General features: G+C 61.0%; 53 protein-coding genes, 1 tRNA gene and 2 pseudogenes (2 of these 56 cut by a window edge). 24 read left to right on the top strand and 32 right to left on the bottom strand.

Translation table 11 applies throughout. The features are described 5' to 3' along the window. Nucleotides 1-2873: the 5' portion of an NAD-glutamate dehydrogenase gene (locus NE852_RS21660; protein WP_258156077.1), read on the bottom strand. The gene continues 1903 nt to the left of window position 1, outside the view; 2873 of the gene's 4776 nt are visible here — the first part of the coding sequence; its start codon is at nt 2871-2873; its stop codon lies beyond the left edge, outside the window. A 277-nt stretch (nt 2874-3150) separates the two neighbouring features. Here NE852_RS21660 and pdxY point away from each other — a divergent pair, with 277 nt between their 5' ends. The 3 genes from pdxY to NE852_RS21645 all read left to right on the top strand — a co-directional run bounded on the left by pdxY (nt 3151) and on the right by NE852_RS21645 (nt 6456). Continuing rightward, nucleotides 3151-4026: a pyridoxal kinase PdxY gene (gene pdxY, locus NE852_RS21655; RefSeq protein ID WP_008528650.1), complete on the top strand. Its 876-nt coding sequence runs from the start codon at nt 3151-3153 to the stop codon at nt 4024-4026. 72 nt (nt 4027-4098) lie between these two features. Next, nucleotides 4099-4740, top strand: coding sequence for a carbonic anhydrase (locus NE852_RS21650; protein WP_258156076.1), 642 nt, complete (start codon nt 4099-4101; stop codon nt 4738-4740). A gap of 96 nt (nt 4741-4836) precedes the next feature. Beyond that, entirely contained in the window at nt 4837-6456 is a 1620-nt protein-coding gene (locus NE852_RS21645; protein WP_008528645.1) for a GGDEF domain-containing protein, read from the top strand. 51 nt (nt 6457-6507) lie between these two features. Here NE852_RS21645 and NE852_RS21640 read toward each other — a convergent pair whose 3' ends face one another. From NE852_RS21640 to NE852_RS32775, 3 genes and pseudogenes are all read right to left on the bottom strand, one after another. Further along, nucleotides 6508-7329 carry a lytic transglycosylase domain-containing protein gene (locus NE852_RS21640; RefSeq protein WP_008528644.1) on the bottom strand — a complete coding sequence of 274 codons (822 nt, stop codon included), beginning with the start codon at nt 7327-7329 and terminating at the stop codon, nt 6508-6510. A 167-nt stretch (nt 7330-7496) separates the two neighbouring features. Further along, nucleotides 7497-8531, bottom strand: a complete 1035-nt coding sequence (locus tag NE852_RS21635) for an aspartate-semialdehyde dehydrogenase (protein WP_008528643.1) — start codon at nt 8529-8531, stop codon at nt 7497-7499. Nucleotides 8532-8642: 111 nt separating this feature from the next. Beyond that, nucleotides 8643-8822: pseudogene (locus NE852_RS32775) on the bottom strand (hypothetical protein); the annotation flags it as partial. A gap of 121 nt (nt 8823-8943) precedes the next feature. On the opposite strand from NE852_RS32775, the gene NE852_RS21630 reads away from it, so the two are divergent. The 5 genes from NE852_RS21630 to NE852_RS21610 all read left to right on the top strand — a co-directional run bounded on the left by NE852_RS21630 (nt 8944) and on the right by NE852_RS21610 (nt 15332). Further along, nucleotides 8944-10698, top strand: coding sequence for an alkaline phosphatase (locus tag NE852_RS21630; protein WP_258156075.1), 1755 nt, complete (start codon nt 8944-8946; stop codon nt 10696-10698). Nucleotides 10699-10838: 140 nt separating this feature from the next. Continuing rightward, complete coding sequence (locus NE852_RS21625; protein WP_008528638.1) at nt 10839-11300, top strand: hypothetical protein; 462 nt, start codon at nt 10839-10841, stop codon at nt 11298-11300. A gap of 6 nt (nt 11301-11306) precedes the next feature. Next, the gene (locus tag NE852_RS21620; RefSeq protein ID WP_258156074.1) at nt 11307-11993 is read left to right on the top strand and encodes an ABC transporter ATP-binding protein; all 687 of its coding nucleotides are present in this window, start codon (nt 11307-11309) and stop codon (nt 11991-11993) included. Continuing rightward, nucleotides 11990-13261 carry an FtsX-like permease family protein gene (locus NE852_RS21615; protein ID WP_008528637.1) on the top strand — a complete coding sequence of 424 codons (1272 nt, stop codon included), beginning with the start codon at nt 11990-11992 and terminating at the stop codon, nt 13259-13261. The genes NE852_RS21620 and NE852_RS21615 overlap by 4 nt, the downstream gene beginning before the upstream one ends. Before the next feature lie 184 nt (nt 13262-13445). Next, on the top strand, nt 13446-15332 hold the full coding sequence (locus NE852_RS21610) for an MFS transporter (protein WP_258156073.1): 1887 nt from the start codon (nt 13446-13448) through the stop codon (nt 15330-15332). A gap of 144 nt (nt 15333-15476) precedes the next feature. Here NE852_RS21610 and lpxE read toward each other — a convergent pair whose 3' ends face one another. Beyond that, nucleotides 15477-16226, bottom strand: coding sequence for a lipid A 1-phosphatase LpxE (gene lpxE, locus NE852_RS21605; RefSeq protein ID WP_258156072.1), 750 nt, complete (start codon nt 16224-16226; stop codon nt 15477-15479). A gap of 178 nt (nt 16227-16404) precedes the next feature. Next, the gene (gene leuB, locus NE852_RS21600; RefSeq protein WP_008528633.1) at nt 16405-17517 is read right to left on the bottom strand and encodes a 3-isopropylmalate dehydrogenase; all 1113 of its coding nucleotides are present in this window, start codon (nt 17515-17517) and stop codon (nt 16405-16407) included. A 166-nt stretch (nt 17518-17683) separates the two neighbouring features. On the opposite strand from leuB, the gene NE852_RS21595 reads away from it, so the two are divergent. Then, on the top strand, nt 17684-18616 hold the full coding sequence (locus NE852_RS21595; RefSeq protein ID WP_008528632.1) for a pyridoxal-phosphate dependent enzyme: 933 nt from the start codon (nt 17684-17686) through the stop codon (nt 18614-18616). Between the two features lie 66 nt (nt 18617-18682). Here NE852_RS21595 and leuD read toward each other — a convergent pair whose 3' ends face one another. From leuD to NE852_RS21580, 3 genes are all read right to left on the bottom strand, one after another. Continuing rightward, nucleotides 18683-19291, bottom strand: coding sequence for a 3-isopropylmalate dehydratase small subunit (gene leuD / locus NE852_RS21590; protein ID WP_008528628.1), 609 nt, complete (start codon nt 19289-19291; stop codon nt 18683-18685). A 133-nt stretch (nt 19292-19424) separates the two neighbouring features. Then, nucleotides 19425-19847, bottom strand: a complete 423-nt coding sequence (locus NE852_RS21585; protein WP_008528627.1) for a glyoxalase/bleomycin resistance/extradiol dioxygenase family protein — start codon at nt 19845-19847, stop codon at nt 19425-19427. 109 nt (nt 19848-19956) lie between these two features. Next, nucleotides 19957-20190, bottom strand: coding sequence for a hypothetical protein (locus tag NE852_RS21580; protein WP_008528626.1), 234 nt, complete (start codon nt 20188-20190; stop codon nt 19957-19959). Nucleotides 20191-20303: 113 nt separating this feature from the next. On the opposite strand from NE852_RS21580, the gene NE852_RS21575 reads away from it, so the two are divergent. Continuing rightward, a complete protein-coding gene (locus tag NE852_RS21575; protein WP_008528625.1) occupies nt 20304-21209 on the top strand; it encodes a CoA ester lyase in 906 nt (301 codons plus the stop codon). Continuing rightward, entirely contained in the window at nt 21209-21415 is a 207-nt protein-coding gene (locus NE852_RS21570; RefSeq protein WP_008528624.1) for a DUF1737 domain-containing protein, read from the top strand. The genes NE852_RS21575 and NE852_RS21570 overlap by 1 nt, the downstream gene beginning before the upstream one ends. Nucleotides 21416-21492: 77 nt before the next feature. Here NE852_RS21570 and NE852_RS21565 read toward each other — a convergent pair whose 3' ends face one another. Then, nucleotides 21493-21930 carry a metallopeptidase family protein gene (locus NE852_RS21565; protein WP_008528622.1) on the bottom strand — a complete coding sequence of 146 codons (438 nt, stop codon included), beginning with the start codon at nt 21928-21930 and terminating at the stop codon, nt 21493-21495. Between the two features lie 162 nt (nt 21931-22092). Between NE852_RS21565 and NE852_RS21560 the strand changes: the two genes are divergently transcribed. The 5 genes and pseudogenes from NE852_RS21560 (at nt 22093) to bfr (ending at nt 28941) form a co-directional block, all read left to right on the top strand. Further along, the gene (locus NE852_RS21560) at nt 22093-23049 is read left to right on the top strand and encodes an ImuA family protein (RefSeq protein WP_258156071.1); all 957 of its coding nucleotides are present in this window, start codon (nt 22093-22095) and stop codon (nt 23047-23049) included. A gap of 40 nt (nt 23050-23089) precedes the next feature. Continuing rightward, the gene (locus NE852_RS21555; RefSeq protein ID WP_258156720.1) at nt 23090-24508 is read left to right on the top strand and encodes a DNA polymerase Y family protein; all 1419 of its coding nucleotides are present in this window, start codon (nt 23090-23092) and stop codon (nt 24506-24508) included. Beyond that, a complete protein-coding gene (locus tag NE852_RS21550) occupies nt 24505-27963 on the top strand; it encodes an error-prone DNA polymerase (RefSeq protein WP_008528618.1) in 3459 nt (1152 codons plus the stop codon). The genes NE852_RS21555 and NE852_RS21550 overlap by 4 nt, the downstream gene beginning before the upstream one ends. Nucleotides 27964-28114: 151 nt before the next feature. Next, nucleotides 28115-28490, top strand: a pseudogene (locus tag NE852_RS21545) ((2Fe-2S)-binding protein). Then, complete coding sequence (gene bfr / locus NE852_RS21540) at nt 28456-28941, top strand: bacterioferritin (RefSeq protein WP_125845906.1); 486 nt, start codon at nt 28456-28458, stop codon at nt 28939-28941. The pseudogene NE852_RS21545 and the gene bfr overlap by 35 nt, the downstream one beginning before the upstream one ends. A gap of 154 nt (nt 28942-29095) precedes the next feature. On the opposite strand, the gene NE852_RS21535 is transcribed toward bfr, so the two are convergent. The 6 genes from NE852_RS21535 to rsfS form a co-directional block, all read right to left on the bottom strand. Then, on the bottom strand, nt 29096-29629 hold the full coding sequence (locus NE852_RS21535; RefSeq protein ID WP_008528613.1) for an RNA pyrophosphohydrolase: 534 nt from the start codon (nt 29627-29629) through the stop codon (nt 29096-29098). An 82-nt stretch (nt 29630-29711) separates the two neighbouring features. Next, nucleotides 29712-30911 (bottom strand): divergent polysaccharide deacetylase family protein, encoded by a 1200-nt coding sequence (locus NE852_RS21530; protein ID WP_037171988.1) that lies wholly within the window; start codon nt 30909-30911, stop codon nt 29712-29714. 75 nt (nt 30912-30986) lie between these two features. Continuing rightward, entirely contained in the window at nt 30987-32309 is a 1323-nt protein-coding gene (locus tag NE852_RS21525; protein WP_258156070.1) for a S41 family peptidase, read from the bottom strand. After that, nucleotides 32299-33714, bottom strand: a complete 1416-nt coding sequence (locus NE852_RS21520; RefSeq protein WP_008528610.1) for a murein hydrolase activator EnvC — start codon at nt 33712-33714, stop codon at nt 32299-32301. The genes NE852_RS21525 and NE852_RS21520 overlap by 11 nt, the downstream gene beginning before the upstream one ends. Nucleotides 33715-33905: 191 nt before the next feature. Then, nucleotides 33906-34388, bottom strand: coding sequence for a 23S rRNA (pseudouridine(1915)-N(3))-methyltransferase RlmH (gene rlmH, locus NE852_RS21515; protein WP_008528609.1), 483 nt, complete (start codon nt 34386-34388; stop codon nt 33906-33908). A 120-nt stretch (nt 34389-34508) separates the two neighbouring features. Next, entirely contained in the window at nt 34509-34952 is a 444-nt protein-coding gene (gene rsfS, locus NE852_RS21510) for a ribosome silencing factor (RefSeq protein WP_037171983.1), read from the bottom strand. Nucleotides 34953-35161: 209 nt separating this feature from the next. Between rsfS and NE852_RS21505 the strand changes: the two genes are divergently transcribed. After that, nucleotides 35162-35533, top strand: a complete 372-nt coding sequence (locus NE852_RS21505; protein WP_037171980.1) for a winged helix-turn-helix domain-containing protein — start codon at nt 35162-35164, stop codon at nt 35531-35533. Here the strand turns inward: NE852_RS21505 and modC are convergent, their stop codons facing one another. The 7 genes from modC to obgE form a co-directional block, all read right to left on the bottom strand. After that, on the bottom strand, nt 35534-36601 hold the full coding sequence (gene modC, locus NE852_RS21500) for a molybdenum ABC transporter ATP-binding protein (RefSeq protein WP_258156069.1): 1068 nt from the start codon (nt 36599-36601) through the stop codon (nt 35534-35536). It abuts the gene before it with no gap. Further along, on the bottom strand, nt 36598-37299 hold the full coding sequence (gene modB, locus NE852_RS21495; RefSeq protein ID WP_037171973.1) for a molybdate ABC transporter permease subunit: 702 nt from the start codon (nt 37297-37299) through the stop codon (nt 36598-36600). The genes modC and modB overlap by 4 nt, the downstream gene beginning before the upstream one ends. A 94-nt stretch (nt 37300-37393) precedes the next feature. Further along, entirely contained in the window at nt 37394-38185 is a 792-nt protein-coding gene (gene modA, locus NE852_RS21490; RefSeq protein ID WP_008528602.1) for a molybdate ABC transporter substrate-binding protein, read from the bottom strand. Between the two features lie 482 nt (nt 38186-38667). Beyond that, entirely contained in the window at nt 38668-39270 is a 603-nt protein-coding gene (locus NE852_RS21485; RefSeq protein WP_258156719.1) for a nicotinate-nucleotide adenylyltransferase, read from the bottom strand. Between the two features lie 37 nt (nt 39271-39307). After that, a complete protein-coding gene (locus tag NE852_RS21480; protein WP_008528600.1) occupies nt 39308-40591 on the bottom strand; it encodes a glutamate-5-semialdehyde dehydrogenase in 1284 nt (427 codons plus the stop codon). Beyond that, nucleotides 40584-41753, bottom strand: coding sequence for a glutamate 5-kinase (gene proB / locus NE852_RS21475; protein ID WP_008528599.1), 1170 nt, complete (start codon nt 41751-41753; stop codon nt 40584-40586). The genes NE852_RS21480 and proB overlap by 8 nt, the downstream gene beginning before the upstream one ends. Further along, nucleotides 41740-42828: a GTPase ObgE gene (gene obgE / locus NE852_RS21470; protein WP_037171964.1), complete on the bottom strand. Its 1089-nt coding sequence runs from the start codon at nt 42826-42828 to the stop codon at nt 41740-41742. Before obgE ends, proB begins: the two co-directional genes overlap by 14 nt. A gap of 83 nt (nt 42829-42911) precedes the next feature. Between obgE and NE852_RS21465 the strand changes: the two genes are divergently transcribed. Beyond that, nucleotides 42912-43778: an endonuclease/exonuclease/phosphatase family protein gene (locus tag NE852_RS21465; RefSeq protein WP_008528597.1), complete on the top strand. Its 867-nt coding sequence runs from the start codon at nt 42912-42914 to the stop codon at nt 43776-43778. Nucleotides 43779-43815: 37 nt separating this feature from the next. On the opposite strand, the gene NE852_RS21460 is transcribed toward NE852_RS21465, so the two are convergent. The 4 genes from NE852_RS21460 to rplU all read right to left on the bottom strand — a co-directional run bounded on the left by NE852_RS21460 (nt 43816) and on the right by rplU (nt 45802). Next, a complete protein-coding gene (locus NE852_RS21460; protein WP_008528595.1) occupies nt 43816-44403 on the bottom strand; it encodes a GNAT family N-acetyltransferase in 588 nt (195 codons plus the stop codon). Next, nucleotides 44400-45056, bottom strand: coding sequence for a GNAT family N-acetyltransferase (locus NE852_RS21455; protein WP_258156068.1), 657 nt, complete (start codon nt 45054-45056; stop codon nt 44400-44402). Before NE852_RS21455 ends, NE852_RS21460 begins: the two co-directional genes overlap by 4 nt. A gap of 125 nt (nt 45057-45181) precedes the next feature. Further along, nucleotides 45182-45451: a 50S ribosomal protein L27 gene (gene rpmA, locus NE852_RS21450; protein WP_008528580.1), complete on the bottom strand. Its 270-nt coding sequence runs from the start codon at nt 45449-45451 to the stop codon at nt 45182-45184. Nucleotides 45452-45484: 33 nt separating this feature from the next. Next, nucleotides 45485-45802 (bottom strand): 50S ribosomal protein L21, encoded by a 318-nt coding sequence (rplU, locus tag NE852_RS21445; RefSeq protein WP_007824851.1) that lies wholly within the window; start codon nt 45800-45802, stop codon nt 45485-45487. Between the two features lie 303 nt (nt 45803-46105). On the opposite strand from rplU, the gene NE852_RS21440 reads away from it, so the two are divergent. After that, a tRNA-Ser gene (locus NE852_RS21440) sits at nt 46106-46195 on the top strand. Between the two features lie 43 nt (nt 46196-46238). Here NE852_RS21440 and NE852_RS21435 read toward each other — a convergent pair. Next, nucleotides 46239-47426, bottom strand: a complete 1188-nt coding sequence (locus NE852_RS21435) for a helix-turn-helix domain-containing protein (protein WP_037175932.1) — start codon at nt 47424-47426, stop codon at nt 46239-46241. Between the two features lie 528 nt (nt 47427-47954). Here NE852_RS21435 and NE852_RS21430 point away from each other — a divergent pair. Beyond that, nucleotides 47955-49586: a glycosyltransferase family 39 protein gene (locus NE852_RS21430; protein WP_008528577.1), complete on the top strand. Its 1632-nt coding sequence runs from the start codon at nt 47955-47957 to the stop codon at nt 49584-49586. Between the two features lie 35 nt (nt 49587-49621). Here NE852_RS21430 and NE852_RS21425 read toward each other — a convergent pair whose 3' ends face one another. Beyond that, nucleotides 49622-50182: a thioredoxin gene (locus NE852_RS21425; protein ID WP_037171951.1), complete on the bottom strand. Its 561-nt coding sequence runs from the start codon at nt 50180-50182 to the stop codon at nt 49622-49624. Between the two features lie 338 nt (nt 50183-50520). Between NE852_RS21425 and NE852_RS21420 the strand changes: the two genes are divergently transcribed. Further along, nucleotides 50521-50775 carry a DUF2934 domain-containing protein gene (locus NE852_RS21420; RefSeq protein ID WP_008528575.1) on the top strand — a complete coding sequence of 85 codons (255 nt, stop codon included), beginning with the start codon at nt 50521-50523 and terminating at the stop codon, nt 50773-50775. An 82-nt stretch (nt 50776-50857) separates the two neighbouring features. On the opposite strand, the gene NE852_RS21415 is transcribed toward NE852_RS21420, so the two are convergent. Beyond that, entirely contained in the window at nt 50858-51427 is a 570-nt protein-coding gene (locus NE852_RS21415; protein ID WP_037171947.1) for a GNAT family N-acetyltransferase, read from the bottom strand. A 61-nt stretch (nt 51428-51488) separates the two neighbouring features. Then, the gene (locus tag NE852_RS21410) at nt 51489-52133 is read right to left on the bottom strand and encodes a ThuA domain-containing protein (protein WP_008528573.1); all 645 of its coding nucleotides are present in this window, start codon (nt 52131-52133) and stop codon (nt 51489-51491) included. A gap of 197 nt (nt 52134-52330) precedes the next feature. Here NE852_RS21410 and galE point away from each other — a divergent pair, with 197 nt between their 5' ends. Further along, complete coding sequence (gene galE, locus NE852_RS21405; protein ID WP_258156067.1) at nt 52331-53314, top strand: UDP-glucose 4-epimerase GalE; 984 nt, start codon at nt 52331-52333, stop codon at nt 53312-53314. Then, nucleotides 53292-54836, top strand: coding sequence for an alkaline phosphatase family protein (locus tag NE852_RS21400; RefSeq protein WP_008528567.1), 1545 nt, complete (start codon nt 53292-53294; stop codon nt 54834-54836). The genes galE and NE852_RS21400 overlap by 23 nt, the downstream gene beginning before the upstream one ends. A 6-nt stretch (nt 54837-54842) precedes the next feature. Here NE852_RS21400 and NE852_RS21395 read toward each other — a convergent pair whose 3' ends face one another. Beyond that, on the bottom strand, nt 54843-55340 hold the full coding sequence (locus NE852_RS21395) for a DUF1993 family protein (protein ID WP_008528566.1): 498 nt from the start codon (nt 55338-55340) through the stop codon (nt 54843-54845). A 375-nt stretch (nt 55341-55715) separates the two neighbouring features. On the opposite strand from NE852_RS21395, the gene NE852_RS21390 reads away from it, so the two are divergent. Then, nucleotides 55716-56193, top strand: the 5' portion of a protein-coding gene (locus NE852_RS21390) for a sugar ABC transporter substrate-binding protein (protein ID WP_008528565.1). It continues 452 nt past the right edge of the window; only the first 478 of its 930 coding nucleotides appear in the window; the start codon lies at nt 55716-55718; its stop codon lies beyond the right edge, outside the window.

The following is a 56193-nucleotide window of genomic DNA, read 5'->3' as shown; positions in this document are numbered from 1 at the left end:
TCGATGTCCATTTCGCGGAAATGGCGTTTCACCGTTTCCCAGGCGCCGCGGGCGGTGATGCCCATCTTCTTGTGGTCGTAACCGGCAGAGCCGCCGGAGGCGAAAGCATCGTCCAGCCAGAAGCCGGCTTCCTGGGCGAGCGCATTGGCGGTGTCGGAGAACGTTGCCGTGCCCTTATCGGCGGCGACTACAAAATAAGGGTCGTCGCCATCAAGCCTCACCGTATCCTTCGGCGGCACGATATCGGCGCCCGCGATGTTGTCGGTGATCGACAGCAGCGTGCGGATATAGGTCTTGTAAGCTTCGCGGCCGGCATTGAAGATTTCGTCGCGACTGCCGCCGACCGGGAGCTTCTTCGGATAGAAGCCGCCCTTGGCGCCGACCGGCACGATGACGGCATTCTTCACCTGCTGCGCCTTGACGAGGCCGAGCACCTCGGTGCGGTAATCCTCGGCACGATCAGACCAGCGCAGGCCGCCGCGCGCCACTTTGCCGAAACGCAGATGCACGCCTTCGACTTCGACGCCGTAGACGAACATCTCGCGGAAGGGCTTAGGGTCTGGCAGCCCGTCGACGAGATGTGGATCGAGCTTGAAGGCAAGCATCGGCCTCGGCGAACCGTCGGCGTTCTTCTGGAAATAATTGGTGCGCAGCGTCGCGTCGACGATATTGACGTAACGGCGCAGGATACGGTCGTCGTCAAGGCTCGGCACGTCGGCGAGCTGGGCCTCGATCGCCTGGTGCAGCTCGGCAAGTTTCTTCACGCGGGCCTTTTCCGAAAGCTTGATGTCGAGCGTGTCGTGGAAGAGGCGGAAGATGGCGGCGGCGATCCTCGGATATTTGTCGAGGGTCGTTGCGATATAATCCTGCGAATAGGCGATACCGGCCTGGCGGAGATAACGCGCATAGGCGCGCAGCACATTGGCTTCGCGCGCCGAGAGCCCGGCCGAGAGGATCAGCCGGTTGAAACTGTCATTGTCGATCGTGCCGGCAAAGGCGGCGACGAAAGCTTCCTCGAGGGCGGCGCCGTAGCGATGCAGGTCGATTTCACTGCCGTTGCGGGTCTCGAGTTCCATGTCGTGCAGCACGACGAGTTTCGTTTCTCCACCGGCAGCCGGCACTCCGATGTCGAAGGTGCGTTCGCTGACGACGTTGAAACCGAGGTTTTCCAGAAGCGGGACACGGCGCGACAGCGCCAGCTGGCCGCCGCCATGGAAGATTTTCAGCGACAGGACGCGGCCTTGTTCCTCTTTGCGATGATAGAACTGGATGCGAAGGGGCTCGCCGGCCGCACAAGCGCCGATATCGGCGAGGTCGGCCACGGTTTCTTCGGGGGTGAAGGAGTCCTGGAAGGCCTGATCGACCGCCAGTTTCGGGGCCTTGGGTCCGGCCAATGCTTCGAAGCGGTCGTCCCAGCGTGCGGTAATTTCACGGATCGTCTGTTCCAGCTTCGCCTGCGGAATGCGCGGCGTCTTGCCGCCGGAGCGGCCGATGATGAAATGCACGCGCGCCACGCCGCCTTCCGGGAAAGCCGGGTAATAGGCGGAGACACGGCCGTCATAAACGGTCTTCAGATAGGTGCCGATGCGTTCGCGCACGATCGAGTCATATTCCTCGCGCGGCACGTAGACGATCACCGAGACGAAGCGGTCGAAATGGTCGATGCGCGGGAGCGCGCGCACGCGCGGCCGATCGGCGAGATCGTTGATCTGTTCGGCAAAGCTTGCAAGCAAAGTCGTGTCGATCTGGAAGAGGTCGTCGCGCGGGTAGGATTCCAGCGTGTTGTCGAGCATGCGGCCGGAATGGCTCATCGGGTCGAAGCCGAAATGTTCCTTCACCTTTTCGATCTTGGAACGCAGCAGCGGGATTTCGGAGGCGAGCGAAGTATAGGCCGTCGACGTGAAAAGCCCGACAATGCGCAGCTCGCCGGTGACGTTGCCCTGAGCATCGAAGCGCTTGACGCCGACATAATCCATATAGGCGCGGCGATGGACGATCGATTTCACATTCGCCTTGGTGACGATGAGGAAATCGGGGCCATCGAGGAAGGCGAGGATCTCGGGCGTCGTGGTCACGGCGTCCTTGCCGGTGCGCAGGACGAGAACATCGGGGTTGGAGAGGATGCCGAGGCCGGCGCCCTTGTCGCGCTCGACCTTGGCGTCGGCGCCCTTGCCGGAATAGACATATTCGCGCATGCCAAGGAAGGTGAAGTTCTCGTCGCGCAGCCAGCTCAGAAACGCGATCGCCTCGGCATGCTCGGCCTTCCTGCGGCCGGCGCCGTTCGCCGCAAGCTCGGCGATCACGCCGTCGAGCTTGGCGAGCATCGGCTTCCAGTCCGAGACCGAAAGGCGCACCTGCTCGAGCACGGTCTGGATGCGTTTGACGAGATCGGCGGCCTGGCTGGAATTGAGCGGCGCGATATGAAGCTGGATATGGCTGACGCGTGTGGCCGGATCGCTCTGATGATCGGCGGAATAGAGCGCGGCTTCCTTGCCCTTTTCCATCACCAGAATGGGATGGACGGCCATGAAGAGATCGCGGTGGGTGCTCGTCACCTCGCCCATGACCGATTCATAGAGGAAAGGCATGTTCTGGTCGGTGACCGAAAGCACCGCAACGGCGGTGCCGTCAGGCGTCACCTCGGCAATGGTGTCGATGCTGACGCGTGGCGTCTTGCCGTTCCAAGCGGCGAGTTCCTTGGCCGAATGCACGGCGGAAAGCGCCAGCATCTCGGGCGTATAGAGTTCGAGATCGTCATTGCTGGCCCGGCCGAAGAGAATTTCCGGATCGAGATGCGCCTCGCCCGTCGCCTTGGCGATCTTCTGCGCGCTTTCGATCTGTTTTTCTCGTTTCGGATTGTTTCTCGCAGCCATAGATCGCCTCCCGCAATGGACTGATTTTCTGCAAGCTAGCAGAAGATTCCTCGAAAAAATCTCTAAAATAGAGGTCTGAAGGACCGTTTTGATGCTTTTTTGACGCTAGAAATGGGAAATTGTTAGAGATTTTTCCGCTTTCGTGGCCAAAACGAACAGAAACGGCCATTTTCGGGTATTTCGTTTCGCCAGACATTTCCATGCTCACGTGAAGAATGGTTGACAGTGCGGCGTCAAAAAGATCATCAAACGCGAACATCATTCGGACCTTGATATCATGTCGGAAAATGCAGCGGGCGCAGTCATCGTCATCTCGAGCCACGTGGTGCGCGGCTCAGTCGGCAACCGGGCGGCCGTCTTTGCGCTGGAGACGCTCGGTCATCCGGTCTGGGCGCTTCCAACAGTCGTGCTGCCCTGGCATCCCGGTCACGGCCGCTCGACGCGGTTGACATTCGCGGAAGCCGATTTCGACGCGGCGGTCGACGATCTTATCCGCGCGCCCTGGATCGGCGAAGTCAAGGCGGTGCTTTCCGGTTATTTCGGCAATGCCGCCCAGGCGCGCTCCGTCGCCCGGCTGGTCGGGGCGCTGAGACAAGACAATCCCGAATTGCTCTATGTCTGTGACCCCGTCATGGGCGATCTCGGAGGCCTCTACGTGCCGGAAGCAACGGCAGAGGCCATTCGCGACCATCTCATCCCGCTCGCCTCGCTCGCAACGCCGAACCGTTACGAACTCGCCTGGCTTTCGGGGGCGGCCCTCGAAGACAATAGCGCGATCATGGAGGCGGCGCTAGCACTCGGGCCGTCGCGCATGCTCGTCACGTCGGCCGTGCCGATGATGGCTGGTGGTACCGGCAATCTCTATCTCTCCGGCCGTCACGCACTTCTTGCCGAGCACCGCGTCGTCGAGAACCCGCCGAACGGTCTCGGCGATCTGCTTGCCGCGGTCTTCTTGTCGCGCCTGCTTTCCGGCCTCGAGGACGAAAAGGCGCTGCAACTTGCCACCGCCAGCGTCTTTGAAGTGCTTGCCCGCGCCGTCAAACGCGGCAGCAACGAGCTGATGCTGGCAAGCGACGCGTCCAGCCTTTCGACGCCGATGGCCATGGTGCAGATGCGCCGGCTCGTGCATCCGGCGCAGCGGCGGAAAAAATGACGCATTTGTCGATGCATGCATTTTGCAGTGCAGCAGTTGATCTTATCGTCCGTGCGCGCTAATCCAGAAGGCATGCAGCGTTTTCCAACACTTCTTCTGGACGGCTATCGCAACTTCATGAACGGGCGTTATGCCGACGCCCGCGACAGGTATCGGCAGCTTGCCGAAAACGGCCAGAGCCCGAGCACCCTGGTCATTGCCTGTTCGGACTCGCGTGCGGCGCCGGAGCTGATCTTTGATGCCGGCCCGGGCGAACTCTTCGTCATCCGCAACGTCGCCAACATGGTGCCGCCCTACGAGCCGGACGGTCATTTCCATTCGACATCGGCCGCACTTGAATTTGCCGTTCAGGCGCTGAAAGTCTCCGATATCGTCGTGATGGGTCATGGCCGCTGCGGCGGCATCCGTGCAGCGCTCGACCCGAATGCCGAGCCCCTGTCTCCCGGCGATTTCATCGGCCGCTGGATGTCGCTGGTCAAGCCCGCCGCTGAGCAGATCCAGAGCAACGATGTGATGACGGCCGCCGAGCGGCAGACGGCGCTGGAGCGTGTCTCCATCCGCAATTCCATCAACAATCTCAGGACCTTCCCCGATATCAAGGCGCTCGAAGAAGCAGGAAAAATGCATCTTCACGGCGCCTGGTTCGATATTTCGACGGGCGAGCTCTGGGTCATGGACGCCGAGACGCGCGATTTCATTCGTCCCGAAATTTAGGGACTTGCCGCTTTATCAGTTTTTTAACAATTGATGCTAAGGTTGCGGTCTATTGGTCGCGCATGACCGACGTTTTGATCACCGTGGCGATTGGCGATGAAGTTCGAAACCATCAAAAGGGTCATCCTGGCCGCCATCATGCTGCCTTTCGTCTTCATGCTGATTGAAGGCGTCGTCGTCATCCGCTCTTCGCTCAGACAATACAGGGATCTCGAAAAGGACCGGCAGTTCGCCGACGTGCTCGCCCGCGGCGGGTCCATCGCCGCCACGGAGATCCTCAGTGAAATTGGCGCCACCCGCCTCTACCTCGCACGTCCCAATAGCAGCACTGCCGCCGACATGCAGAGAAGCCGGGTGATGCTCGATCGCGAGCGCAGCGCCTTCTATGCCAGCCTGCCCCCCCGCGATACGCTCGAGGAGGGGCTCGCGGGCGAATTATCGATTCTCAGCCTTGCCTATAGCCGCATCGTCGCCGCACGTAGCGCCGTCGACCAGGGCCTTTACGCCGGTAGCGATCCCGGCTCTATCTATTGGTATGCGGCCCTCAAGCAGCTTGCCGTTGTCGATGCGCTTTCACCACGGATCAGCGATCCGGTGCTGCTCGAAAAATCCAACCAGCTGATGGGTATCCTGCTGACCTATTACGGCGAAAGGCTGATTACCGGCGTCGGCACCCGCTACCTTGATCATGGCGTCTCTGCCAGATTTCCGGTGGAGTTGTTCATACAGGGCAAAGTCATGCTCGGTGAGGGCATGGATCACATGGTCTTCCATTCAACGGCGCCGATCGTGCGCGATATCGTTGCCTATCTCGGCCGCAGCGACCAGGTGAAGGCGAATGCGATCACCGATGCCATCCTTGCCGGATCGCGGCCGACGCGTGAAGTGCGCGACGTCTGGGCCACTGCGCAGAGCGAACGCATGGCCTTTCTGCAGCAGAAGATGGTCGAAGCCGCAAAAGATATTCACGAGACCGGCGAAAGCCTTTCGACGCGCTCGCACATTCACCTGACGCTGATCCTGTCGCTGTGCGCCGGCCTGCTCATTCTCGCCACATTGGTGATGCTGCTGGCGGCAAGGGGCCTGCGCTTGATCGACCGGTTGACGCGGGACCGCGAGATGTTGGTAGGCGAATTGCGCAACGCCGCTCAAATCGATCTTCTAACAGGCCTTTACAACAGGCGCGGCTTCGAGGTCGCGGCATCTGCGCTCCTCACACAGGCCGAGCATGGCTCGCGCTGGATTTCCGTGGTGCTTTTCGACCTTGATCATTTCAAGAAGGTCAACGACGCCTACGGTCATGATGCCGGCGATGCCGTGCTACGGCATGTCGCGGGCGTCGCGCGCGAGAATTTCCGCTTCTTCGATCTGCTGGTGCGCCATGGCGGCGAGGAGTTCCTGGCGCTTCTGCCGGATTCGACGCCTGACGATGCCGCAATCGTTGCCGAGTGCGTGCGGCTGGCGATCGAGGCTGCGGAAATTCCCTTGCCGAGCGGCGAACTTCTCAAGGTCACGGCGAGCTTCGGATGCGCCGGTCGGGCAAATGACGCCTTCAACCGGAATTTCGAGGACCTGGTTAAGCGCGCCGATCTGGCGCTCTACGCCGCCAAAGCCTCTGGCCGCAATTGCGTCGTGTCGGGACCGACCGTGCCGGTGGCGCCACAGGAAGAACGACGCAAGACGGCGTCCGGCGGTGGTTTCGATTCTCGCATATGAAAAACGCCGCATATCGCAGCGGCGTTTTGAGGTGTCACTATCGATAAAGGCTTATCTGCCGTCGATCTGCTGGCCGATATAGGCGATCGCCTGTTGGTAGACGCTTGCGGCGTTCCAGCCCTGAATAGCAACGAAATTCGGTTCTCCCGGCTGATAGCCGGCGCCGGCGCGCCAGCCATGGCCCTTGAGGAAATTTGCGGTCGAGGCGAGCGCATCGGCGCGGGAACCGACCATATCGACGCGGCCATCGCCATCGCCATCGGCGCCGAAGCGTACGACGTTGCGCGGCAGGAACTGCGTCTGGCCGATTTCACCATGGGCAGCGCCCCTGGCCTGCGGGCTGAGATAACCCTCGGAAACGAGCTGGAGTGCCGCATAGAGCTGGTCGGTGAAATATTCCGAACGGCGGCAGTCATAGGCAAGGGTTGATACAGCCGACATCGTATGTTGGTTGCCCATGTAGCTGCCGAAACCGGTCTCCATGCCCCAAATTGCGATCAGCGGGCCGGCCGGAACGCCGAAACGGCGCTCGATCGAGGCGAAGAGCGCCTGGTTGGCGGCTTTCATCGAACGGCCGCGGGAAATGACGGCTGCACCGCCGCGCTTCTGCATGAAAGCGTCGAAGGAAAGCTTGAAGCTTTTCTGACCGCGGTCGGCGGCGATCGTCGGCTTGTTATAGCTGACATTGGCGAAGGCTCGGCTAAGGACCGATTGGCTGACGCCGTTGGCCGCTGCCGTCTGCTTGAAATCGGCAACCCAGGCGTCAAAGCCGGCGCTGGTATTGCCGCATTGCGCGCCCTGCGCGAACGCCGGTACCGCATGGAGGACGCCCATTGCCGCGGCGGCCGCCAGAATCAATTTTGTCATGCGCATTGAGAAACCCCGCTCTCGATCTGCATAGCTTTTTGGCCGGGCAAGAGAATGCCAGCCACTCGCGATTTTGTCACGATCACCTTTTAGCAAGCACTTATACGGCTGCATCTGGCCGAAAAGCCCCGCTCGTCGAGCAGGGCTTAGCATCTTATGGTTTACAAATGGTATCAGGCTGCCTGCTTGCGCGGCTTGACGAGGCCGCGATTGACGAGCAGCTCGGCGATCTGGATGGCATTCAGCGCCGCGCCCTTGCGCAGGTTGTCGGAGACCACCCACATGTTGAGGCCGTTTTCAACAGTCGCGTCCTCGCGGATGCGCGAGATATAGGTCGCGTCCTCGCCGGCGGATTCATACGGCGTGATATAGCCGCCGTTCTCGCGCTTGTCGATGACGAGGCAGCCGGGTGCGTCGCGCAGGATGTCGCGGGCCTGGTCGGCGGTGATCTCGTTTTCGAACTCGATGTTGACCGATTCCGAATGGCCGATGAAGACAGGAACGCGCACCGCCGTGCAGGTTACCTTGATCTTCGGGTCGAGCATCTTCTTCGTCTCGGCCAGCACCTTCCACTCTTCCTTCGTGTAGCCGTCCTCCATGAAGGAGTCGATGTGCGGGATGACGTTGAAGGCGATGCGCTTGGTGAACTTTTTGTTCTCGATCGGATCGGCAACGAAGACGGCGCGCGTCTGGTTGAACAGCTCATCCATGCCGTCCTTGCCGGCGCCGGAGACCGACTGGTAAGTCGATACGACGACGCGCTTGATCTTGGCGAAGTCGTGCAGCGGCTTCAGCGCGACCACCAGCTGGGCGGTCGAGCAATTCGGGTTGGCGATGATGTTACGCTTGGTAAACTGCGTGATGGCGTCGGGGTTCACTTCCGGCACGATCAGCGGTACATCGGCGTCGTAGCGCCAGGCCGAGGAATTGTCGATGACGACGCAGCCCTGCTGACCGATCTTCGGCGAGAACTTCTTGGAGACCTCGCCGCCAGCCGACATCAGGCAGATATCGGTATCGGAGAAATCGTAATTTTCCAGATTGGAGACCTTCAGCGTCCGGTCACCGTAGGAAACTTCGGTGCCCTGCGAACGCGCGGAGGCGAGCGCCACGACCTCATCGGCGGGGAAGCCTCGTTCGGAGAGGATGTTGAGCATCTCCCGGCCGACATTTCCGGTGGCTCCCGCAACTGCTACTTTGAAACCCATTTCTCAAGCTCTCTTTCTCTTCTCTCCTCTGTCCGGTGAGGGGGAAAGGCGCGAATAATCGCGTCTTCCTGTCCCCAGCCGAGCCGGGGAGAGAGCGGCAGGCCAGAGACGTCAGACGGTTTTCGTCGTCGTTTTGGCCTTGGTTTTGGAAGAAACCGGAACGGCAATATCCACCCCAGCAACCCGTGCCCGGTCATTGCATTCGGCAATGGCGTGTTCGTCGCGAACCATGGAGATTCCTTTTCCGCTGTTGCTCTTAGAAGGTTTTCCACAGGAGTCAAGGTTTTTGCTTGGAGTGTTCGCGGTCGGGAGGAGCGGCCTAGGTCCTGCGACCTTTTGTCATCCCGCTGTCATCCCCGGCAGGTATCCCGGCCCGATTGGCAATTGTCTGCAACGAAAACGGGGGTTTTCCATGCGTACGCTTCTCGCCGCCTTTGCGGCCACCACCATCCTCGCGGGCGCCGCTGAGGCGACGACGGTCTATCCGCTTGACCGCGCCACGATTCTCGTCGGCTCGCCGTTCGACTTCAAGGTCGAGCTCAACAAGCAGGTCAAGCCTGAAGACGTGAAGATCACGGTCAACGGCCAGGATTACAAGACCGTTCTCGGGGGCGAGGCGCAGTTCGTCGAGTTGGAAAAGGGTAAGGAAGACAAGGCTCTCGGCTCCGCTCTCCTGCTGCGCGGCCTGAAGATTTCTGCTCCCGGCGCCTACAAGGTCGAGGTCGCCGCCGGCGACGAGACGAAGTCCGTCACCTGGAACGTTTACGAGACCGCCGGCCAGCCGAAGGCCAAGAACATCATCTTCCTGCTCGGCGACGGCCTTTCCGTCGCGCACCGCACCGCCGCCCGCATCATGTCCAAGGGCATGACCGAGGGTAAGGCCAACGGCCGCCTGAACATGGACGACCTCGACCATATGGCCTTCATCGGCACGTCGGCGACGAACGCGGTTTCCACGGACTCGGCCAATACGATGTCGGCCTACATGACGGGTCACAAGACCGCCGTCAACGCGCTCGGCGTCTATGCGGACCGCACGCCGGCCTCGCTCGACGATCCGCGTGTCGAAACCTTCGCGGAAGCTCTTCGCCGCACGACCAAGAAGTCGATCGGCATCGTTGCGACGGCTGAGGTCGAAGACGCCACGCCGGCTGCAGTCGTTTCCCATACCCGCAACCGCAGCGACAAGGCCGAGGTCGTCGGCATGCTGCTCGACGTCAAGCCGGAAGTCCTGCTCGGCGGTGGCTCGGCCTATTTCCTCGGCAAAGAGGTCGCCGGTTCCAAGCGCAAGGACAACCAGGATTACATCAAGCTGTTCCAGGATGCCGGTTACAAGCTCGCTACCGACAGGAACGAACTTGCAGCCAACGCATCGGCTGAAGGCAAACTCCTCGGTCTCTTCCACACCGGCAACATGGACGTTACGCTCGATCGCGAATTCCTGAAGAAGGGCACCGTCGACAAGTTCCCGAACCAGCCGGGCCTCGTCGAAATGACTAAGGTTGCGCTCGACCGCCTCTCGAAGAATCCGGAAGGTTTCTTCCTGATGGTCGAAGGCTCCTCGATCGACAAGATGTCCCATCCGCTCGATTGGGATCGCGCCGTCTTCGAAACCATCGAATTCGACCAGGCGATCGGCGTTGCCCGCGAATTTCAGAAGGCCCATCCCGATACGCTGATCGTCGTCACCGGCGACCACACCCATGGCGTATCGATCATCGGCACTGTCGATGACGAGAAGCCCGGCACTGAGATGCGCGAAAAGGTCGGGACCTACGCCGAAGCCGGCTTCCCGAACTACAAGGATGAAAACGGCGATGGCTACCCCGACAAGGTCGACGTCAGCCGCCGTCTGTTCCTGAGCGCTAACAACGGCCCTGACCACTACGAGACCTTCCGTCCGAAGCTCGACGGTCCGTTCGTTCCGGCTGTCCAGAACGAAAAGAAGGAATATGTCGCCAACGAGCAGTACAAGGATGTTCCCGGCGCGGTCTTCGTCCAGGGCAACCTTCCCAAGGGCAGCGAAAGCGGCGTCCATGCGGTCGACGACGTCGTATTGCAGTCGGCCGGTCCGGGTTCGGAAGAATTCCATGGCTACATGGAACAGAGCGACGTCTATCGCGTGCTTGCCGACACCTTTGCGCTCGGCGTCAAGCAGACGAACTGACCTGAAGTCGATCCTGCAGGACCGCTTGCCGGTCCTGCCCCTTTCATCGATCCTGATCCCGGCCGATTACAGCGCCGCGCGTCTTTCAGACGCGCAAAAGCACGATGCTAGAGGCCAGGATTTGCTTCCTGGAGGTCGCCATGGACATATTCTCTTCGCTGCATCTCAGCCGCCGTCGGCTGATCGGCGCTGCCGTCGCGCTTCCCTTCACCGCTTCCTTCGTTCGTGCCGCCGATCCGTCACTGAGTTTCAATGAACTCTACGGCAAGTTCGGCGTGCTCGGCCTCGAATTCTCCGACAAGGTGAAGCGCCTTGCCGGCCAGGAAATTAGCATGAAAGGCTTCATGGCGCCGCCGCTGAAGGCCGAGGCGCAGTTCTTCGTGCTCACCGAAGTGCCGATGTCGCTCTGCCCCTTCTGCTCCTCGGATGCCGACTGGCCTGACAATATCGTCGTTGTCTATCTCTCGGAAAAGCAGACCTTCGTGCAGCCGCGCCAGACGATCGAAGTGCGCGGCACGCTGGAATACGGCTCCTGGACGGATCCGGAAACCGGCTTCGTCAGCCTGCTGCGCATTCGCCAGGCCGAATATTCGGCCGTCTGAACCAATATGCTCGCTCTCGATATCGAAAATCTTGCCGTCAACTTCCCGGGTCTGTCCTCGCCGGCGCTGGCGATCGGCCGCCTGTCGATCGATGCCGGCAGCAGGGTCGCCATCACCGGCGCGTCCGGCTCCGGCAAGAGCACCTTCGTCAATGCCATCACCGGGCTGGAGCGGACGCGGCAGGGCCGCATCCGCTGGAACGGCGAGGATATAGCGGGTTTTTCCGAAAGCCGCCGCGACCGGTTCCGCGCCGCCAATATCGGCCTCGTCATGCAGGAATTCCATCTTTTTCCCGGCCTGTCGGCGCTGGAAAACGTGCTTCTGCCCGCCCGCCTTGCAGGTGCCGCCACGGTTGATATCATCGAGCGGGCGCATGCGCTGCTCAGCACCGTCGGCCTTTCCCGTTCCGGCCAGAAGATCGAGACCATGTCGCGAGGCGAGATGCAGCGCGTGGCGATCGCCCGGGCGCTGCTGCGCAAGCCCGGCGTCATCATCGCCGACGAGCCGACCGCCAGCCTCGATGCCGAAAGCGGCGAGGCCGTCGGTGATCTCATCCTCGATCTTGCCATTGCCGAAGGCAGTACGCTGATCGTCGTGTCGCATGATCAGCGTCTCGCCGGCCGCCTCGACCGGCAGATCACCTTTGGCGCCGGCCGGATCAGCGAAGACACTGCCGCCGGGGAGGCCGCATGATCCGCTTCATCCTCGCCGATCTTCGCCGCCTCTGGGCGGGTTCGCTTGTCGTCGTGCTGCTGGTGGCGCTCGCGACCGCGCTCGGCGTTTCCGTCGTGCTGCAGGAGCGGGCGCTTCGCCTCGGCAGCGCGCGCGCCGCCGACAAGTTCGATCTGGTCATCGGCGCCGGCGGCAGCGAGACGCAGCTGGTGCTCTCCTCCGTCTTCCTGCAGCCTTCGCCCTTGCCGTTGATGCCGGGCGAAGTCCTGGCCAGGCTTGCGGCTGATCCCCGCGTCGACTGGGCGGCCCCGATTGGCTTAGGCGATTCCTTCTCCGGCTATCCAATCGTCGGCACGACGGCGACGTTGGCGGGTAAATTGTCCGGCGATTTTGCCGAGGGCCAGGTTTTCGCGCGCGAGGGAGAGGCGGTGATCGGCTCGGCGGTCAAGCTTTCGCTCGGCGGCGAGATCAAGCCGATGCACGGTTCGGTAGAAGAAGGGGGCGAGACCCATACCGAACTCGTCTATCATATCGCCGGCCGCCTGCGGCCGACCGGCACCGCCTGGGACCGGGCCATTCTCGTTCCAATCCAGGCCGTCTGGCATATTCATGGCCTGGGCGCGGGAGAGCATGCGGAAGGCGCGGAGGAGGCCGGGCACGATCACGCGCAGCCCGTCACCCAACACGATACGCATGAGCATCGCGGCGAAATCGACCCGGATGCGACGCTGAACGAGAATTGGACGGCGGATGCTCCCGGCCTTCCCGCCATCCTCGTCAAGCCGAAGACGATCGCCGACGCTTATAAGCTGCGGCAGGACTATCGCAGCGGCAATACCGTCGCCGTCTTTCCCGGCGAGGTGCTGACCAATCTCTACGCCACGCTCGGCGACGCCAAGCAGATTCTCGTCGCGGTCGCTTCCGGCGCGCAGGCGCTCGTCGCAGCTTCGCTGGTGCTGGTCACGGTTATTCATGTCGGCCAGCGCCGCCGCCAGATCGGCGCGCTGAGAGCCTTCGGCGCTCCGCGCGGCGCGATCTTCGGTATCGTGTGGCTGGAATTTTTTGCCCTCGTGGCGGTGGGGATCGGGCTTGGATTCGCACTCGGGTTTGTCGCGGCCCTGACCTTGTCGGGCGTGTTCTCTCAGACGAGCGGCATCGCCATGCCGGTGGGCTTCGCCCGCGAAGATGGCGGGCTTGCAGGGGTGTTGCTCGCCTTTGCCGCACTGCTCGCCGCGTTGCCGGCGGTGCTCGCCTACCGGCAATCGCCGGCGCAGGCGCTGAGGGCGTAGCCGCAGAGGCGCACGTCTTGGATATCCAAGACGCGCCTGTCGTTAGACTAAAGTCATAATCCCAAAGCATCTCTCTTTGCGGCCTATGTTTTCTGGCACACTCTCGTCAGGCGTGTTGCGGCCAGGGATTGCTTTGAGGAGGGCAGGTCGCGCGCGTTGCTCATCACTCTGTGGAGGACAGACAATGGCAAATGTCGCAAGCATCGACGGCGCGAAGGCCGGTCCGATGACGGGCGAGGAGAAGAAGGTCATCTTCGCATCTTCGCTTGGCACCGTTTTCGAATGGTACGATTTCTATCTTTACGGTTCGCTCGCTACCTATATCGGCGCGACCTACTTCACCCAATATCCTGAGGCAACGCGCAACATCTTCACGCTGCTCGCCTTTGCCGCCGGTTTCCTGGTGCGCCCCTTCGGCGCTCTGGTGTTCGGCCGTCTCGGCGATCTCGTCGGCCGCAAATATACCTTCCTGATAACGATCCTGATCATGGGTATGTCGACCTTCCTCGTCGGTATCCTGCCGGGAGCGGCCACCATCGGCATCGCGGCGCCGATCATCCTGATCGGCTTGCGCCTGCTCCAGGGCCTGGCGCTCGGCGGTGAATATGGCGGCGCGGCGACCTATGTCGCCGAGCATGCGCCGAATGGGCGCCGCGGCTATTTCACCTCGTGGATTCAGACGACGGCGACGCTCGGCCTGTTCCTGTCGCTGATCGTCATCATCGTGGTTCAGTCTCTGATGGGCCCGGTTCAATTCGCCGCCTGGGGCTGGCGCATTCCGTTCCTGGTCTCGGTCGTCCTGCTGGGCATTTCGGTCTGGATTCGTCTGAAGATGAACGAATCGCCGGCGTTCCAGCGCATGAAGGCGGAAGGCAAGGGCTCCAAGGCGCCGCTGACCGAAGCTTTCGGCCAGTGGAAGAACGCCAAAATCGCGCTCATCGCGCTTCTCGGCGCCACCATGGGCCAGGCAGTCGTCTGGTACGGTGGCCAGTTCTATGCACTGTTCTTCCTGCAGAACGTGCTGAAGGTCGATCTGTTTTCGGCCAATGTCATGGTTGCCATCGCGCTCTTCCTCGGCACGCCGTTCTTCGTCATCTTCGGTGGCCTCTCCGACAAGATCGGCCGCAAGCCGATCATCATGGCGGGCCTTCTCATCGCGGCGGTAACCTATAATCCGCTGTTCAAGGCGATGACCTGGACGGCCAATCCGGCGCTTGCCGAAGCGCAGGCCTCGATCCGCGCAACGGTCACGGCCGATCCGGCGGATTGCAAATTCCAGTTCAACCCGACTGGCACGTCGAAGTTCACCAGCTCCTGCGACGTAGCGACGGCATTCCTGACGAAGAACTCGGTGCCTTATGACGTCGTCCCCGGTCCTGCCGGACAGCCGGCAACGGTGAAGGTCGGCAACGGGACGATCACCAGCTTCGACGCCGTTGCAGCCGGCGACAAGGCGAAGGGCATGACTGCCGCCTTCGAAAAGGGCGTCAACATCGCCCTCCACGACGCCGGCTATCCGCTGAAGCGCGGTGTCGCCAAGGTACCGGATACCAAGCTCGATGCCTTCATCGCAGCCAATCCGGAACTGGCGCTCAATGCCGAGGCCGTGCGCGCCGGCGAGAAGGAAACCATGCCGGCGGCCAAGTTGGTCGAAGGCAAGCTGCTGACGGCGGATGAGGCCAATGGCGTCAGCGACATGGCGGTCTATAACATCGCCAATGGCGGCAGCTTTGCCATGGTCGCCGATCCCGCCCGTGTCAACTGGGTCGGCACGATCGCCGTCCTGTTCGTCCTCGTCATCTATGTGACGATGGTCTACGGCCCGATCGCAGCGCTTCTGGTCGAGCTCTTCCCGACCCGCATCCGCTATACCGGCATGTCGCTGCCCTATCACATCGGCAACGGCTGGTTCGGCGGCCTGCTGCCGGCGACGGCCTTCGCGATGAGCGCTGCTGCGGGTGATATCTACTACGGTCTCTGGTATCCGATCGTCTTTGCGGCGATCACGCTGGTGATCGGCCTGATCTTCCTGCCGGAAACGAAGAACAGGGATATCCACGCGATGGATTAATTGCGCGGTCGAACGTGAGAAACTCGCGAAAAAGGCCCGGCGCTCAATAGAGCGCCGTGCGTCCTTTCGGACACACAAAGGACGTTCTACATTTTGAATCTACGCATCGGCCCGAAAATCGATTCCGATTTTCGGGCCGATGCGCTAGGCGCCGGGCTTTTCCATGTCCGGAAACAGGCGTTTGGCAAGCGGCCAGCCATCCTGCGCCAGTTTGAACAGCAGGCCGCAACGGGCAAAGACGACTGCCGTCTGCAGCGAGAACCAGGCGCCCAGGGCAAGGCCGGCGATGACGTCGCTCGGATAATGGGCGCCGACCATGACGCGCGTCATGGCTAGCCAGATGGCGCAAACGATAAAGGCAACGCGGTAGCGTGGGAACAGCAGGGCAAAGGCGGCGAAGAAGGCGCCGACGGTGGTGGAATGTCCTGATGGAAAGCTTTCGAAAGCGGCATGACCTGAAAAGGGCGTGAAGGAAAAGATGCCGTAGTCGTGGAAATGCTCGGGGCGCGCCCTGCCGATCGCCCGTTTCAGCAGATTGGCGAGAAGGCCGGAGAAGACGATCGTAGTGAAGAGATAGGCGCCGATCCAGCTGACATAGAGCGCCTGCGCCTTGGAGCGGGCTGTCTTCAAAAGCTTGTAGCCCGCCCTGCCCTGAAAGAAGAGCAGGATGCTGGTGTAGATCAGCCAGGCGGAATCGCCGAAATTGGTCAGTATCTCGCCGAGTTGCTTCACAGGCGCGGGAACTTCGCTGGCGCCGACCGGCGCGTCGAAGAGCAGCATGGAAAGGAGCACGGCATTGAGCGTGACGAAGAGGCAGGCCTGCCAGCGCAAAGGCGGCATGCCGACACCGCTCCGGCGCCAGCGCCTGTCCAGGGAAGCCCAAAATGCCCGCATCCTGCCGTCCGTTCGAATTTGCCGGGTTAAAATTCGGCGCAAAAATACACGAGATTGTGGCCGAGAATAGTCCGTTTCGGAGAATTCGACCGACCGCGTTCAGGCTTCTCGGCCTTTGACGAAAAAGCCCTCCGCATGCGCGATGCGAAGGGCCGGATGCTGTTTCACGTGAAATATATCAGGCGGACAGCGCCTTGAACTCGGCGAGGATCGCATCGCCCATTTCGACGGTGCCGACCTGCTTGCAGCCGTTGGCCATAATGTCGCCGGTGCGGATGCCCTTGTCGAGCACATTGGCGATCGCCTTTTCCAGGTCGTCGGCTTCCTTCACCAGGTTGAAGGAGTAACGCAGGCACATGGCGAAGGAGGCGATCATGGCGATCGGATTGGCGACGCCCTTGCCGGCAATGTCGGGAGCCGAGCCGTGCACCGGCTCATAGAGCGCCTTGCGCTTGCCGGTCTTGCCGTCAGGCGCGCCGAGCGAGGCAGACGGCAGCATGCCGAGCGAACCGGTCAGCATGGCGGCGACGTCCGAAAGCATGTCGCCAAAAAGATTATCGGTGACGATGACGTCGAACTGCTTGGGCTGGCGCACAAGCTGCATGCCGCCGGCATCGGCGAGCATATGTTCGAGCTGGACGTCGGAATATTTCGCCTTGTGCGTCTCGGTCACGACCTGGTTCCAGAGCACGCCCGACTTCATGACATTGCGCTTTTCCATTGAGCAGACGCGGTTCTGCCGCGTGCGGGCCATTTCGAAGGCGACGCCGGCGATACGCTCGATCTCGTAGGTATCGTAGACCTGCGTGTCGATGCCGCGCTTCTGGCCGTTGCCGAGGTCGATGATCTCCTTCGGCTCGCCGAAATAGACACCGCCGGTCAACTCGCGGATGATCAGGATATCAAGGCCTTCGACCAGTTCCGGCTTCAGCGAGGAGGCCGAAGCAAGGGCCGGATAGCAGATGGCCGGGCGCAGGTTGGCGAAAAGCTGCAGATCCTTGCGCAGGCGAAGCAGGCCGGCTTCCGGGCGTACTTCGTAAGGCACGCTATCCCATTTCGGGCCGCCGACGGCGCCGAAAAGAACGGCATCGGCGGCAAGCGCCTTCTGCATATCGGCTTCGGAGATCGCCGCGCCATGGGCATCATAGGCAGAGCCGCCAACAAGGCCCTCGTCGGTGACGAAACCGGCATTCATCGCCTCATTCATATAGGCGATGATGTTGCGGACCTCGCCCATGGCCTCGGGACCGATGCCGTCACCCGGCAGCAGGAAAAGATTGCGCGCTGTCATGAAACCCTCCTGGATAAACAAGTTGCGGTTTCTTAGACCCCGGAAATGGGCATTTCAAGCGAGAGAAGAGCTGAATCGGTACGCTTCGCTTTCCCTTGCGATGGTTGCTCCCGTGCCCGCAAACGGATTAGAACGGTTGTCTCACGTTTATTTCCTGGATGTTCCCATGACTTCAGCACCCCTTCATCTCGACACGCCCCTGGTTCGGACATCGCCTGGTTATAGCGCCAGCGGCAAGCCGCTCTGGTTGAAGCTCGATGCGCTGCAGCCTTCCGGCAGCTTCAAGCTGCGCGGCGTCGGCCGGCTTTGCCAGCACGAGGTGGAAAATGGTGCGCGCGAGATCTTCTGCGCCTCCGGCGGCAATGCCGGCATCGCCGCGGCTTATGCCGGCCGCGCGCTCGGAGTGCCGGTCACGATCGTCGTGCCAGAGACCACGGCAGCCGATGTCCGGCAGACGATTGCCGCAACCGGCGCGAATGTCCTGGTCCATGGATCGGCTTTCGATGAAGCCAACGCTCATGCGGTTGAACTCGCGGAGATCCGCAAGGCGACCTATGTTCATCCCTTCGATCATCCGCTTCTGTGGGATGGTCATGCCACGCTGATCGACGAGGTGATAGCGAAGGGCGCAAAATTCGATTGCGTCATCACCAGCGTCGGCGGCGGAGGGTTGCTTGCCGGCATTGTCGAGGGGCTGAAACGGAACGGGCTTTCAGATGTGCCCGTCATCGCCGTCGAAACCGAAGGGGCGGCTTCATTCCATGCCAGCCTCAAGGCCAATGAGCGCATCTCGCTTCCGGCGATCACCTCGATCGCGACGTCGCTCGGCGCACGGCGGGTGGCGCAGCATGTCTTTGACCTGCCGAAACAGCATCCGATCGAAAGCGTTGTCGTCAGCGACGCCGATGCCGTCGCCGCCTGCCTGAAATTTGCCGATGCCCATCGCATTCTGGTCGAGCCGGCCTGCGGCGCGGCTCTTGCCGTTGCCGATGTACATGCCGGGCTTCTTCAGCGCTTCGACAATCCGCTGATCGAAGTCTGCGGCGGCATCGGCGTGTCGCTCGAAAAGCTGAGGCTTTGGAAAGAGAAATTTCTCTGACCAGAAACGGCCTTTAAAGAAAAAGCCGGGCGAAGCCCGGCTTGGTCGATAATCCGTTGGATGGGCTCAGGCAGCCCAGGGGTGCGAAGCGGCGTTCTTCTTTTCGAACTCGTCGATCGCTTTGCCCTTTTCCATCGTCAGGCCGATATCGTCGAGGCCGTTCAGCAGGCAGTGGCGCTTGAACTCGTCGAGGTCGAACTTGATCGAGCCGCCATCGGGACCAGTGATCTCAAGGCTCTCAAGATCGACGGTCAGGATGGCGTTGGAGCCACGCTCAGCGTCGTCCATCAGCTTGTCGAGATCTTCCTGGCTGACCTTGATCGGCAGGATGCCGTTCTTGAAGCAGTTGTTGTAGAAAATGTCGGCGAAGCTGGTGGAAATCACGCAGCGGATGCCGAAATCGAGCAGTGCCCACGGAGCATGCTCGCGCGAGGAGCCGCAGCCGAAATTGTCGCCGGCGACCAGGATCTTGGCATCGCGATAGGCCGGCTTGTTCAGCACGAAATCGGGGTTTTCGGAGCCGTCTTCGTTGTAGCGGGCTTCGGCGAAAAGACCCTTGCCGAGACCGGTGCGCTTGATGGTCTTCAGATAGTCCTTCGGAATGATCATGTCGGTGTCGATATTGACGACCGGCAAGGGCGCTGCAACGCCCGTGAGCTTCACGAATTTATCCATGACCCATGCTCCATTTCAGCAAACGTACTTTCTGGAATTTGCATCTAGTCCAGTTTTTCGTCGAAATGAAGGAGAATCTTTCTAAAATAGTGGCCACGCGACGTTTCGCGCGGCCTGCCGTTGTACACGCCCGTTACTTGGTCGGTGCGTTGAGACCCCAAAGGACGCCGAAGGGATCGCGAAGCTGGCCATAGCGGTCGCCCCAGAACATCAGTTCGACCGGCATGACGACTTCGGCACCGGCAGCGACCGCCCGGTCCCACCAGAAATCGATGTCGTCGATAACAAGCTGGATGGCGAAGCCTTCATGGCCTTTGAAGGGATGGCCGTATTCGGGATAGGCATCCGACAGCATGAGGGAGCTGCCGTTGATATAGAGATGCACATGCATCGTCCGGCCGCTCTCGTCGACCGGCACCCTGTAGGCTTCTTCGGCGCCGAAAGCCTTCTGGTAGAATTCCGCGGCCTTCACCGCGCCGCCGACCGTCAGATAAGGCAGCAGGCCATTCTTGACCGGCGGCATTTTGACCGGATTGTTTTCCGTCGTCGTATCCATGCTCGTCCTCCATCGTTTTTGAGCGCCGGCTGAATGCCTGGCTGCTTCAAAGGACGTATCATGGAAGCATGATCCGACAGTGTCAGTTCATTTTTTGGGCGTAAGCTGCTTAGAGGTCGATGATCGTGCCGCGGCCGTCGTTCCAGATGCGCATCTCGCGTTGGCCGTTATTTGCCTTGGCACGCACCGGAGCGGGCTTCATCTTCATCGAAAGTGCACGGCCGACCATCAGTACGGTCAGAATGCCGCCGACGGCGAGCGTCACCGAGAAGGTGAGAAGCAGCATGGCCACGAAAAAGGTGGCGCCGGCAAGCATGATGAAGATGGAGCGAATGTTCTGCATTGGTTTGAGACCTTTCTTCAGAAAGGAATGTGGTCCTTCTTTTTCCTCTCTGCAAGGTAAGCATGGCTTTTTGGTGTCTTGCCGGGCTTTGCGAAGCTTGGCACTAATGGTTCATGAACCGAACCAGATCTCTCCGTTCTCTGCGCCTGCGCCGCTCGGTGCTGAGCGTACCCGCCATTAATGCGCGGGCGCTCGAAAAGAGCCATTCCCTTGATTGCGATGCCGTTATTTTCGATCTGGAGGATTCGGTAGCGCCGGTGAAGAAGGGAGAAGCGCGGGAAAATCTGAGACGTTTTTTTGCCGGGCCGGCGCTCGAGGGCAAGGAAAGGATCATTCGTATCAATTCTTTGTCATCCGAGTTCGGGCCGGCGGATCTCGATCTGGTCAAGGACGTTTTGCCCGATGCCGTTCTGTTGCCGAAGGTGGACGAACCTCAGAATGTCACCGACATCAGCGACCTGCTGGCGGAAGCGGATGCGCCGGAAGAACTGCGCATCTGGGCGATGATCGAGACGCCGCGCGGCGTGCTGAATGTCGGCGCAATCGCCGAAGCCGGCCGCACGCCGGGATCGCGGCTCGATTGCCTCGTCGTCGGCCTCAACGACCTGCGCAAGGAAACGGGCGTCTTGCCGCAGCCGGGACGGACCTACCTAGTGCCATGGCTGATGCAGGTGATCCTGGCGGTCAAGGCCTACGGGCTCGATGCGCTCGACAGTGTCTTCAACGATTTCCAGGATGGCGAAGGCTTCGATGCCGAATGCGGACAGGGCCGCGCCATGGGTTTTGCCGGCAAGATGCTGATCCACCCCTTGCAGATTGCAGCCGCCAACCGGCATTTCGGGCCGAGCACGCAGGAGATAACGGAAGCCGAGGCGATCATTGCTGCCTTTGCCGATCCGGCTGCCGAGGGCCGCAACGTCATCACTGCGGACGGGCGGATGATCGAGCGGCTGCATCTTGTCCAGGCCGAAGCTCTGGTTCATAAAGCTCGCCTGATTTCTGCAAGAAAGCCAGCCTGATGAAACTCTACCGCTTCCTGACCGGTCCCGACGACGCCTCCTTCTGCCACAAGGTCACCGCCGCCCTCAACAAGGGCTGGTCGCTGGAGGGCTCGCCGACCTATGCCTTCAATGCCGCGACCGGCGCGATGCAATGCGGTCAGGCCGTCGTCAAGGAGGTCGAAGGCAAGGATTACGATCCCGAGATGAAGCTCTCCGAGCAGTAGCGCGTTCTGCCGAACGCGCGGCTTGTTTTATGCATGTCGTTGTCCCGGAACCGCTGCACACTTCCGGGCGACATGCATTAGCGCTCGGCGGCTTCCTCGGCACTTGCCTCGATCCGCTCCATGTCGTCGTCGCTCAGGCCGAAATGGTGGCCGATCTCGTGGATCAGGACGTGGGTGATGATATCGCCGAGCGTCTCGTCGTTTTCGGCCCAGTAATCGAGGATGGGACGCCGGTAGAGGCGGATGCGGTTCGGCATCTCGCCGGTTTCTACCGTGAAGCGTTCGGAAATGCCCCTTCCCTCGAAAAGGCCGAGCAGATCGAAGGGGGTTTCCAGCGCCATGTCCTCGAAAACGTCGTCATCGGGGAAATCCTCGATCTCGATCGTGAGGTTGGTCGTCAGCTGGCGGAATTCATCCGGCAGATGGCTGTAGGCCTCCATGGCCAGCGACTCGAAAGTGCTGATCGTCGGCGCATGGCGGTCCCGCCAATCATCGCTCTGGTCTATGCGGGCCATGAATATTCCTTCCTTTGCGGGCCCATATAGAACCTTTATCGCCGATTTTCGAGTGCGGAATCAAAGGCAGGAATAAATTCATAGAAAATGGTTGTTGACTCTTCTTCGGCTCTCTGGAATCCATAAGAACATAACAGGAACAAGACGAACGGAGTGAACGCCATGGCGCAGACCGCCCTGGCGCGCGAGCGGCTTTTTGCGCTCCGCGAAACCATCGCCAAGCTAGAAGGAAAGTCCGCGCCGGCGCTTGCGGCAGCGGAGCGGGAAGCCCTGGCGTCGGGAAAGGTCGGGCGACAGGCTGTCGAACGGAACGGCTGCGGGCTTCGTCTGCCGTTCGGCGTCGCACCGCTCGACGAGGCGATGGAAGGTGGCCTGCCGCTCGATGCGATCATCGAATTCCGCGCGTCTCTGTCACGCGATGCAGGTCCGGCAAGCGGGCTGGCGATGGCCGTTGCCGCGCGGCTTCAGAAACGGGAGGCGGATGCCGGCAGGCTTCTGCCGCTGCTCTGGATCGGCGATGCCATCGGCACGCTGGAGGCCGGCCGCCCCTATGCTCCAGGGCTTCTGGATTTCGGGCTGAACCCGGAACGATTTCTTCATGCGGCGCCGCGCAAGCTGGGCGAAGCCCTCTGGCTTGCCGAGACCGCGGTGGAAAGCGCTGCCTTCTCGGCCGTCGTCTTCGAAGTGCGGGGCAATCCTGCGCATTTCGGTTTGACGGAAAGCCGCAGGCTCAATCTCAGGACGCGGGCTGCCCGCCGTCCGCTCTTTCTTGTCCGGCAGGCCGGCGAGGAAGAGGCGAGCAGTGCGGCCTTTCGTCTGCATGTCGAATCCGCGCCATCAGGTCTGCGGCCGCTGCCGGACAGATCGAAGCTTTCCGGCAGCATCGGCAATCCGATTTTCCGTCTCACGCTGGAGAAGAGCCGCAATCCGGCCCCGCTCTCCTTTCTTCTGGAGTGGAATCCCCATGAACGCGAATTTCTCCCTGTTGCCGAACCAGGCTTCGCTCGTCCTCCAGGCGAACAGTCAGCGCATTCTGGCGCTCAGCTTTCCGCATCTGCCAACAGATCGCATCGCTCGCAGGCGATGGGGGCTCTCCTGGCGTTCGAGAGGGCGTCCTGAGGAGCCGCCGATCGTCTGTTCCGGCAAGCTCAACAATGCCATGCGGCTGACGGCACTGGACGAGTTGGCCGAGAGGCTGGGGCTGAAGAAGGAGCAGGGCGTTGCCGAAGCACACGCCATGTATCCGGCGCTCGATGTCGTGGAAGAAGATCCTGCGGCCGACCGTCGGTTGCTGGAGGCAATTGCCGATTGGTGCGACCGTTATACGCCGCTGGTGGCGTTCGACGGCAAGGATGGCCTGTTTCTCGACATTACCGGTTGCGCCCATCTTTTCGGTGGTGAAAAGGCGCTTCTCAAGGATGTGCTGGCGCGCCTCTTTCACATGGGGTTCGATGCACGGGGAGCGATCTCATCGTCTCCGGGCCTTTCCTGGGCAATGTCCCGCTTCGGGCAAGGCGGTGTGATTGGGGATGAGGAAACCGATACTGTGCTGGCGCCTCTGCCGGTCGCTGCCTTGCGGCTGGAAGGGCAAACCGTCGATGCCCTGAAGAAGCTCGGTCTCAAATATGTCGGTGACGTCATCAATGCGCCGCGAGCGCCGCTGACCCGCCGATTCGGCCCGGAGCTGCTCCTGCGTCTCGACCAGGCGCTGGGACGCGAAGAGGAGCCGGTGTCGCCCCGGCGTCCCGTCGCCAGCCTCTCGGCCGAAAGCCGGCTGATCGAGCCCATCGGCACGGAAGAGCAGATCCTCTCCGTCACCAGACAGGTCGCCGTGTCGCTGCAGCCGTCGCTGGAGGCGCGGGGAGCCGGCGGGCGTGTGTTCGAACTGGTCCTGTTCCGCGTCGACGGCAGGGTTTTTCGCATTTCCGTCGGCGCTTCGCAGCCGCTTCGCGAACCGAAATTCATCGCCGGGCTTTTTTCCGAGCGATTGCAGGCGGTCTATGACGATATCGATGCTGGCTATGGTTTCGAGATCCTCCGGCTGAATGTGTTGCGGCATGAGCCGTTCAACGAGGCGCAAGGTGATTTCGAAGGCGACCGCCAGGGGGAAATCTCGCTTTCTGTTTTCGTCGATCGGGTTTCGGCCCGGCTTGGTGCGGATTGCTTGCAAAGCTTTCAGCTCCGCGAGAGCCACGTGCCGGAACGTGCCGTCATCACGGTTCCGGCGATGGACAATCTTTCGAGACGGCGGAAGGCGGAGCGGGACAGTCCTCTTCCCTTCCGTGAAGAGCGGCCGTTGCGGCTTTTTGCAACGCCGGAGCCTGTCGAGACTGTGCTCGCCGAAGTGCCCGATGGTCCCCCGCAAGTTTTTCGTTGGCGGCGCATGCAGCATCAGGTGGCAAAAAGCGAAGGTCCGGAGCGGATTGCCATGGAGTGGTGGATCGACGGAAGCGACGCCGAGGCACGTGATTATTTCCGTATTGAGGATGAGGCCGGGCATCGCTTTTGGATCTATCGCCGCGGTTTTTATGGTGAGGAACTCGATCCCCGCTGGTTCATGCACGGAGTTTTTGCATGAAACCCGTACGCGCATTCTTCGAGATCGGTACACGAACGAATTTTTCGTTCCTCGAAGGCGCCTCCAGCCCTGAGGAGATGGTCGTGCAGGCCGCTTATCTGAAGCTTGGAGGGCTCGGCATTGCGGACCGGAATTCGGTTGCCGGTGTGGTGCGGGCGCATGCACAGGCAGAACAGCTTCAGGAGAAATACAGGAACAGAGAAGAGATTCTGGCCCAGGCTAAGAAGGAAGGAAAAAAGGAGGTAATCCTCGATCCTATCCGGGTTCAGCCGGGCGCCCGTCTCGTCTTTTGCGATGGAACGCCTGATATCCTCGCCTATCCGTGCAACCGGCGGGGCTGGGCAAACATCTGTCGCCTTCTCAGTGCGGGTAATCTGAAGGAGGAGGCGGTCAAGGGAAGCTGCATCCTGACGGAAGCCGAGCTTATGGAATGGGGCGACGAGATGATGCTTGCCCTCGTTCCCGATCGTATTCTTGTCGATAGCCAGGCTGGCCAGTCGGGGTTGGAAGATTACTTGAAACGCTTTCGCAAACGGTTCGGCAAAGCATTCCATGTGGCGCTGGCCCCCGCCTATGACGGTCGCGACAGACAGGTTTTTGCGGTATTTGCCATGCTTGCCGCCCGAAACCGCGTGCCGCTAATTGCGACCAACCAGCCGCTCTACCACCATCCCGAACGCCGGCCGCTTTCGGATGTCGTGATCGCGATCCGGGAGCATGTGCAGATATCGCAAGCCGGATTCCTGCTGGCGCCGAATGCCGAACGCTATCTCAAGGATTCACGTGAAATGCTCCGGATCTTCCGGGATTATCCTGATGCGGTCGAGAATACGCAGGCCTTCTTCGCCAAATTGACCTTTTCGTTGAAGGAACTGGAGCACAATTACCCGCCGGAAAACGATCCCGGTGAAACGCCGCAGGAGACCTTGGAAAGGCTGACGAGAGCGGGAGCGGCGAAACGCTATCCTGAGGGCATTCCGGCCAAGGTGGCGCCGCAGATCGAATATGAACTCGATCTCATTCGCCAGAAGAAATACGCCTCCTATTTCCTGACGGTTTACAAGATCATCCAACACGCCCGCTATGAACTCAAGGTCTTGTGCCAGGGGCGCGGGTCGGCGGCGAATTCGGTCATCTGCTATTGCCTCGAGATAACGGAAGTCGATCCTCGAAAGAGCACATTGCTTTTCGACCGCTTCATTTCGATGGACCGGGACGAACCGCCTGACATCGACGTCGATTTCGAGCATGACCGGCGCGAAGAGGTCATCCAGTTCATTTATAAAAATTACAAGAGAGAGCATGCGGGGCTGACGGCGGGGGTGACTACCTACCGCACCCGTTCGGCCGGCCGCGAGGTCGCCAAGGCCTTTGGGCTCTCGGAGGATGTCCAGTCGGCGATCAGCAGCCTCGTCTGGGGCTGGTCGGAGGATAATCTTTCGGAGCGGGATGCAAGGGCGGCCGGCCTCGACATCAAGGATCCGGTAACACGGAACGTGCTGAAATATGCCTCCGAGCTTCTCGGTTTTCCCAGACACCTCACCCAGCATGTCGGCGGCTTCGTCATCACCCGGGACAGGCTCGACGAGGTGGTGCCGATCATGAAGACGGCGATGCCGGATCGCTACATGATCGAATGGGACAAGGACGATCTCGACAACGTCAAAATCCTCAAGGTGGATGTGCTGGCGCTCGGCATGCTGACCTGCCTCAGGAAAGCCTTTTCGTTGCTCGAACTGCATTACGAGGTGAAGAAGACGCTTGCCGACCTCGGCAACAGGGAGCACGGAGAGGAGGGTGAACCGGTTTACGACATGATGGGCCGGGCCGATACACTCGGCGTTTTCCAGATCGAAAGCCGGGCGCAAATGAGCATGCTGCCTCGCCTGAAACCCAGAGTTTTTTACGATCTCGTCATCGAGGTGGCGATCGTTAGGCCGGGGCCGATCCAAGGCGATATGGTTCATCCCTATTTGAAGCGCCGGGAGCAGAAGGCCAAGAACATTCCGGTGGAATATCCGAGCAAGGAACTCGAAGCGGTGCTCGAAAGAACGCTCGGCGTGCCGCTGTTTCAGGAGCAGGCGATGCAGATCGCGATCACCGCTGCAGGCTTCAAGCCGGCGGAGGCCGACAAGCTTCGCAGAGCGATGGCCACATTCAAGCGAACCGGCACGATCGGCGATTTCGAGAAGCGCTTCATCGAGGGGATGGTCTCAAAGGACTACGATCCAGAATTTGCAAAGCAATGCTTCAATCAGATCAAAGGTTTCGGTGAATATGGTTTTCCGGAAAGCCATGCCGCTTCCTTCGCACTGCTTGTTTATGCCTCTTCATGGCTGAAGGCCTATTATCCCGATGTCTTCTGCGCGGCGATGTTGAATTCCCAGCCGATGGGGTTTTACGCGCCGGCCCAACTGGTGCGGGACGCGCGCGAGCATGGCGTAAAGATCCTGCCGGTCGATATCAATGAATCGGACTGGGATTGTACCCTGGAAGAGGCTACCTTCGATCGGCAGGCCGTCGATTTCCGGCATGGCGAGATGCGCGAGATCATCAAGACCCGGCACGCTGTGCGGCTCGGTTTTCGGCAGATCAAGGGTCTCTCATCAACCGATATGGAACGGCTCATCGGCAATCGAGGCAAAGGCTACGGTTCGGTGCGTGATCTCTGGCTGCGCTCCGGCCTGCAGAAATCCGTCATCGAGCGGCTGGCGGACGCGGATGCGTTCCGCTCCATCCATCTGTCACGGCGCGAAGCGCTCTGGGCGGTGCGGGCACTGGATGTGAAGAGTGCCGCCGAAGAGCTGCCGCTTTTCGAACCGGTCCGTCATATCGACCTCCAGGCCGAGCCTGTGACGAAGTTGCCGGATATGCAGCCGGGCGAGCAGGTGATCGAGGATTATCGTTATCTCTCCCTGTCGCTGAAAGCGCATCCAGTCTCCTTCCTGAGAGAGGAATTCCAGAAGATGGGCATCACGCGCAATGTCGATCTTCTCAGAGTGCCGAACGGAAAGAGGGTGACGATTTCTGGTCTGGTGCTGGTGCGCCAGCGGCCGGGTTCGGCCAAGGGCGTAATTTTCATGACGCTGGAGGACGAGACCGGGGTCGCCAATGCGATCGTCTGGAACAAGGTTTTCGACAAGTACCGCGCGGTCGTCATGGGCGCCCGTCTCGTGAAAATCCGCGGCAGGCTGCAAAGCCATAGCGGCGTGATCCATACCGTCGTCGAGCATATCGAGGACATGACGCCTGCCCTTGGCCTCCTGCAACGCGAGGCCCGCCGTTTCGGCGCTTGCGAACGGGCCGACGAAGTGCTGAGGCCGGGAGGCGACCAGCGGAAGATTGCGGATGCTCGGAGAGGGGCGGGGTTGGAAAAAACTGTGATTTCTACAGGCCGCCATGCAGGCGTGGCGGAGACCGCCGGTGTCATGCCCCGCGGGCGGAATTTTCATTGAAGCGCGTTTTGCCGATCGGATCATGCCGGCGCGCTTTCATAGATATCCATGCCCGTTTGATGTCGCCGCCTCAACCGCCGTCGAATTTCGGACAAACTGCAACAGGGTTTGCCCACCGTCGCCGCTCGATGGCGAGGGACTCGAATTTTTCTTGACAACCACCATCTTCTTTAGCAGAAAAACACGATAGTCAGTGTCATGTTTGGAACGAAGACGTGCTCGTCTGCAGCTGCAATTACATAACCGACAAGGAAATCCGGCAGGTCATCGTCGACCTTCTCGATCAAGACTGTTGGCAGCTTATCGTGCCTGCGAAGGTTTATCACGCCATGGAAAAGCGCGGTCGCTGCTGCGGCTGTTTCCCTAACGTGGTTGATATCATCATCCAGACGACCGAGGAATATCACGCCCGTCGCCACTCGACGGAAACCGAGATATTTGATTTCATGTCACGCTTGAAACAATTCCACGAGGAAAGCAGGAGAGCGGACATTGAAAGGCGACAAAAAAGTCATCGAGCGGCTTAACGAGGCACTGTTCCTCGAGCTTGGCGCGGTCAATCAATATTGGGTTCATTATCGCCTTCTTGAAGACTGGGGCTACACCAAGCTCGCCAAGAAGGAGCGCGCCGAATCCATCGAAGAGATGCACCACGCCGACCGGCTTGTCGCACGCATCATTTTCCTCGAAGGCCATCCCAATCTGCAGACGCTCGCCCCTTTGCGCATCGGTCAGAACGTCAAGGAGGTTCTGGAAGCCGATCTTGCCGGCGAGTATGACGCCCGCACGGCCTACAAGAAGTCGCGCGACATTTGTCACGAGGCCGGCGACTACGTTTCGATGAAGCTCTTCGAAGAGCTGCTGGCGGATGAGGAAGGTCATATCGACTTCCTCGAAACACAGCTCGATCTGCTCGAGAAAATCGGCGAAAGCAAATACGGCCAGCTCAACGCCGATTCCGCCGACGAAGCCGAGTAATCTCTCACAAGATGCCGGCTGCCTCTTCGGCGGCCGGTATTGCCTGATCAGGCCACCGCCCGCAAACAAGTCGCTCCAGACTTTGCCGGATCACGGACGCGGCGACCTTTCCGCGTGCTTGCCGGGCAAAACTGGAAGCGCCACTCTGCCCGTCTCAGTCTTCCGGCTGAAGTGCCGCCAGATGCTGGAACTCGGCGACCACCCGGTCGTAGACGGACCGCTTGAAGGGCACGATCAGACCCGGCAATTCCTGCATCGGTTTCCATTCCCACGCATCGAATTCCGGCTCATGGCCGCCAGGAGGCGGGTTGATGGCGATCTCGCCCTCGTCTCCCTCAAACCGGAAGGCAAACCAGCGTTGCGTCTGGCCGCGGAATTTTCCCTTCAGCCCGATGCCGATCAGCTGCGGCGGCAGATCATAGTTGATCCAGTCACTCGCTTCGGCCAGCAGCGTCACCGTCCTGATGCCGGTCTCCTCATAAAGCTCGCGATAGGCGGCATCGAGCGGATCTTCACCTTTGTCGATGCCACCCTGGGGCATTTGCCAGAGTTGCGGCGAGCCGTCATATTCGGAATTGCCGTCAGGTATGCGCCGTCCCGCCCAGACGAGACCGTCACGGTTCAAGATCATCACGCCGACGCAGGGGCGGTAGGGCAGATCCTCTGCTTTCACGGTCGCCTGGCTCATTTTCTTCTCCGTTCAGGAATTCCGGTTCTCAATTAGGTCATCAAAACATGATGCGAAACCGCTTACGCTTTCGCATCATGCTCTAGGGATTGCGGGGATCGTTCGTCAGGGTGGCGATGCCGACGATTTCAATGCCGCGCATTGCCGCCTCCTGGCTCCATTTGGCGATAGCGTCGACGCTTTCGTCGAAAGCCGAGGCAACGCCGATCGCCTGGCCGTTCTTGCGGGCGATGCGTTCGAGTTCGTCGAGCTTCTGCAGGACGGCGCTGACATCGAGCTGCCCGTCGAGCTGCAGGTCGGCGAAGGCATAGGGCAGCTCGGTGCCCTTGGCGACATCAGCCGTCTTCGACTGTGCCGAGCTGCCGTCGTCAAGGAAGAGCAGGCCGCGTTTGCCGATATCGCGCATGACGGGCTCCATGGCGGTGGGATCGGCGAGAAACCGGCCGCCGAGATAATTCATGACGCCGGTATAGTTGGTGATTTCGCCCATCGCCTTGTGCAGGTTCTCGATATTGCGCGCGACCGGCTTGGAAGTCAGCAGGGTTTGCGGACCCGGATCGTTGGTCGGGTAATCAAAGGGCTCGAGCGGCACCTGCAGAAGAATCTCATGGCCGCCGCGGCGGGCCTCCTGCATCCAGCGCTGCAGGCTGTTGCCGCTTGCGGCAAAGGCCAGCGTGATCTCCTCCGGCAGCTCGGCGATGGCGCGCTGCGTTCCGGTCTGGCTCAGCCCGAGACCGCTGACGACGATGGCGATGCGGACGCCGCGCGCCCCGGATGAGGGCCGGGCATATTGGTCCATCGGTCGCCGGCCGTCAGGGCCGACGATCGGCAGCCTGCCATAGGGCGTTTCTTCCAATAACGTTTCATTGGGCATTGCCGCCATGCGCGGATCCTGGCCCACCTGCATTGCGTCGACCAGAACCGGCCCGCTACCGTCGCGTGGACGCGGACTGTATTTGGTCACGACGGAGCCGTCGCCGGTGATCATCTGCTCGACATTGGCGCCCGAGCGCGGTTCGGCGCGGGGCATGCCGCTTGCGGCCTGGCCGGCCGGGGTCTGCGGCGGCGGTTGAGGCGTGCCGGACGGCGGCGTTGCCGCCTGTTCGGCTGCTGGTGGATGGGTGCGTTCGAGCCCGTCGCCGCGAAACGCGGTATAGAGGGAAAAGCCGCCTATCGCGAAAAGGCATAGGCTGGCGGCGATGCGGCCCAGGCGTAGGACGCCCGGGCGCCGATTGCCGGTTTTGCGGTTGCGGCCCAAAGGCGCATGCAGGTCCGTTCCCAATTTCTCGCCCGCTCCAAAACCGGGAAACAGCAAAAGGATCAAGGCCGGGCGAAGTGCCCGGCCTTGGCATGATGATTACTTGGCGACGACGGCCTTGTCCGGGTTCGGCGGGAAGGCCGGATCGGTCTTCTTGCCGCGCAGAAGATCAAGCGCGTAATTCAGCTGAACGTCGTCCTTCGGGTCCGGCGGGACATAGGCGACCGAGCCCGAACCTTCGTCCGTCTCGCTCTGGCCCTTGATGTGGCCGCGCAGGCTGGATTCGCCTTCGGTCACCATCTTGCCCTGCAGTTCCTGCGGCAGCGGCTCGTCGACCTTGATGTCGGGCGTGATGCCCGTACCCTGGATCGAGCGGCCCGACGGCGTGTAGTAGAGCGCCGTGGTCAGGCGCAGCGCGCCGTTTTCGCCGAGCGGGATGATTGTCTGGACCGAGCCCTTGCCGAAAGAGCGCGTGCCGAGAACAGTGGCGCGGCGCAGGTCCTGAAGAGCGCCGGCGACGATTTCCGATGCGGAAGCCGAACCGCCGTTGATCAGCACGATGACCGGCTTGCCGTCCGTCAGGTCGCCCGGGCCGGCGTTGAAGCGGCGGGTTTCGTCAGGATTGCGGCCGCGGGTGGAAACCACCTCGCCGCGCTCCAGCAGCGCGTCGGAGACATTGATCGCCTGGTCGAGCAGGCCGCCCGGATTGAGGCGCAGGTCGAGGACGTAACCCTTCAGCTTGTCAGCCGGAACGGTGTCCTTGATCTTCTTGATCGCCTTTTCCATGTCCGGATAGGTCTTCTCGGTAAAGGAGATGATGCGGAGGTATCCGACATCGTCCTCGACACGCGACTTGACGGCCTGGACGGCAACGACATCACGGACGATCGTCAGCTCGATCGGCTTGTCGGCGCCCTTGCGGATCAACGTCAGCTTGATCGGCGTGTTGACGGCGCCGCGCATCTTCTCGACGGCGTCTTCGAGCTTCAGGCCGCGCACGGACTGGCCGTCGATCTCGGAAATGTAATCGCCGGCAAGAACCCCGGCCTTGGCGGCAGGCGTATCGTCGATCGGTGTGATGACCTTGACGAGTTCGTCTTCCATCGTGACTTCGATGCCGAGGCCGCCGAACTCACCCTTGGTCTGGGTGCGCATATCCTCGGCGTCCTTCGCATTCATGTAGCTCGAATGCGGGTCGAGCGAGGACAGCATGCCGTTGATGGCGTTCTCGATCAGTTTGTCTTCGGCCGGCGGCGTCACATATTGCGCGCGCACCCGTTCGAAGACATCGCCGAAAATCGAGAGTTCCTTGTATGTGGAGGATCCGGCCGCTTCTGCCGGCACACCCGCCGAGTAGATGACGCTCATGGCGGTCGCACCCATCAATGCGCCGACCAGAACAAGAGAAGCCCTACGAATCATTGCGTGCCTTTCCAGTGTCTTTGGCGGTCCACCACGGTCGGGAATCGACCGGTTTACCGTCTTTTCGAAATTCAATGTAAAGCGTTGGCCGGTCTGTTTCCAGCGCCAATGCAGTTGCGCTTGCCACTCTTTTCGCCCCCATCACGGCGAGCGGCTCGCCTGAGAAAACGAATTTTCCCTGACGGGTGTTGATCGTATCCATTCCCGAGAGGACCAAGTGGTATCCGTCGCCTGTATCGAGGATGATCATCTGGCCGTAACTGCGGAAAGCGCCGGCGAAAACCACCAGGCCGTCTGCGGGCGCCGTTACCACCGTCTCCGCATTGGTGGCGACAGTCATTCCCATGGCCTCGTGCCCGGTACCGTCGGCATCGCCGAACTGACGCAGGATATCGCCTGCCACGGGCAGCTCCAATTTCGCCTTCAATTCTCCGAAGGGATATGCGGGCGCAATGCGGTTTTTATCGGGCACGCCGCTGTCGGCCAGCGCCTTGGCCTGAGCACGCTGCTCGTCCGTCAAGAGCTTGCGATTCTCCTCCGCCTGGCGGGCGGCGGCAGCCGCGTCGCGCACCGAGGCGATCTCCGATTCCATCGAGGCGACAAGGCCCTCGAGGTTGGTCGCCTTGCCGGCTAACTCCTCCGAACGCTTCTTTTCGGCCTGGAGTTCGGCGGCGTTGCTGCGGCTGAGCTTGTCGTTTTCGGCAAGCAGCAGGTCCATGCGCCGCTCTTCCTCGATGCTATCAGTCATCGTCGACGTCAGGCCGGCCTTTTCGGCAGCACTTGCGCTCTGCAATGCGGCAAGGCTTGCGAGGTCTGCGGCAAGCTTGTCGGTTTCCTTGCGGATACCAGGCACGACAGCGCCGAGCAGGATGGCGCTGCGCACGGAAGCGAGCGCGTCGTCAGGGGTGACGAGCAAGGCCGGCGGCGGGTTACGGCCCATCCGCTGGAGCGCGGCAAGCACCTCGGCCAGAAGGCCGCGACGCTCGTGCAGGGAACGGCGGATGCCATCCTCCTTGACGCCGAGATCGGCGAGCTTCTTCTCGCTGTCGAGGATCTGCTTTTCGAGCCCCTTGCGGCGAGCGGCGGAATCGATCAGCGCCTGGCGGACGCTTTGCGTGCTCTTTTCCAGGTTGGCGATGCTTTGCTGGAGTTCGCTCACCTTGTCCGAGGAAAGACTGATGGTCTTCGACAGCGCCTCGAGTTCGGCGCGGGTCTGGTCGCGTTTGGCGGCGAGTTGGGCCGCCGGATCGGGTGGCGGCGCTTCGGCTATCGGCGGGCTCGAAGCCGGCTCGGCCGAGGGTTGCGCCGCTTCGGGTGCTGCATCCTGTGCCCTGACGGAGAAGGGGCTTGCCGAGACGGTGATCGCTGCCGCACCAATGCCTGCCGCAATAGCCGGCAGGATCATGCGACGTCGCCTGGTTGCTGTTCTCGTCATTGCTTATCTGGGCACTCTCTCAAATCGCGCGGAGACTAAGCTGATTTGACGCGCTTTGCCAGAAAGTTTGAGGGAGAACGGGCGGCCAGGCAAAACACGGCTGCGTGACAATCCGACGCATGGGCCGACAGATGGGCCGACGCACGGGAACCGACACGGCCTCAGACGCGGTGGTAGGGGTGGCCGGACAGGATGGTGACGGCGCGATAGAGTTGCTCGGCGATCAGCGTGCGGACGAGCTGGTGCGGCCAGGTCATCTTGCCGAGACAGAGCGTGGCGTCTGCACGGTCATAAAGCGAGGGGTCGAGGCCGTCGGCGCCGCCGATCGCGATCGTCAGTTCACGCTTGCCCTGGTCACGATAGTTGCCGAGCAGGTTTGCGAAGGCTTCGCTGTCCAGCGCCTTGCCGCGTTCGTCGAGAAGGATGAGGATGCTGCCTTCGGCCAGCGATTTCAAAAGCATCGCGGCTTCTTCGCGCTTGCGGGTTTCCGCATTGGAGGCGCGGCTTTCTGCCACTTCGGCAACGCGGCTAAATTCGAGGCCGACCGCCGAGCCGGCCTTGGCGAAACGATCGAGGTAACGGGCCACAAGATCCTTTTCGGGGCCGGACTTCAGCCGTCCCACCGCAAAAAGACCAATTCGCATTTATCCGCTCCCGTTCATGGCGGCACTTTCAGGCGCGCGGTGCGCTACCGGCCGGCTTGCTGTGGTTTCCGGCCAGTCAATGCCACGTCTCAGGCAGCGAGCGAAATGCCGGCCCGCCTGTCAGTGCCGTGTTTCTTCATCCATATCCGGAGCCGCCCACATCTTTTCGATGTTGTAGAACTCGCGGGTTTCGGGACGGAACACATGCACGATAATGTCACCGGTGTCGATCAGGATCCAATCGCCGCCTTCCTGACCTTCGACGCGGGCTGGTCCGAAGCCCTCATCCTTGAGATCGGTGAGCAGGTGATCCGAGATCGCCATGACATGCCTGTTCGAGCGACCGGAGACGACGATCATGTAGTCTCCAAGCGCCGATTTTCCGGCAATGTCGATAGTGACGATATCTTCAGCTTTGGAGTCCTCAAGGCTGGTGAGGACGGCTTCTAAGGCGCGGGCAGCGGCATCGGCGCCACGTTCCGCACTCTTCGGGACAACGGCGAACGTTTTCCCCTTGGCGTGTACTGTTGTCAGTGCTTTCCCTTTCCTGGAATGACAAACCATGCACAACACGAGATCCGATAACGACCGGATCATGGTTAAGATAGGCATCAAACCATTAATGTTTCAAGACATGCTAAGGTACGGAACGGCCTAAAATCCGATCTTGCGGCCGAATTGCAGAATATTGCCACGCGAGCCGCTTCTGGCGGGCGTGTACAGTTTCCATGCGGAAGCGTAAAGTGCCGCAAATTCCACAATCCGCGAATTCGATGACCGATCCAGCTGCAAAAACACTCGTCCCCATCCTGCGAATCAGCTTCCCGGACGAGGATCGTCTCGGTCACGGAAAAATGGAGCTCCTGGAGCACATCCGCACCACCGGTTCGATCTCGGCGGCAGGCCGGGCGATGGACATGTCCTACCGCCGCGCATGGCTGCTGGTCAGCGAAATGAACCGGATGTTCAGCGAACAGGTGGTTGAATCGCAACGTGGCGGGCAAAAGGGCGGCGGCGCCGCGCTGACGCCGTTCGGCGAGCAGTTGCTCCAACGCTTCCGGCGGATGGAAAGAACCGTGCGGGAAAGCCTTGCCGAGGATCTCGCCTGGCTCGAAGGCAAGCGCAATTCAGGTCACGGCGGCTGATCACGCCTCCAGGGCAACCGTTTTGATGATGGCGAAAACCTGTTTGCCGGGTTGAAGATCGAGGCGCTCGCAAGACAATGCGGTGATGCGCGAGAGAATGACGTCGCCCCCACAATCCAGCCGGATTTCAACCGTTCCATCCTCGTCCGGCGACATCTGCTCGATCCTGCCTTCGAGAATGTTCAATGCGCTGAGACCTTCGGGCCTTGCGGTCGCCAGCATGACATCGCGGGACGGGATGCGGATGCGGACCGGCCTGCCTGATGCAAGGGCGGCACTGGGAATATGCAGCCGGCGAGATTTCAGGGCAACGATCGACAGGTGGTGCCGCGCATCGAAGCTTTCGACGGTGCCTTCCAACAGCGCACCTGCCTCTCTCCGATCGGCGGCAGCAGAGGGACGGCTCAATATATCGACCGCCGGACCTATAGCCTCCACCTTGCCGTCGTTGATGACGACGACCTGGTTTGCCAGTCGCGCCACTTCGGCGATCGCATGGCTGACATAGACGATCGGGATGTCGGTTTCATCCCGCAATCGCTCGAGATAGGGAAGGATCTCCGCCTTGCGTGCCTCATCGAGGGCGGCGAGCGGCTCGTCCATCAGCAGCAGGCGGGGTGAGGAGAGAAGGGCTCGGCCGATCGCGACGCGCTGCTTCTCGCCGCCGGAAAGCTTGGCGGGGCTGCGCGCGAGCAACGTTTCGATACCAAGCAGATCGACGACGCGATCGAAACTCTCGCTGCCCGCGGCTCTCGGCGCAAACCAGCGGCCGTAGGAAAGATTGGCGCAGACGCTCAAATGCGGGAACAGCCGTGCCTCCTGGAAGACATAGCCGAAACGACGCCGGTGCCTGGGGACGAAGATGCCCTTGGCGGTATCGGTCAGGGCCTCCCCGTCAAGCATGACACGGCCTTCGTCGGGCCGGGCAAGGCCGGCGATGATGCGGATCAGCGAGGTCTTGCCGGAGCCTGAACGGCCGAAAAGCGCGGTCACGCCGCGTTCGGAGGTGAAGGCGGAGTCCAGCGAAAAAGCCCCGAGCCTTTGTCTTGCCTCGACGATCAGCGTCATTCCGGATCGATCCTCCGGCCGGCGAGACGGGCAAGGAATTCGGAGGCGAGAAGTGCTGTCATGGAAATGACGATGGCAACAAGTGTCAGGCGCAGCGCGCCGGCATCGCCGCCCGGCACCTGGGTGAAGGTGTAGATGGCGGCCGGCAGCGTCTGGGTCTCGCCCGGAATATTGGAGACAAAGGTGATCGTCGCGCCGAATTCACCCATGGCCTTAGCGAAGGATAGGATCATGCCGGCGATGATGCCGGGGAGCGTCAGCGGCAGCGTGACCGTCAGGAAGACCGCGACAGGGCCGGCGCCGAGCGTTCCGGCCGCCTCTTCCAGCTTGCGGTCGACCGCTTCGATCGACAGTCGGATGCTGCGCACCATCAGCGGAAACGCCATGACGGCGCAGGCGAGCGCCGCACCCGTCCAGCGGAAGGAGAAGACAATGCCGAAATATTGGTCGAGCAGGCTGCCGATCGGGCCGCGGCGGCCGAAGAGGATGAGGAGAAGGAAGCCGGTAACGACGGGGGGCAGGATCAGCGGCAGGTGAACGATGCCGTTCAGCACCGACTTGCCCCAGAAGCGACCGCGGGCCAGAAGCAGGGCGACGAGAATGCCGAGGGGCAGGCTTGCCAGCATGGCGACGATCGAAACGCGCAGGCTGAGCAGGATCGCCGTCCATTCCTCGTTGCTCAAGCCCAGTGCGTCCAAATGCAGCCGTCTCCCTGATAAATAGAAGGCTCGCTGAGGCGAGCCTTCACGCTAAGCTGCGGTGATCAATTCCGCAATCATCTCAGATTCTCAATCACTTCAGAATGGTGAAGCCCTGCGCCGTGAAGAAGGCGGCTGCCTTATCCGATTTCAGGAAGTCGAGATAGGCTGCCGCATCGGGATTCTTGCTCGAAGCCAGGATTGCGATCGGATAGATGATCGGCGGATGGGAATCGGCGGGGAAGGTGCCGACCACTGCAACACCCTTATCGGCTGCCGCGTCGGTCTGGTAGACGATGCCATAGGGCGCCTCGCCGCGGGAGACAAGCGCAAGAGCGGCGCGCACGCTTTCGGCGCCGGCGACCTTGCTCTCGACCGATTTCCACACGCCGAGCTTTTCGAGCGCGGCCATGCCGTATTTGCCTGCCGGGACCGACTTCGGCTCACCCATGGCAAGCTTGCTGTCAGCGAGCAAAGCGGCGAGATCGAAACCCTGCTTGATTTCGACCGGCTTTGCCTTTTCCTTTTCGGCAACGAGCACAATCCGGTTTCCCAGCAGGTTGGAGCGGGTGTCGGCTTTGATCAGGTCCTTCTTGGCGAGGTAATCCATCCAGTCGAGGTCGGCCGAGATGAAGATGTCGGCGGGAGCCGCGTTTTCAATTTGCTTTGCAAGAGCCCCGCTTGCCGCATAGGAGGTGACGGCTTCCTTGCCGCTTTCCTTGGCCCAGGCCGCATTGGCCGCGTCGAGCGCATCCTTGAGGCTCGCCGCCGCAAAGACGGTCAGTTTTTCGGCGGCTGCGGCCGGCGCGGGAAGCGCTGCCGCGCCAAGCCAGAGAGCCGCGATTACGGCGGTTGCCAGTTTCATCCATTGGCGGCGGTTCTGCATGGTTCTTATCCCTAGGTTCGAAATATCGTGACGAATATAACGACCTTCACGTTTTGGCTAGGGATATATCCAAGAAAATATAACCCTTATCGCCAATCGTCCGGAATTCGCGTATTCTTGAAGCGCATAGCTTTCCGTGAAGAGTAGATCCGCTATCGGGCAGCTCCGCCAGGAAGCGCCCAAGGCACCACTATGAGGTTCGAGGCGGTAAAGACTACTTCGTCGGTCATGCCGATAAAAACGGCAGCATCTCAAGATTTGTCATACGCAGTGTTGCATCGCCCGCATTGCTGCGTTGCACAAATCGATATTCACCTTCCTGCTAGATATGGTAGAACTTAACCATCGAAACGGCTTCTCCTCCTCCCATAGCCGTTCGGTAGGATCGGCAACACTCCTCCTCCCAGTTGTCGATCGAGTTTATAAGCCCGACGGATCTCCTCCCCCGTCGGGCTTTCTCGTTTCTGGGATTTCCTCAAAAATCAGCTATCAGAACTGCCCGGCAATGAGCCGTTGCGGATGGCCGTCGAACTCAGGCGGGAGCGCGGCCCGTGGATGAATGTCCAGGCCGGAGCCGGCTTCTTCCAGAGAACACGAGCGTCATCCTCATCGACGCGGGCGAAATCGAAGGTCCGTGTCATCTTCGAGGAGAGGTAGGAGAGTGTGGCGCCCGGCCTGTCGATCACCGCGATCGGGAAAGTGCGGGCGATCTCCTGCCATTTCTGCCATTTGTGAAAGGTCTGCAAGCTGTCGGCACCCATGATCCAGATGAAGTGCACATGCGGATTGCGGGCCTTGACGCGGGCAAGCGTATTGGCGGTGTAGCCGACGCCGAGCGCTTGCTCGAAAGCTGTGACCTTGACGCGCGGATCGGCAGCGATCCGTTCGCTCTCGGCGATGCGCTCGGCGAGCGGAGCAAGATAATTGCGGCTCTTCAGCGGATTGCCCGGGGTCACCATCCACCAGAGCTGGTCGAGGCCTAGTCGCTTGATGGCGATCTCGGCGACGAGCGCGTGGCCTTGATGCGGCGGGTTGAACGAACCGCCGAACAGACCGACGATCATGCCGCGCTCGCTGTGCGGCATGCGCAGATAACGTCGATCCAGGTTTTCTGTCGTCACGTCAAGGTCGGGTCTGGCCGGCACCGCGCACCCGGTATTTAAAGGAGGTGAGCTGTTCGACGCCGACCGGGCCGCGGGCATGCATCTTGCCGGTGGCAATACCGATTTCCGCGCCCATGCCGAACTCGCCGCCATCGGCGAACTGCGTCGAGGCATTGTGCAGCAGGATCGCCGAATCGACTTCGGTGAAGAAGCGCTCGACGACGGCAGGGTCTTCGGCGATGACGGCCTCGGTGTGGTTCGAGGAATATTTCTGGATATGGGCGATCGCGCCCGATATGCCGTCGACGACTGCGACCGAAATGATCGCGTCGAGATATTCGGTCGACCAGTCATCTTCGGTGGCGGGCTTCATGCCAGGTGCGACTTTCAGCACGGTTGCCGAAGCGCGGATCTCGCAGCCGGCCTCTGTCAGAATCTCAAGCAGCGGCGTCAGATGCGTGCCGATCGCCGCACCGTCGACGAGCAGCGTTTCGGCCGCGCCGCAAATGCCGGTGCGGCGCATCTTGGCGTTGACGACGATCTTCTTCGCCATCTCGATATCAGCCGAGGCATCGACGTAGATGTGGCAGAGGCCTTCGAGATGGGCAAAGACCGGCACCCTGGCCTCGCTCTGCACGCGGGCAACCAGGCTCTTGCCGCCGCGCGGGACGATGACGTCGATCGCGCCGTCAAGGCCGCGCAGCATGGCGCCGACGGCGGCGCGGTCCGTCACCGGGACGAGTTGGATAGCATGCTCTGGAAGGCCGGCCGCCTTCAGACCTTCGACCATGCAGGCATGGATAGCCTTAGATGAGCGGCGCGAATCCGAGCCGCAGCGCAGGATGACCGCATTGCCGGCCTTGAGGCAGAGCGCGCCGGCATCGGCCGTGACGTTCGGCCGGCTTTCGAAGATCACGCCGATGACGCCGAGCGGCGTGCGGACGCGCTCGATCTTCAGGCCGTTCGGGCGGTCCCAGGCCGCGATGACTTCGCCCACCGGATCGGCCAGAGCCGCGATCGCGCGGATTCCCTCGGCCATTTCAGCGACGCGCTTGTCGTTCAGCGTCAGCCGGTCGACGAAGGAAGTAAGCATTTCGCTGCCTTCGACGTCCTTGAGGTCTTTGGCGTTCTCCGCAAGAATATTCGCCTTGTTCGCCAGGATCGCATCAGCCATGGCGTTCAGGGCCTTGTTCTTCGCCTCGGTGGACGCAAAGCTCAACGGTCGCGCGGCAGCCTTCGCCTTGCGGCCGATGTCGTTCATCAGCGCGTCAATGTCAGGGCTTAGCGCAACGGCATCAAGCATAGCTCGCGTCCTTCTTCTGCCTTTCCGATTTCGGTCTGATCTGCGCGGTCATCACCATGTCGTCGCGATGGACCATGGCGGCCCGCCCGGCATAACCGAGGATCGCCTCGATCTCCGCCGATTTGCGGCCGGCGATGCGGCGGGCGTCTTCGGCATCGTAGCTTGCCAGGCCACGGGCGATCTCGCGGCCTTCAGGGCCGATGATCGCCACCGTATCGCCGCGGCTGAAGAGGCCGGAAACATTGCGCACGCCAGCGGGAAGCAGGCTCTTGCCGGCGCCGAGTGCCGTGACGGCGCCGTCATCGACATGCAGTTCGCCGGCCGGCTGCAGCTGCCCGGCGATCCAGGTCTTGCGGGCGGTGACGGGCGTGCCCGAAGGGGCGAACCAGGAGGAGCGCGCGCCGTTTTCGATCGCCGACAACGGGCTTTCGGTCTTGCCCGAAGCGATGATCATCGCACAGCCCGATGTGGTGGCGATCTTGCCGGCATCGATCTTGGTACGCATACCGCCGCGCGAAAGCTCGGAAGCGGCGCCTCCGGCCATCGCCTCGATCTCGGGGGTGATTTCGGCAATCGTCTCCAGGAAGGCTGCGTTCGGATCGAGATGCGGCGGCGCGGTGTAAAGGCCGTCGATATCGGAGAGAAGGATGAGCAGGTCCGCGCCGGTCATCGTCGCCACGCGGGCGGCGAGGCGGTCGTTGTCGCCGTAGCGGATTTCACTGGTCGCGACTGTATCGTTCTCGTTGATGATCGGCACGGCGCCGATTTTCAGCAGCTGATTGATGGTGGCGCGCGCATTGAGATAGCGGCGGCGTTCCTCGGTGTCGCCGAGCGTCAGCAGGATCTGGCCCGCGACAATCTCGTCGCGCGACAGGCTCTCCGACCAGGCACGCGCCAGCGCGATCTGGCCGACGGCGGCTGCCGCCTGGCTTTCCTCCAGCTTCAGCGCGCCCGAGGGCAGGTCGAGCACCGAACGGCCAAGCGCAATCGCGCCCGAGGAGACGACGAGCACGTCGATGCCCTTGGCCTTCAGGCTTGCGATGTCGGCGCACATGGCGTCGAGCCAGGCCTTCTTCAGCCCGGCCTTGCGGTCGACCAGAAGCGCGGAGCCGATCTTGATGACGATGCGGCGGTAGCGGCCAAGCGGCTTACGGCTGGTCATCGGTCCCATCCTCGCCCTTGTTCTCATCGCTGACGATCATGTCGCGATGCCTGAGCTTCGGCACCTTGGCCGGCTTCTCCTCGGCATTCTCCTCGACGATGACGTCGCGCAGCGCGCGCAGGACTTCGGTCATGCCCCTGCCGGTGACGGCGGAGATCTGGAACGGCGTCTTGCCGCAGGCCTTCGCCAGTTCCTTCGTCTTTTTCTTCAGTTCGGCCTCGTCGAGAACGTCGATCTGCGACAGCGCCACGATCTCCGGCTTGTCGGTCAGCTCGTTGCCATAGGCTTCGAGCTCGTGCTTGACCGTCTTATAGGCCTTGCCGACTTTCTCTTCCTGGGCGGAAACGAGATGAAGCAGCACGCGGGTGCGCTCGACATGGCCGAGGAAGCGGTCGCCGATGCCCATACCCTCATGGGCGCCTTCGATCAGGCCCGGAATGTCGGCAAGGATGAATTCCCTCTCGTCGATGGTGGCGACGCCGAGATTGGGATGCAGCGTGGTGAAGGGATAGTTGGCGATCTTCGGTCGGGCGCGGGTGACGGATGCGAGGAAGGTCGACTTGCCGGCATTGGGCAGGCCGACGAGGCCGGCATCGGCAATCAGTTTCAGCCGCAGCCAGAGGGTTTTTTCCTCGCCGGGCAGGCCGGGATTGGCCCAATCCGGCGCCTGATTGGTTGAGGTCTTGAAATGGGCATTGCCGAAACCGCCATTGCCGCCATGGGCGAGGCAGTAACGCTGGCCCTCGACGGTGAGATCGCAGATCAGCGTTTCCCGATCCTCCTCGAAAATCTGGGTGCCCACGGGGACCTTGAGCGTCACATCGCTGCCGTTAGCGCCGGTGCGGTTCCGGCCCATTCCGTGGGTGCCGATCGTCGCCTTGAAATGCTGCTGATAGCGGAAATCGATCAGCGTGTTGAGGCCGTTGACGGTTTCGACCCAGACGTCGCCGCCGCGTCCGCCGTCCCCGCCGTCGGGGCCGCCGAACTCGATGAATTTCTCGCGCCGGAAGGAAACGCTGCCGCCGCCGCCGTCTCCGGACTTGATATAGACCTTTGCTTCGTCGAGAAATTTCATTTTACTTCCAGTATCCGGTGACAGTTGGACGGCCGTCTTGGCCCATTCGATATAGGCGGTTCCGACGGAGGTCAAAGATTATCGTGATTTTTGCGAGCTATAACATACAGTACGGCTTCGGTCTCGACGGCAGATACGATCTGGCGCGCATTGCCCGCAGCCTCGAAGGCGCCGACGTCATCGCGCTGCAGGAGGTGACTCGCGGCTTCTCCCGCAACGGTTTTGCCAATATGCCGGACGATGTCGCAGCCTTCTTTCCCGACTATTTCTGGGTGTATGGGCCGGCCTGCGACATGCACGTCGAGGCCGATGAAAGCGGTCTGAAGCCGGTGCGAGGTACCCGGTTCCAGTTCGGCAACATGGTGCTGTCGCGCTGGCCGATCCTTTCGACCCGGACTTTGCTTCTGCCGCGCAGCCGCACGATCGGCAAGATCAACCCGCAGCGCGGAGCAACGGAGGCGGTAATCGCCGCTCCCGGCGGGGCGATCCGCGTCTACTCGGTCCATCTCGACCATGTCTCGCCCGAAGAGCGCATCCGTCAGCTGCAATTCCTGAACGCGCATATCAACGTCTTTGTCCACGACGGCGGATCGCTGACAGGGGCGGCCGAATTCGAGCAGCCGGAGCCACCGCTGCCGGAGGATTACGTCATCATGGGCGATTTCAACATGGAGCCGGAATCGTCGGAATATTGCGCGCTTGCCGGAGCGGCCGGCGGATATTACGGCCGTGTGGCGAGGATCGGCACGCCGATCGACGCCTTTGCGGCGCTCGAGGCTTACGGGGCTGAGAGCTACAGCTGGATGGATCCCGAGGACCACGGCAAACGCATGCATATCGATTATTGCTTCGTCAGTTGCGGCCTGGAGAGCCGGTTGAAATCCGCGCGGATCGATACACAATCCGTCGGGTCCGATCATTTCCCGCTATGGGTCGAGATCGAGGATTGACGGAGACGCCGCCAGTCGGGCGGCATCTCCTTTTCGATTAGGCAACCTTACGCGGCTGCAGCGTGCCCGGCTGCAGCACGGTTTCAATGTGCGACACCATGGTGTTGCGGGCGAAACAATAGATTTCGCCGCAGCCCGTCATGCGAAAACCGAGCTTCTCCTGCAGCCGCAGCGAAGCCGGGTTGTCTGCGAAGACGCCGGAATGAACAGGCGTCTCCGGCATGCGGCGCGAGAAGCGCTCGATGATTGCTGCCACCGCCTCGCTCATATAACCGCGCCGCCAATAGTAGCGGTTCAGCCAGTAGCCGAGGTGCCAGCGGCCGTGACGCAGCTCGATCGAGACGTTCCCGATATGGACATCGTCCTTGCCGGTGATGGCGAGCGGCCAGTCAGGCAGGGTGCCAGACGTGATCGGGACAAGCCAGTCCAGCGCATCCTGCCTGTCGAAGGGCGCGGGTACGCGGGACAGCATGCGCGTCACCGCGAAATCGGAAAGCGATTCCGCGATGGCAGGCGCATCGCTCAACCTGTGGGGGCGGAGCGTCAGCCGGGCTGTCGAGATAACAGGCGCGGGGCCGGGCATCATCGGCTTGGTTTCCGGCCTTTGCAGTGCCATCGTGCTCATGAGATGCTCCCCCAGCTTCTAAGCGACATCCAGGTCTTGCGGTCGAGCCTGTACCATTCGACCGGCACATTGCTGCCGAGCGCCAGCGAGGCGGCGAGCCCCGATCCCTGGAACTGGAAGCCGCACTTCTGGATGACGCGCCGGGAGGCGACGTTCATGACCCGGCAGCGGGCGTCGATCTGGTCGATATGCTGCCGCGTCCTGAACACCATGTCGACGAGGGCATGGCAGGCCTCGGTGGTATAGCCCTGGTTCCAATAGGGTTCGCCGAGCCAGTAACCGATCTCGACGGTCTTGCCGTCGGCATGCGGTTCCACGCCGCAGCACCCCATGAAGGCGCCGTTTTCGGCTTTGGTGATGGCATAGACGCACTTACCAATCTCGCCATTTCGCGTACGCCAAACAAAGTCGGCGGCATCATTGGCGGTATAGGGGTGCGGCATACGCGATACCATGGTGGCGACTTTGGCGTTGTTGGCGAGATGGGCAAGGGCGTCGATGTCTTCCTCGTGGGGCGCGCGCATGACGAGCCTTTCCGATAACAAGACAGGGCAATCGGTCCTTAACCGCTCCGGCCTCAGCCGTTCCTTGGGAGACCGCTGGTCTTCCCTGGGCGACCGTGATTGGTCGACCCTTATCAATTCGCCTTGCATGTTCAGTCCTCCTGTTTGGACAAAGAAAAAGGGGAGATGGCGCCCCATCTCCCCTGTTTTCTGAACTGAACCTGGTACGGCCAGCCGGGTCGATGAGACGCCGGCTGTTTTTGAGCGCTACCGGCTTATTCCGCTGCTTCCGCTTTCGGCATGACAGACACGTAGACGCGACCGTTGGCCTTCGTTCGGTAGTCCACATTGCCGGCGGTAAGTGCAAAGATCGTGTGATCCTTGCCGAGGCCGACGTTGGAACCGGGATGCCACTCAGTACCGCGCTGACGCACGATGATGTTGCCTGCGATGACGGCTTCGCCGCCGAATTTCTTCACGCCAAGGCGCTTGGATTGAGAATCGCGACCGTTGCGCGAGGAACCGCCAGCTTTTTTGTGTGCCATTGGAGTTCTCCTTTAAACCTTGTCCCGTTGATCTTACTTGGCAGCCACGATGTCCGTGATACGGACAACCGTGTGATGCTGGCGATGGCCGCGCGAACGCTTCGAATTCTGACGACGGCGCTTCTTGAAGGCGATGACCTTCTTGCCGCGGGTCTGATCGACGACTTCCGCCTTGACGGAGGCGCCGGCTACGAAGGGCGCACCGATCGCTGCGTCGGCACCTTCGCCGATCACGAGGACTTCGGTGAATTCAATGGAGTCGCCAGCGGATGCTTCCAGCTTCTCGATGGTCAGCACGTCGTTGGCTGCCACACGGTACTGTTTACCGCCGGTCTTGATGACTGCGAACATTTTTTATCCTTTCATGTTCGTTCCAGCGCTCCCCGCTAATCCAGCAGGTGGCTGTCTTTTTATCAGTCGAAGTTAAGCAGGGATTTCAGAGGGCTACCCTCGAACTCGTCCTGCCGGTGAAGCCCCGCGCGAGCGCGAGACGAGCTAGGCACGGATTTCTCCAAACCTATTGCGCAGCCGAGATACGCGAGCGACAAAAAAGTGTCAAGGCAAAAGGATGGAATGCTTCGACTTTTCGGCTTGCCAACCTGTCATATGCCCGTTATGAGAACGCCCGCGCCGAACAAGCGCCGACCTGACCGCGGAGAGGTGGCAGAGTGGTCGAATGCACCGCACTCGAAATGCGGCATACCTGCAAGGGTATCGTGGGTTCAAATCCCACCCTCTCCGCCATTTTTTGAGTGTCCAGCCCGGAGACATAGGTAACAGATCGTACCTAAGACATGGGTGACAACCTCGTGCCGAACGGGTTGTCGATGGTTTGTAAGGTCCTCTGCTCCAGGTCGATATATCCGAGATCATAGTGCATGAAGCTGACGAGCCAAATACCGTCGTCGACTTCCTTGATGCCGAGTTTCTGTCCGGCCAGCACGGTGGAGATATTGATCTTCTTGCGGTGCATGCAGATGCGGCCGCAATTGGTCACCAGTGCGTCACGGTCGTGGAACGGATAATCGATCTCCGGTAGCCCGTTATATCGGCGCGCCGATGGCGTGTAGAGATCGACCGGCACCTTCATCGCCAGGGCTTCATGCGGCCGTTCGGTATTGAATTCGCTGACGAATGCATCGAAGCGGGCCTGCTGCTGTAGGATATTTTTGCCGGGTGGACGCGTCGCCTCTTTCTTCAGCGTCAGGTGCATGCGCTCATGCCGGCCATTCTCTTGCGGATGGCCCGGCCTGATGCGCTCGAGGCCGATGCCGAGCCGCAGCCACCAGACCGACAGCTTCGACAGATTGTAGAGGCCGTTGGGACTGGCGAATGGCAGGCCGTTGTCGCTGCGGATGGCATCCGGCAGACCGCGTTCGGCAAACAATCGGCGGAACGCCTCGAACACACCCACCTCCTTTGTCGATTCGAAGGCCTCGCAGGCGAGCAGGAAGCGTGACATCTGGTCGGTGACCGTCAGCGGGTAACAGTATCGGCCGTCACCGAGCTTGAACTCGCCCTTGAAGTCGGCACACCACAGATCGTTCGGCAGCAATGCTTGCGATAGGGCCGTTCCCTCAGCCCGAAAGCGGTGTCGCCTGCGGGCATGAGCGACCAGCCCGTGCCGGTCGAGCACCGCGTGCACCGTGCTCTTGGCGGGAATGCGCACATCGCCGGCCAGGCGCTTGACCAGCAGTTCTCTGATCTTCCTGGCACCCCAATGCGGCTTGTTCTTCTTGCACGAGATGATCATCGCCTCGACCGGCTCAGGCAGTTGATTGGCGTAACGCACCGGCCGGCGAGACCGATCCGTCAGCGCCTCCAGGCCATCATCCTTGTAGCGGTTGAAGATCTTGTAACCGGTCTTGCGCGAGATGCCGAACTCCCGGCACACATCGCTCATGCCTTCGCCCTCAAGCAGCCGGGCGACAAAACGTAGACGTTCCTCCATCACCGAAGTCTCTTTCCACGGCATCAACACCTCCCGCCAAAACCGAAAAGTGTTACCCATGTCTCCGGTACAAAACGTCACCTATGTCTCAGGTCGGGCAGAGCGCTCAAGCCATTGCATTTGTTAGGCTGTTTTTGGATCTCGGCAAATTGTGCTCCCAGATCTGATTCGGCAGACGAAATTGAAGTGCGCTCGGTATGCTTTGAGAATCGGTGCGACGCCAGACCTTAGCTGCCGAGATCAAGAGCATGACGCTACGAGCGCCTGAGTCAGTCGCGCGCCACCTTCTTCGCTTCCGGCAGCAACACCCGTCAATCAACCACCGCCAGTCAGTAATCAATCTGGGCGAATTGCTTTTTAAGCCGTTGCTGATGAATTGCGGTCATGACAAAGCCGCCCCGCAAGCCTTCCAAGCCGCCGCTTGGTGATCCCGACGCGCGGTTCCGCAGCCGACCGCCCCGGCGGCGAGATCCCGCTCAGCCTGATGTTCCTCTCGATCCGATGCCGGCGCGTATCGCGCCGCGTCCAGCGTCAGGCAGGACACGGTTTCAGATGACGAACGGCCCGGAATTGAATCGGGCCGAGGGTCAGCAATACCTGCAGCAGACGACTGACCGGGACATGGCGGCCCGCAAGTATCTGACCCTCGATATGGCGATCTTGCTGGGGATCCTGTTTATTGCGATCGTCTTCAGATTCCACAAGATCACCTTACCGCTGGTCGACGGCTTCAGCTGGCGCGAGGTCAGCACCGCCATGATGGCCGACAATTTCCAGCAGCGCAGCTGGAACATCTTCTTTCCGGAGGTCAGCTGGACCGGGCCGGGGCCAAGTTATCAGGGCCGTGAGTTCCAGATCGTCAGCTATGTCACAGCCCTGCTCTACCAGCTCTTCGGCTGGCACGACTGGTTCGGCCGCGTGGTTGCGGCCTTCTTCGGTCTGGTGACGGTGTTTTCGCTGCATAGGCTGACCGCGCTGTGCTGGGGCGAGACGCACGCGCACGCGGCGGCACTTACCTATGCGCTGATGCCGGCGGCGATTATGATCGACAGCTCGTTTCTTCCCGATCCCGCGATGCTGGCCTTGGTGACGCTAGGCGTCTGGCTGTTCGTCAAATACTGGGTTGGCGGCAGCGGCTGGCTCTTGCCGTTCGCCACGGTCTGCTTCTCGCTCGGCGTGCTGTCAAAGCCGCCAGGACTCGCCTCCGGCGCAGTCATTTTCTATCTGATGGTCTGCTGGATTCTGGAGGGGAAGCGAAAGCAGGCGACCTCAGTCTTCCTGTCGGGGCTCCTGAGCCTCGCCATCATCGGCGCTTATTTCAGCTGGGCGATCTATCTCGGTCGCAGCTATCCGCCGTTTCATGTCGCCGGCAGCGGCGGCTATATCTGGGATGACGGCTTTCGGGCATATTTCAGAGACAGGTTCTACTTCCAATCCGCGTGGAACACGTCGGTCTTGTGGTTCTATGGCTATCCGTTCATGGTGCTGTTCGCGGTCGGCTTGTGGGTACCGCCCAGACCCGCCGAAGACCCTCAGCAACGTATCCTTTCGCGCATTCCTTATATGTGGGTGGCAGGGGCGATGATCGTCTATCTGGCGGGGGCGGGTGAGATCACCGGAAATGTGTGGAACTTCCACATCTTCCACGTGCCGATCGCGATATTTTCAGGCCGCGGCGCGCTTCTGCTGGCAACGCTTGCATCCAGAACCTGTCTAACGCCCGCGGTCGTGTTTCGCGCGATCTGCATCCTAGCCGTGACGCTTTCCTGGTCGACCCTTCCCCTCGTTCACACGATGAAGAAACCAATCGCTATGAAGGGCAAGCTGCTTGGCGAGGAACTGGCGCGATTGGCGCAGCCGGGCGACCTCGTCGTCGCCATCGCGCCCGAGGTCGGCGATCCTGTCGCGGTCTACTATAGCAGGGCGCGCGGCTGGGTGTTCCCGCCTGGCGGAGGCGATGCCGAATGGTCGAAATTCGTCGCGGATGACGCTACCGCGATCGCGCAGCTCGAGGAACTGCGCGCGCAGGGCGCGGATCTGTTCGGCGCGACCAAGAACGCCACCGACAAGCAGAACCTGTTGTTCGTCGACCATCATGCCGGGGTCATCGACTATCTCAACAAGACCGCAACCAAGCTTGTGGATACGGACGATTTGCTGGTCTATCGGATCACCCGTCCCTGAGAGCGGCGGCAGTCGGGACGCCCGCGTATCCAGCGTCAGTTGCCCAGCAGCTTCTCGACCCAGACCGCAACCTCGTCACCGCTGCTTAGATCTGCCCGTACCAGACCATCGATCATGAAGGTCGGCGACACGTGGATGCCGTTTTGCCGGGCATATTTGCAATGCCATTTGATTTCCCGGTCGAGGTCCGGGATTGCGAAGGCTTCCTTCAGCTTCACGCCACTGTAATCTTCCAGCCGCTCGATGATCTGGTTCGGCGTCACATCCATGTTCGGGCCGCCCGCATGATGCTCGAACTCGAATTCCTCTCGATGCGCGGCAACCGACGCCATGACCTTTCTTGCCGTCTCCCTGCCGCCCTCCAGCGTCGAGGCTGCGACGATACAGCGGACGATCACGCCGGAATACATATGCCAGGGCTGCGACTGCAGGCGAATCTTGACGGTGACCTTGTCCCGACCGGCTTGATCGAGGAGGGCGTCGAGCTTGTTGAATGCTTTAGCGGAGTAAGGGTCGGTCGGTTCGAGGAAGGCCTCGAAGATGCGCGGGCCATTGCCCCAAATCAGCGGGTCTGCGTGCCAGGAGGTATCTGCCATGTTGCTTCTCTCCTTGATCGTCATCAGCTGCTGAATCTGAGGTTAGTCAAGTTGATTGCGACGGGTCAACATTCTCTCCCCTGCACGTCCCGGTCTGTTTTCCGATCAGCGATCGGGATGGCTCAGTAATGATTGATCTGAGCCAGGTAATCCTGCTTCTTCCGCAGGGCGTTGCGTCGTAAAACCTCCCTTTGATCAGAGATTTAACTGCTCCTAAGTATTCGCGTCGTTTCGCATTATCTAAAAAATAACGCTGCCTCGTAACGACTCCTAAAGCGAGGTTTGGCACCTTGTTGCCGATCGATATTTGCTTCCAAATTTTTCGGCTGGGGTTTGTTATGAGTTACAATAGGGACGCCTGGGTCAGCCAGCGCGCTTATTCGCTGTGGGAATCGGAAGGCCGGCCGGACGGGCGCGGCGAAAGCCATTGGATGCAGGCGCTCAAGGAATTCGAGCAATTGGAGCTTACGAAGGCCTCGCCCGATGGAAACGATCTCATCGAGAAGCTGAAGGCCGCGGGGAGGCTGATGCGAGTCTATGACGAGCCGGTCCTCGAAGTCGAGAACGAGCGGCAGCGGAAAGCGGCTCTCTAGAGATAATTTCATCAGAGGTGCTGAGCGGTTTCGTGCCGGAACGGCGCGAGGAAATCGCGGATCGTTCCCGGAACGAGAATAGTCAGCGGCAATCCAGGCGGACGATCGGTCTTGCCGGCAGGCGTCTCGCCACTTCAACGAAACCCGCATCGAGGAACATCGAAAGCGTTCCGGGATAGAGTTCCGCTCCGTTCGAAGCGCGGGCTGCCTGATCGATCGGGTAGGCCTCAAGACATTCGGCGCCGTTCGCCCTTGCAAATTCGACGGCATGTTTCAGCAGCAATCGTGAGAAGCCCTGCCGCCGGAATGGCTTGCGGACGATGAAGCAATTGATCGACCAGACCGGCCTGTCATCGACCGGAGCGAAGGGTTTCGAGCGGCGCAACCGGTCGAAGACGGTGCGCGGCGCGACACCGCACCATCCGGCCGGCTCGTTCTCATGACAGCCGAGAATGCCGGGCGGGCGCGGCTCAGCGATGAGTTTTCGAAACCAGTGGCGGTTTCCCTCTCCCCATCCCGCCTTGTAGTCGGCGTTTGGAAGGTACCAGTAGGCGCAGCGGCAATTCCGGCCGCCGGAGCAATCGTCGAAGACTGTTTCGATATCGTCCAGACGGTCGGCGGTTGCTGGGAAGAAAGAAAAACGATCCTGCATGCCGGGGAAAATATGGCGCGGGCCGGCGATCGGCAAGCGACTGCTTCTCCACCCGCCAACTCTATTGGCGGGCGGCCCAGCCGAGGCCGCGACGCAGGATCAGCGGCATATAAGGGTGGTCGAATTCGGCGGCGACATGGCCGAGGGCGGAATAGAAGATGCGGCCGGCGCCGAAATGACGCTTGAAGGCGACGGGCATCACGACATTGCGCGCCGCTGGATCGTAGGCGCCGGTAAAGGTCGTCGTCGCGAGGATTTCGACACTCGGATCGTAGTGGAGGTAATATTGTTCCGAGTGATAGTCGAAATCGGGAATGCCCTCCATGACAGGATCGTCCTGGCGGGTGACGCCGACGCGGAAATCGATGATGTTGCCGGGATGGGCGACCCAGGTGACGCCGGAGACATAACGGAACGCGGCGCTTTCCTTGAAGGAGGTGGCGAGTGCGCCGTGATGGCCGCCGAGCCCCAGCCCGCCGCGCACCGCCTCGACCAGGGCGGCGGCATGGGGTTTTTCAAGCGTTTCGCCCGTTATGACAGGCACGAGAAGATCGGCCTTCGCGAGCCGAGATGAGGCGAATATGTCGAGATCACCGGTCACCTCGACGGCAAATCCGTCCTCGCGCAGGAGATCGGCGACGATGCCGGCGCATTGTTCGGGCTCGTGACCCTGCCAGCCGCCCCAGACGATGATCGCCTTTTTCATCTCCTATCCTCCGCTGAAATCGCTCTTCGCCGACTAGATCAGACGATCATGCAAATCACGCGAATAATATGCATGAACTGAAAGCACCTCCGGCAATCGACGTATTGTCCGGTCACGCCGATTGTAATTCTTTCTTTTTATTGACGTGTATCTCGTCTAGGTTCCGCCTATCTCTCATTGAAAAACAAGGGTGGTGCATGGCAGGTGAAACGGTTCTTGTGGTCGGCGGCGCCGGCTATATCGGCTCGCATACGTGCCTCGACCTGGCGAACAAGGGCTATAAGCCTGTCGTTTTCGACAATTTTTCGAACGGCCATCGCGAATTCGTCAAGTGGGGACCGGCCGAAGAGGGCGATATCCGCGACCGCGCCCGGCTGGATGAGGTGCTCGCCAAGCACAAGCCGGCAGCGATCCTGCATTTCGCGGCGCTGATCGAGGTCGGCGAATCGGTCAAGGATCCGGTCTCCTTCTACGAGAACAATGTGATCGGTACCCTGACGCTGCTTTCGGCGGCGCAGGCGGCTGATATCAACGCCTTCGTCTTCTCCTCGACCTGTGCGACCTACGGTCTGCCGCAGAGCGTACCGCTCGACGAGACGCACCGGCAGGTGCCGATCAATCCCTACGGGCGGACGAAATATATCGTCGAGCAGGCGCTTGCCGATTACGACCAATATAGAAGTCTGCGGTCGGTGGTGCTGCGTTATTTCAATGCGGCCGGTGCCGATTTCGAGGGCCGGATCGGCGAATGGCACCAGCCGGAGACGCATGCGATACCCCTGGCGATCGATGCCGCGCTCGGCCGCCGTCAGGGTTTCAAGGTGTTCGGCAGCGATTACGAGACGCGCGACGGCACCTGCGTGCGCGACTATATTCATGTGCTGGATCTTGCCGATGCGCATGTGCGCGCGGTCGAATATCTGCTGAAGGGCGGAGAATCCGTCGCGCTCAACCTCGGCACGGGCACGGGCACGACCGTCAAGGAATTGCTCGGCGCGATCGAGGACGTATCGAACCGGCCTTTCCCGGTCGAATATATCGGCCGGCGTGAAGGCGATTCGCACACGCTGGTCGCCAATAACGACAAGGCGCGCGACGTGCTCGGCTGGGTACCGCAATATGATCTGTCGGAGATCATCCGCTCCGCTTGGAACTGGCATGCAAAATCCAACCAGCATTGAGAAGAGCCGCCGGCCGAATATTCTGCTGATCACGGCGGACCAGTGGCGCGGCGATTGCCTGTCGGCCGTCGGTCACCCTTGCGTGAAAACGCCTGCTGTCGATGCACTGGCGCGGGAAGGCACGCTCTTCCGGCGCCATTATGCCGGGGCAGCACCCTGCTCGCCAGCGCGGGCGACGCTTTATACCGGCCTCTATCAGATGAACCATCGCGTCTGCCGCAACGGTTCGCCGCTCGACGCGCGTTTCGACAATCTGGCGCTCGCGGCGCGGCGGGCGGGATACGATTCGACACTGTTCGGCTATACCGATACGGCGCCCGATCCGCGCGGCATGGATGCCAAGGATCCGCATCTGACGACCTATGAAGGCGTGCTGCCGGGTTTTACGGCCCGCCAGCTTCTGCCGGAGCATGAGAGACAGTGGCTCTCCTGGCTAAGGTCCCGCGGCCACGCGAATGCCGTTAGCCGCGACATACACATTCCCGTCGGTGTGGCGCCGGGAGAAATTTCCGATGCGGCGCCGGCCTATTCGCGCGACGAGACGCAGACGGCCTTCCTGGCCGGCGAGTTCATCCGCTGGCTGGGCGAGCAGGACAGGCCGTGGTTCGCCCATGTCTCTTTTCTGCGTCCGCATCCGCCGTTTTCCGTGCCGGAGCCGTTCAACCGGATGTTCGAGGCCGGTGACGGACCGGCTTTTGCGCGTGCGGCAAGCGGTCAAACGGAAGAGAACAGTCACCCTTATCTTGCCTATGCCATGCCGCGCTCCGACAGGGGCAACTTCGTCTATGGTGCGACGGGGCCGTTCAGCGGTTGGAGCGCGGAGGATTTCGCGGCAATCCGGGCGATCTATTACGGCATGATATCGGAGGTCGATGCGCAGCTCGGCCGCATCTGGCAGGCCCTGAAAGACGCGGGCGCCTGGGAAAATACGCTTGTTATCTTCACCTCCGACCATGCCGAGATGATGGGCGACCACTGGACGCTCGGCAAGGGCGGCTTCTTCGACGGCAGTTACCATATTCCGCTTGTCATTCGCGATCCCGCAAGCGGTGCTCAGGGTGGGGTCGTCGACGATTTCACCAGCGCTGCGGACATTTTTCCCACCCTGTGCCAAAGGCTCGGCATCGAAGCGAAGAACGGGCTCGACGGCCGGTCGCTGATGCCGTTCGTCAAGGCCGGGCGGGCAGAGGGCTGGCGGGATGCGGCCTTCTGGGAATTCGATTTCCGCGATATCGCGGGCGGTGAGGCGGAGCGGCATTTCGGGCTGAGGTCCAATGAATGCAATCTCGCGGTGATCCGCGACGCGCAGTTCAAATATGTGCATTTTACCGCGCTGCCGCCGCTGCTCTTCAATCTCCGCGACGATCCGATGGAGCTCGACAATGTCGCCGCGGATCCGAACTTTGCGGCGATACGGCTCGATTATGCCGAAAAGCTGCTTTCGCTGAGAGCCCGGCATCTGGACCAGACGCTCGCCTATACCGAGCTGACGGAAAAAGGGCCGGCGACGCGCCGGCCCTAGCCTGTTTTAGCCGAGATAATCGCGCTTGCCGATCGGCACACCCTGGTTGCGCAGGATGGCATGGGCCGTTGCGACATGGAAATAAAAGTTCGGCAGGGCGAAGGTGGCGACATATTCGTCGCCCGGCAGCACAATGCCGCTCTTGCCCGGCATGGTGATCTGGCGGCTTTCCGTGCCTTCCAGCGCCTCAGCGGAGAAGCCGGCGAGATAGGCTTCGGTCTTTGCCAGGCGCTCGCGCAGTTCATCGAAAGTCTTCTCGTTGTCCTCGAATTTTGGGGCTTCGGTCGCGGTCAGGCGGGCGAGCGCAAATTTGGAGCTGTCGCTGGCGCGCTGATACTGGCCGGAAAGCGACAGCATATCAGGCGCAAGGCGGGAGGAGAGCAATATGACGGGATCGAAGTTCTTTTCCCTAGCATAGGCTTCGGCCTTGTCGAGATAGGTTTTCAGGCTGGCAAAGCCGCGCTGGAACATTGGAACGGTAAGGCGATACATCGAAATGGACATCTGTCCTGTCTCCAAAATCTTCAAATGATCCGGCCGCGGTGAGAGGGCGAAGGCGACCGCGGCCATGAGCCTGCCTTCGGCCCTCCCATAGATGGAACCTCCCTTCGCCTTTCACAATGCGGAAGATCCGCGCGCTGGCCGCAAAGCAGCATTTGCGCTCGCATCTTCCTCGCGACGCCGCCGCTAAAGAGGCTTGACGCCGTTCCTAGAAAATGGAATGAATATTCCGCGGATCAAATTTTACGGTTTGTTTGTTCCGTTTTGCGGAGTGCCGCGGGAGAGGTGGCGCATGCAGGGTTGCGGCTTCAGGGCAAATTGCCTGGAGCTCCGGCGTGAGGAGGGTGCAGCCGGGCACCGCTTTGTGGAGGAAGTGAAATGAAAAAGTTTATCCTGGGCACTGCGATGGCGCTCGTCATGTCGGCAGCGGCTCATGCAGAAACGGTTGGCGTCTCGATGGCGAAGTTCGACGACAACTTCCTGACCGTTCTTCGCAACGGCATGACCGATTATGCAAAGACGCTGAATGGCGTCACGCTGCAGGTCGAAGACGCGCAGAACGACGTTTCCAAGCAGCAGAGCCAGATCCAGAATTTCATCGCCTCCAAGGTCGATGCGATCATCGTCAATCCTGTCGATACCGATGCGACCACGGCGATGTCGAAGCTCGCCGCTGACGCCGGGATCCCGCTGGTTTACGTCAACCGCCAGCCGGTCAACGTCGACACGCTGCCGGAAAAGCAGGCCTTCGTTGCTTCCAACGAGCAGGAATCCGGCACGCTGGAAACCAAGGAAATCTGCCGTATTCTCGGCGGCAAGGGCAAGGCCGTCGTCATCATGGGCGAGCTTTCCAACC

It is taken from the genome of Rhizobium sp. Pop5, assembly GCF_024721175.1.
Classification (GTDB): domain Bacteria; phylum Pseudomonadota; class Alphaproteobacteria; order Rhizobiales; family Rhizobiaceae; genus Rhizobium.
Note: the sequence above shows the minus strand (reverse complement) of the source record. Positions and strands in the feature narration are given on the sequence as shown.

What these genes read in the sequence shown, in the direction of transcription:
- NE852_RS21565 (WP_008528622.1), bottom strand. Translation starts at nt 21,930, where the DNA reads ATGGCCCGCATAGACCAGAGCGATGATTGGCGGGACCGCCATGCGCCG.
- NE852_RS21645 (WP_008528645.1), top strand. Translation starts at nt 4,837, where the DNA reads ATGAAGTTCGAAACCATCAAAAGGGTCATCCTGGCCGCCATCATGCTG.
- galE (WP_258156067.1), top strand. Translation starts at nt 52,331, where the DNA reads ATGGCAGGTGAAACGGTTCTTGTGGTCGGCGGCGCCGGCTATATCGGC.
- NE852_RS21575 (WP_008528625.1), top strand. Translation starts at nt 20,304, where the DNA reads ATGAACCGAACCAGATCTCTCCGTTCTCTGCGCCTGCGCCGCTCGGTG.
- NE852_RS21480 (WP_008528600.1), bottom strand. Translation starts at nt 40,591, where the DNA reads ATGCTTGATGCCGTTGCGCTAAGCCCTGACATTGACGCGCTGATGAAC.
- NE852_RS21555 (WP_258156720.1), top strand. Translation starts at nt 23,090, where the DNA reads ATGCGGCTGACGGCACTGGACGAGTTGGCCGAGAGGCTGGGGCTGAAG.
- NE852_RS21435 (WP_037175932.1), bottom strand. Translation starts at nt 47,426, where the DNA reads ATGCCGTGGAAAGAGACTTCGGTGATGGAGGAACGTCTACGTTTTGTC.
- modC (WP_258156069.1), bottom strand. Translation starts at nt 36,601, where the DNA reads ATGACGCTGATCGTCGAGGCAAGACAAAGGCTCGGGGCTTTTTCGCTG.
- NE852_RS21460 (WP_008528595.1), bottom strand. Translation starts at nt 44,403, where the DNA reads ATGAGCACGATGGCACTGCAAAGGCCGGAAACCAAGCCGATGATGCCC.
- NE852_RS21520 (WP_008528610.1), bottom strand. Translation starts at nt 33,714, where the DNA reads ATGATCCTGCCGGCTATTGCGGCAGGCATTGGTGCGGCAGCGATCACC.
- NE852_RS21455 (WP_258156068.1), bottom strand. Translation starts at nt 45,056, where the DNA reads ATGCAAGGCGAATTGATAAGGGTCGACCAATCACGGTCGCCCAGGGAA.
- NE852_RS21400 (WP_008528567.1), top strand. Translation starts at nt 53,292, where the DNA reads ATGCAAAATCCAACCAGCATTGAGAAGAGCCGCCGGCCGAATATTCTG.
- rplU (WP_007824851.1), bottom strand. Translation starts at nt 45,802, where the DNA reads ATGTTCGCAGTCATCAAGACCGGCGGTAAACAGTACCGTGTGGCAGCC.
- pdxY (WP_008528650.1), top strand. Translation starts at nt 3,151, where the DNA reads ATGTCGGAAAATGCAGCGGGCGCAGTCATCGTCATCTCGAGCCACGTG.
- NE852_RS21560 (WP_258156071.1), top strand. Translation starts at nt 22,093, where the DNA reads ATGGCGCAGACCGCCCTGGCGCGCGAGCGGCTTTTTGCGCTCCGCGAA.
- obgE (WP_037171964.1), bottom strand. Translation starts at nt 42,828, where the DNA reads ATGAAATTTCTCGACGAAGCAAAGGTCTATATCAAGTCCGGAGACGGC.
- NE852_RS21420 (WP_008528575.1), top strand. Translation starts at nt 50,521, where the DNA reads ATGAGTTACAATAGGGACGCCTGGGTCAGCCAGCGCGCTTATTCGCTG.
- NE852_RS21485 (WP_258156719.1), bottom strand. Translation starts at nt 39,270, where the DNA reads ATGCCGCACAGCGAGCGCGGCATGATCGTCGGTCTGTTCGGCGGTTCG.
- NE852_RS21595 (WP_008528632.1), top strand. Translation starts at nt 17,684, where the DNA reads ATGACTTCAGCACCCCTTCATCTCGACACGCCCCTGGTTCGGACATCG.
- rlmH (WP_008528609.1), bottom strand. Translation starts at nt 34,388, where the DNA reads ATGCGAATTGGTCTTTTTGCGGTGGGACGGCTGAAGTCCGGCCCCGAA.
- NE852_RS21580 (WP_008528626.1), bottom strand. Translation starts at nt 20,190, where the DNA reads ATGCAGAACATTCGCTCCATCTTCATCATGCTTGCCGGCGCCACCTTT.
- NE852_RS21585 (WP_008528627.1), bottom strand. Translation starts at nt 19,847, where the DNA reads ATGGATACGACGACGGAAAACAATCCGGTCAAAATGCCGCCGGTCAAG.
- NE852_RS21550 (WP_008528618.1), top strand. Translation starts at nt 24,505, where the DNA reads ATGAAACCCGTACGCGCATTCTTCGAGATCGGTACACGAACGAATTTT.
- NE852_RS21610 (WP_258156073.1), top strand. Translation starts at nt 13,446, where the DNA reads ATGGCAAATGTCGCAAGCATCGACGGCGCGAAGGCCGGTCCGATGACG.
- NE852_RS21630 (WP_258156075.1), top strand. Translation starts at nt 8,944, where the DNA reads ATGCGTACGCTTCTCGCCGCCTTTGCGGCCACCACCATCCTCGCGGGC.
- NE852_RS21525 (WP_258156070.1), bottom strand. Translation starts at nt 32,309, where the DNA reads ATGATTCGTAGGGCTTCTCTTGTTCTGGTCGGCGCATTGATGGGTGCG.
- NE852_RS21395 (WP_008528566.1), bottom strand. Translation starts at nt 55,340, where the DNA reads ATGTCCATTTCGATGTATCGCCTTACCGTTCCAATGTTCCAGCGCGGC.
- NE852_RS21635 (WP_008528643.1), bottom strand. Translation starts at nt 8,531, where the DNA reads ATGGGTTTCAAAGTAGCAGTTGCGGGAGCCACCGGAAATGTCGGCCGG.
- proB (WP_008528599.1), bottom strand. Translation starts at nt 41,753, where the DNA reads ATGACCAGCCGTAAGCCGCTTGGCCGCTACCGCCGCATCGTCATCAAG.
- NE852_RS21415 (WP_037171947.1), bottom strand. Translation starts at nt 51,427, where the DNA reads ATGCAGGATCGTTTTTCTTTCTTCCCAGCAACCGCCGACCGTCTGGAC.
- lpxE (WP_258156072.1), bottom strand. Translation starts at nt 16,226, where the DNA reads ATGCGGGCATTTTGGGCTTCCCTGGACAGGCGCTGGCGCCGGAGCGGT.
- leuD (WP_008528628.1), bottom strand. Translation starts at nt 19,291, where the DNA reads ATGGATAAATTCGTGAAGCTCACGGGCGTTGCAGCGCCCTTGCCGGTC.
- NE852_RS21625 (WP_008528638.1), top strand. Translation starts at nt 10,839, where the DNA reads ATGGACATATTCTCTTCGCTGCATCTCAGCCGCCGTCGGCTGATCGGC.
- NE852_RS21425 (WP_037171951.1), bottom strand. Translation starts at nt 50,182, where the DNA reads ATGGCAGATACCTCCTGGCACGCAGACCCGCTGATTTGGGGCAATGGC.
- leuB (WP_008528633.1), bottom strand. Translation starts at nt 17,517, where the DNA reads ATGACAGCGCGCAATCTTTTCCTGCTGCCGGGTGACGGCATCGGTCCC.
- NE852_RS21650 (WP_258156076.1), top strand. Translation starts at nt 4,099, where the DNA reads ATGCAGCGTTTTCCAACACTTCTTCTGGACGGCTATCGCAACTTCATG.
- rsfS (WP_037171983.1), bottom strand. Translation starts at nt 34,952, where the DNA reads ATGGTTTGTCATTCCAGGAAAGGGAAAGCACTGACAACAGTACACGCC.
- NE852_RS21615 (WP_008528637.1), top strand. Translation starts at nt 11,990, where the DNA reads ATGATCCGCTTCATCCTCGCCGATCTTCGCCGCCTCTGGGCGGGTTCG.
- rpmA (WP_008528580.1), bottom strand. Translation starts at nt 45,451, where the DNA reads ATGGCACACAAAAAAGCTGGCGGTTCCTCGCGCAACGGTCGCGATTCT.
- NE852_RS21430 (WP_008528577.1), top strand. Translation starts at nt 47,955, where the DNA reads ATGACGAACGGCCCGGAATTGAATCGGGCCGAGGGTCAGCAATACCTG.
- NE852_RS21620 (WP_258156074.1), top strand. Translation starts at nt 11,307, where the DNA reads ATGCTCGCTCTCGATATCGAAAATCTTGCCGTCAACTTCCCGGGTCTG.
- NE852_RS21410 (WP_008528573.1), bottom strand. Translation starts at nt 52,133, where the DNA reads ATGAAAAAGGCGATCATCGTCTGGGGCGGCTGGCAGGGTCACGAGCCC.
- NE852_RS21535 (WP_008528613.1), bottom strand. Translation starts at nt 29,629, where the DNA reads ATGAGCCAGGCGACCGTGAAAGCAGAGGATCTGCCCTACCGCCCCTGC.
- NE852_RS21640 (WP_008528644.1), bottom strand. Translation starts at nt 7,329, where the DNA reads ATGCGCATGACAAAATTGATTCTGGCGGCCGCCGCGGCAATGGGCGTC.
- NE852_RS21570 (WP_008528624.1), top strand. Translation starts at nt 21,209, where the DNA reads ATGAAACTCTACCGCTTCCTGACCGGTCCCGACGACGCCTCCTTCTGC.
- NE852_RS21505 (WP_037171980.1), top strand. Translation starts at nt 35,162, where the DNA reads ATGACCGATCCAGCTGCAAAAACACTCGTCCCCATCCTGCGAATCAGC.
- modA (WP_008528602.1), bottom strand. Translation starts at nt 38,185, where the DNA reads ATGCAGAACCGCCGCCAATGGATGAAACTGGCAACCGCCGTAATCGCG.